The organism is Actinomycetospora chibensis (genome assembly GCF_028737215.1).
In the GTDB taxonomy this organism is placed as follows: Bacteria; Actinomycetota; Actinomycetes; order Mycobacteriales; family Pseudonocardiaceae; genus Actinomycetospora; species Actinomycetospora chibensis.
In genome coordinates this window covers 1-57,671 of sequence record NZ_JAQZAM010000012.1, presented here as the reverse complement: position 1 = coordinate 57,671, position 57,671 = coordinate 1, and the positions used below count along the sequence as shown (strand labels likewise).

The window sequence follows — 57,671 nt, the reverse complement described above, 5'->3', positions numbered from 1 at the left end:
GAAGACCAGGCGCGGGTCCTCCAGGCCCTCGGCGGCGGCCCGCACCCCGTCGGCCACCGACGCGATGAACAGCGGGTGGTCGTAGAAGTGGCGCAGCTTGACGAGGTCCGGCGCCGAGCCGGTCCGCGCGATCGCCGCCTCGCGGGCCCGCGCGATGTCCTCGTGGTACTGCCGGCAGGCCGAGTAGCCGCCGTAGGCGCTGGTCGCGAAGACGAGCGCGCGGCGCACACCGTCCTGCGCCATCTCCGTCACGGCGTCCTCGGCGTACGGGTGCCAGTTGCGGTTGCCGAAGTACACCGGCAGCTCGCGGCCCGACTCCCGCAGCGCCCAGGAGAGGTCCGCGACGAGCCGGCGGTTGAGCTCGTTGATGGGGCTGACGCCGCCGAAGTGCTGGTAGTGCTCCTCGACGGCGTCGAGGCGTTCCGGGGGCACGTTGCGGCCGCGGGTCACGTTCTCGAGGAACGGCCGCACCTCGTCGGGCGCCTCCGGACCGCCGAAGGACAACAGCAGGACGGCGTCGTAGGCAGCGCTCACACCGTCCAGCATCCCCCGAGGTCGTGGCGGTGACACGTTCACCCCGAGCGAGCGCACTGGGCTGTCCGGCTGACATCGGTGGCGCCCGCCCGTGATCGGGATCACTCTCCGTGGCAACACGTCGGGAGGGGCGGGATGGACAACGGGTCGGACGGGCCGGTCGTCGAACTGCGGGTGCACGGCGTGAGCGGCACCCCGCCCGAGGCCGTCCTCGACGCGCCGCAGGTGCGCCAGGTCGCCGGGGACGAGTGGGCCCGGATCTTCCGCGCGATCGACGACCACGGCCGGGAGGTGGGGGCGCCCGGCCACGTCGTCGAGGCCCTCCACTGGGGCCGCTACACGTCGGGCTCGTGGACCTTCGCCCTGTGGCTGCTGCTCGTGCCGTTCGGGATGGTGAACGTCGCGCGGTTCATGCTGCCGGAGGGCGGACGACGCGCGCTCACCGTGGCCGCGGGGGCCCTGCGGGCGCTCGGGGTCCTCCTGACCTGTCTGATTGCTCTCGGCGCGGGGATCGTCCTCGTGGACCTCGTCGCCACGCAGGCGCCGTCGGCGATCTCGGCCGTCTCGGCCCCCGTCCTGCGCGCCGCCGCCGTCCTCGCCGCCGGCGCGGTCGTCCTGGGCTTCTTCGTCCTGGCGCGGTCGTCGCTCGACCGGAACCTGCCGGTGGACGGTGGCGACGAGGACGCGGCTTCGGTGCTGGCCCGTCCGCGGGCTCTCGCCGGCGACCCGGACGTGCCCGTCCTGCGGCGCCTGCACCTCGCCGCGGGACTGGCGACGGTCGCCGTGGTCGGGCTGCTCGAGGCCGGTGGTGCCTGGCGTCCCGCCCTCTGGCCCACCGTGGTGCTCCTCGGGGCGGCGATCGTCGCCGTCACGGTGCTCGGTGATCCGCGCACCGCGTGGCAGGACCGCGCCACGACGAGCGCTCGCGCCGCGGCCGCCGTCGCGATCGCCGTCGCCGCCCTGGCGTTGCTGGCCGCGGCGGTGGCGGTGGCGGTCGACACGCCGGCGCCGGTCGCGCGGGCGGGTCTCGACCAGGCGTGCGCGGTGCTCGTCGTGACGGTGGTCGCCGCCCTCGGCGTCCTGCTCGTCGCGAACCTCGTCGTCGCGCGGGGCCGGGCGCGGCCGGACGACGGGGACGGACGCTTCGCCCCGTTCGCGCACGGACTGGCGGCCACGGTCGTCGCCGCCCTCGGGGTCTTCCTCGGCATCGGCTACACCGGCGCCGCGGCCTTCGGCACGGCGAAGCTCGTGGAGGCCGCCGCCACCGCACCTCTCGTCGTGCCGGAGATGTTCTCGCGGGCCGTGTACGCCTGGGGGCTCAGCACGATCGTCGCGGCGGGGATCGCGGTCGTCGCCGCCGTGGCCTGGCTCCGGCGCCGCGAGGACTTCCGGCGGCGGGCGGAGGACGCCTTCGTGGCGGCCGGGTTCGACGGTCTCCCGGCGACGCGGGTCCGCGAGATCGGGACCGCGATGTGGATCGCCCGCGTGAAGCAGCACGTGGTGGCCATCGCCGTCACCCTGGCGCTGACGGGTGCGGTGCTGTCGCTCGCCGCCCTCGAGGCCGCCCTCCCCCAGGCGGTCGGCCACGCACCCCGGGACCTCCCCCGCTGGTTCGTGCTCACCGCCTCGACGCAGCACCCCCGGCCGGGCAGCGGTTGGGTGCTCGCGCTCGGGACGCTCGTGCTCGCCGCCGCGGCACTCCGGCTCGTGCTGCTGGGACGCGCCGCGGCCCGACAGAGCACGACCCGCCGCGGGGTGAACGTGGTGTGGGACGTCGTCGCGTTCTGGCCGCGCGCCGTGCACCCGTTCGTCCCGCCGCCGTACTCGCAGTCCGTGGTGCCGCGCCTCGCCGACCGCCTCCGGTACCACCTCGCCGAGGGACGATCGGTCGTGCTCTGTGGTCACAGCCAGGGCAGCCTGATCTCCTTCGCCACCCTGGTGCGGCAGGTCGGACTCGGCGGCGACACCGCCCGGATCGGTCTGCTGACGCTCGGCTCGCAGATCCAGGTCCTTTTCTCCCGCGCGTTCCCGGCGGCCGTGAACCTCCCCGCCGTCCGGGGCCTCGTGGACGCCCTCGACGGCCGCTGGCGCAACCTCTACCGGGACACCGACCCGCTGGCGGGCCCGGTCCTGAGCTGGCGGCACCGGGACCCGGAGCCCGGCCTGGTCGAGCCCATCGGCCCGGGAGGGCCCGACGACCGCGGGGCGCGCGCGTTCGGCGGCGACTGGCGCCTGCTCGACCCCCCGGTGCCGGAGGACCCGGGGCTCCAGCGGCGGGCGCTCCTCCCGCTGCGACGCCACAGCGACTTCTGGGCCGACCCGAGCTGGCCGCGGGCGGTCGCGGTCGTCACCCCGACCCGGGTACCGGTCGAGGAGTTCCGGCCTCAGGCGCCCATCGCGTGATAGCCGCCGTCGGCGTGCACGACCTCGCCGGTGGTGGCCGGCATCCAGTCCGAGAGCAGCGCGCAGATCGTCTTCGCGACCGGGGTGGGGTCCTCGAGGTCCCAGCCCAGCGGCGAGCGCTGGACCCAGGCCTCCTCGAAGGTGTCGAAGCCCGGGATCGACTTCGCGGCCATGGTGCGCACCGGGCCCGCGGCGACGAGGTTCGCGCGGATGCCCTCGGGACCGAGGTCGCGGGCGAGGTAGCGGGTGGTCGCCTCGAGCGCGGCCTTCGCGACGCCCATCCAGTCGTAGCCCGGCCAGGCGACGGTGTTGTCGAAGTCCATGCCGACCAGCGACGAGCCGCGCCCGAGCAGCGGCTTGCAGGCCATCGCGAGGGACTTGAACGAGTAGGCCGACACCTCGACCGCGGTGGCGACGTCCTTCCACTCGGTGTTCAGGAAGTTGCCGCCCAGGGCCTCCATCGGCGCGAAGCCGATCGAGTGCAGGACACCGTCGAGGCCGTCGACGTGCTCGCGGACGCTGTCGGCGAGGCCGTCGAGGTGCTCCTGGTTCTGGACGTCGAGCTCGATCACGGGCGCCTCGGTGGGCAGCCTCTTGGCCACGCGCTTCACGAGCGAGAGGCGTCCGAAGCCGGTGAGGACGACGGTGGCTCCCGCCTCCTGGGCCGCCTTCGCCGCGTGGAAGGCGATCGACGCGTCGGTGATGATCCCGGTGACCAGGATCCGCTTGCCCTCGAGCAGGGTCACGTTGTCTCCGTTTGTCGCAGGCGGGTGTCTAGTGGCCCATGCCGATGCCGCCGTCGACCGGCAGCACCGCGCCGGTGATGTAGGCGGCGTCGTCGGAGGCGAGGAAGGCGACGGCCTTGGCGATGTCCTCCGGGGCGGCCGTGCGCCCCAGCGGGATCGAGGCGAGGATCTCCTCGCGGCGCTTGTCGGTGAGCTCCGCCGTCATGTCGGTGTCGACGTAGCCGGGGGCGACGACGTTGGCGGTGATGCCACGGCCCCCGAGCTCGCGGGCCGTCGAGCGGGCGAGGCCGACGAGGCCGGCCTTCGAGGCGGCGTAGTTCGCCTGCCCGGGCGCGCCGGTGAGCCCGACGACGCTGGAGAGGTAGATCAGCCGGCCGAACCGGGCCTTGACCATCCCCCGGATCGCGCGCTGGGTGACTCGCCAGGCCCCGGTGAGGTTGGCGTCGAGGACGTCGGTGAACGCGTCCTCGGGCATGCGCATGAGCAGCCCGTCGCGGGTGATGCCGGCGTTGGCGACGACCACCTCGACCGGCCCGTGCTCGGACTCGACCTGCGAGAAGGCGGCGTCGACGGAGGCGGAGTCGGTGACGTCGGCCGTGACCCCGTGCAGGCCCTCCGGGGGTTCGCCCGAGCGGTGGGTGACCACCACCGTGTGGCCCCGCTCGGCGAGCTCCCGCGCGGTGGCGAGCCCGATCCCGCGGTTGCCTCCCGTCACCAGCACGACGCGGCTCACGCGACTCCTCTCGTTCGGGTCCAGCGGCGGCGGAAGGGTAGCCGCTTTGGCTCCGCCTCGTGAGTCCTTGCCCGTGCCGGGGCACGGGCAACCACTCACGGCCGTTCAGCGCCTTGCGCCGTGTGGCGTGGCTCATAGGGTCGATCACCGGAGCCGACCCCGCCGCCCGGAGGACCGATGACCGCGACCGACGTCCCACCGACCCTCCCGGGCCGCCTCGGTGACCCCACCCTCGACCTGCGCACCGATCCGCGGGCGAAGCCGGATCTCGTCGCCGCCCTGGCGGCCTTCGGGCTCGACGGGCCGGCGGCCGCGCCCCCGGTCACCCGCGCCGACGGTCCGGCAGCGGTGAGCGAGGCCGTCGGCGGGCTGCACGACGGGTTCAGCGCCGTCTACGCCGCGGTCCCGCTGGACCTGCCCGACGACGCCCCGGAGGACGCCGTCGAGGTCACCGAGACGTCCGTGGTCTCCCCCGACGGGCACCTCGTGCCTCTGCGCATCTACCGCCCCGCGGGCGTGGACGGCCCGCTGCCGGGCGTCGTCTACATCCACGGCGGCGGGATGACGATCCTGGACGCCGACACCCGGGTCCACGACCGCTGGTGCCGCGACCTCGCCCTGACCGGCGTCGTCGCCGTGCGGGTCGCGTTCCGCAACGCGTGGACCGAGCTGGGACCGCACCCCTTCCCCGCGGGCCTCGACGACTGCGCCGCCGCCGTGCGCTGGCTCGACGACCAGCGCGGCGAGCTGGGCCTGACCCGGATCGTGCTCCAGGGCGAGTCGGGCGGCGCCAACCTCGTGCTCGCCACCACGCTGCGCGCCAAGCGCAGCGGCGACCTCGACGCCATCGACGGCGTGCACGTGTCGGTGCCCTACATCAGCGGCGGCTACGCGTGGGACGACGCCCGCAAGCTCCTCAAGCTCCCGTCGATGATCGAGAACGACGGGTACTTCATCAACTGCGCCCTCATGGACCTGCTCGTCGCCGCCTACGACCCCCACGCCCGGCACACCGAGGACCCGCTGGCCTGGCCGTACTTCGCGACGCCCGACGACCTCGTGGGGCTGCCGCCGCACATGATCACGGTGAACGAGCTCGACCCCCTGCGCGACGAGGGCCTGGCCTACTACCGCAAGCTCCTGGCCGCGGGCGTCCCGGTCGCCGGGCGGACGAACCTCGGGCTCACCCACGGCGCCGAGCTGATCTTCCGGCAGGCGCTGCCCGCCGAGCGCCGTGCGGCCGTCGCCGACATCAAGGCCTTCGTGGACGGGCTGCACGTCGAGCACATCTAGGGCAGACGCTGTCCCGTCACGATGGCGGTGACGACGCCGAGGAGCACGAGGATCGTGGCGGCGAGGAACCAGCGCCCCGAGAGGTCGACGGTGCGCTCCTCGTAGCCGACCTGCTCGGCGAGGTTGGCGTAGGTCTCGCGCAGGTCGAGCTCGGTGGACGCGCGGCGGAAGTCGCCGCCGGAGAGCTGGGCGATCTCGCGCATCTGGTCGTCGGCCACGGCGACGGACACGGGGCGGCCGTCGATCTCGATCTCGCCGTACTCGGTGCCGAAGGAGATGGCCGAGATCGGGACGCCCGCCGCGCGCGCCTCGGCGGACGCGGGGAAGGCGCCGCGGTCGTCGGCCGGGTCGGTGGTCGGGGTGGTCTGCTTGCCGTCCGAGAGCAGGATGATCCGGGCGGGCGGTGGGCCCTCCGGGCCGCGGATCTGGGAGCCGAACGCCCGGATCGCCGCGAGGCTCGCGCGGATCGCGTCGCCGGTGCCCGTGGACTCCGCGAGCTGCAGCGACCCGATCGCATTCTTGATCGCCTGGCGGTCGGTGGTGGGCGTGACCAGCGTGCTCGGGGTCGCGGCGAACGACGACAGCCCGAGGTTGATGCCGGCGGGCAGCTGGTCGGCGAAGGCGGAGGCGGCGGTCTGGGCCACCTGCAGGCGGGAGGGCTCGACGTCGGTGGCGCGCATCGAGAGCGACACGTCGATCGTGAGCATCACCGTCGCGCGGTTGCGCGGGACCTGCGCGGTGCCCTGCGGCCCGGCCAGCGCGATCGTCATGAGCACCAGCGCGACCAGCAGCAACGCCATCGGCACGTGCCGCCACCAGCCGGGCCCCTTGGGGGCGACGCGCTCGAGCAGCGCCAGGTTGGTGAAGCGCATCGTGTAGCGCTGGCGTCGACGGTTGATCCACCAGTAGCCGACCGCCAGGGCGGCGACGACGACCAGCAGCAGGAACCACCAGGGGTGTGCGAACACGGTCACCGCCCCCCGGGCGCCGCGGTCGGCACGCGGCCGGTCGTCGCCCCGCCCGACCAGCCGCGCTTGCGGGCGACGGCGAAGCGCACGACGTCGGCGATCCAGTCGCGGTCGGTGCGCAGCACGAGGTGCCCGGCGCCCGCCGCGCGCAGGGAGTCGGCGACCCGGCCGCGGTGGGCCGCGGCCTCGGCGGCGAAGCGCCGGCGCAGGGTCGGCGTCGTCGTCACCTCGCGACGGCGCCCCGACTCCGGGTCGGCGAGCACGACGGTGCCGACGTCGGGCAGCTCCTCGTCGCGGGGGTCGACGACCTCGACGGCGAGCAGGTCGTGGCGGGCGCGCAGGGCCCGCAGCGCGCGCTCCCAGTCGACGTCGCCGAGGAAGTCCGACACCACGACGACCAGGCCGCGACGGCGGGGCGGGCGGCGAAGCGCCTCGAGGGCGGCGGGCAGGTCTCCGCGCGTGCCCTCGGGGGCGGGCGGGGTCGCCGCGATCCGACGCAGCAGCTCGCGGGCCGCGGTCTCGCCGCCGCGCGCGGGCAGGCGCACCGTGCGCTCGCCCGTCGCGACGACGGCGCCGATGCGGTTGCCGCCGCCGCGGGTCAGGTGGGTGACCGCCGCGCAGGCGGCGATCGCCAGGTCGCGCTTCTCGCAGGCGGCGGTGCCGAAGTCGAGGCTCGGCGAGAGGTCGACGACGAGCTGGGTCTCCAGCTCGCGGTCGGCGATCGTCTCGCGGATGTGGGGCTCGGTGGTGCGGGCGGTGACCGACCAGTCCATGCGCCGCACGTCGTCGCCGGGCTGGTAGGGCCGCGGCTCCCCCGGCTCGGTGCCCGGCCCGGGCACGAGGCCGAGGTGGTTGCCCTGCAGCAGGCCGTCGAGACGCCGGCGCACCGAGAGCTCCAGGGTGCGCAGCGACGCCGAGAGCCGGGCCTGCGTGCGCTCCCCCGCGACCTCGTCGGGCCCGCTCGGCACCGGCGAGGTGGGGGGCGGTGCCCAGCTCGGCCGGGGGCCACCGGCCGGGCTCGTCGCCGGCGGCGCGCCCTCGGGCCGCGGACCGGGCTCGGGGACCCGCGCCGCCGGGGTGTCCGGGGAGACGGGCTCGCTCACGCGGTCACCCGCTCGTCCGGCGCCGTCACCGTCCCGCCGCCGGGACGGGCGTCGGGCCCATGCCCACCGGGCGGGCCGACACCTGCGGGAGCGGGACGGTCTGGAGCACGCGGGTGACGACGTGGTCGACGGGGACGCCGTCGGCCAGCGCGTCGTAGGAGAGCACGAGGCGGTGGCGCAGTACGTCGGGCGCGATGTCGACCACGTCCTGGGGCAGCACGTAGTCGCGCCCGCGCACCAGGGCCAGCGCGCGGGCACCGGCGATGATGCCGAGCGACGCGCGCGGCGAGGCGCCGTAGGCGACCCAGCCGCCGACGTCGGCCATCCCGTGCTCGGCCGGCGAGCGCGTCGCCACCACGAGGCGCACGACGTAGTCGACGAGCGCGTGGTGCACGAACACCTGCGCCGCGACGTCCTGCAGCCTGCGGAGCTCGGCGGGGTCCAGCACGCGGTGCGGCGACGGCGGGCTCACGCCCATCCGGTAGACGATCTCCCGCTCCTCGTCCGCCGTCGGGTACTCGACGAGGATCTTGAACAGGAAGCGGTCGCGCTGCGCCTCGGGCAGCGGGTAGACGCCCTCGTTCTCGATCGGGTTCTGCGTCGCGAGCACCAGGAACGGGTCGGGCATCGGGTGGGTCTCGCCGCCGATGGAGACGTGGCGCTCGGCCATCACCTCGAGCATCGCCGACTGCACCTTCGCGGGCGCACGGTTGATCTCGTCGGCGAGCACGAAGTTCGACACCACGGGGCCGAGCTCGACGTCGAACTGCTCGCGGCCCTGACGGTAGATGCGCGTGCCGAGGATGTCGGCGGGCACCAGGTCGGGCGTGAACTGGATGCGCGCGAAGGAGCCGCCGACCACGCGGGCGAACGTCTCCACCGCGAGGGTCTTGGCCACGCCGGGCACACCCTCGAGGAGCAGGTGGCCCTTGGCCAGCAGTCCCACGAGCATCCGCTCGACGAGACGGTCCTGGCCGACGATCACCCGCTTGACCTCGAGCACCGTGCGCTCGAGCTGCTCGGCGTCGTGCGCCGGCGTCGCGGTGGTGCCCGCCGCCCCCGCGTCCGTGGGCTCGCTCATCGGCGTCCCTCCCCGACTCCCCGCACCCGGCGTCGTCCCCCTCGGTTGCTCGCTCTCCCACGGTCCTCGCCGGACGTGGGTATCCGGAGCGGCACGCTACCTGCCGGTCACCAGGCAACTCGCCGGCCGGTGTGGGCGTCGTGAACCTCCCGCTACACCAGCCTGGTGACCGTCGGGACGATCTCCTCGTCGAAGCGCACCGGCGCGATCCGCACCTTCTTGCCCGACTCGGGCGCCTCCACCATCTGGTCCCCACCGAGGTAGAGCGCCACGTGGTGCACGGCGCCCGCGCCGTCGTCGTCGGCCCAGAACAGCATGTCGCCCGGCCTGCGGTCCTCCAGCGGCACCCGCTGCCCGGACTCGGCCTGGTAGCCGCTGTAGTGCGCGAGCTCCTTCCCGGCCCCGGCGAAGGCGTAGATCATCAGCCCGGAGCAGTCGAAGCCGGTCTTGTCGAAGTCCCCGAAGCTGTCGGCGACGCCGCCGTCGCGGATGCCCTGCGTCGGCCCCTGCGCGTCGCCGCCGCCCCAGGCGTAGACGACGCCGAGCTGCGAGAGCGCCCGTTCGAGCACGACCTTCACCTCGTCGCTCACCCCGGTGGTGTCGACGCCCGCCTCGGCGAGCGCGTCCTCGCCCCCGGCGACACCCCCGGCGACGCGGCCTGCGCGGGCGGTGAGCCCGGCGGTCGCGGCGGCGCGCAGCCGGGCGTCGCGGGCGGTGTCCCGCGCGGTCGCGGCCTCGTCGAACGCCTCGGCGCGGTCGCGCTGGGCGGCGAGGTCCGGGTCGGCCTCCTCCAGCTCGCGCAGCCGGGACTCGGCGGCGTCGCGCTCGCCGGTCAGCTCGCGGAGCCGGGCCTGCTGGGTCTCGGTGTCCGTGCGGACGCGGGTGACCTCGCCGTCGGCGACGGTGCGCGCCTGCGCGGCGCGCGCGGCGGCCTCGTCGGCCTCGATGCGGGCGGCGCGGGCGCGGGAGTCGGCGTTGGCGGCCTCGATCCGGGCGTGCTCGGCGCCGTCGAGGGCCGCGCGCTGGTCGGCGGTGACGACGTCGCGCAGGTGGGCGCGCGCCGCGACGTCCTGGGGACCGGTGGAGCCCGAGAGCACCGAGAGCGGCCCGAGCACGTCGGCCTGCTGGAACCAGGCGGTGATCCACGCGTCGGCGTCGGCGCGGGCCCGCTCGGCGGCGGCGGCCGCGGCGTCGGCCCCGCGACGGCTCTCCTCGGCGGCGAGCCGCGCGCCGTCGGCGCGGGCGCGGGCGGCGATGTCGTCGGCCAGGGCCCGGTTCGCGAGCTCCTGGCGCTGCCCGAGGTCGGCGGTCAGCGCGTCGAGCGCGGTCCTCGCCGCGGCGATCCGGGCGACGAGAGAGCCGGCCTCGCCGGCCGGGTCGTCGGGGGGCGGGGTCCCCGGAGCGGATGTCGCGGACGGCGGCGGCGTCGTCGCGGGGGGTGCGCCCGGCCCGGCGTGGGCGGCCGGGGCGAGCGCCGGGACGAGGACACCGATCACCACGGCGACGAGGAGCACCCGACGGGCACAGCGGCGGGTGCGGGGGGCGTGCACGCCGTCCTCCTCCGCCGGTCGTCGGTCTCGGGCTCGTCGGGCTCAGGCGGGGTGGAGCGTGGCCGTCACACGCCGCGTCACCGGCGCGACACGCAGAGGTGTGGCACGAATCGCCCGCCCGGGTGGGTCTCCGGGCCGGTCGGAGGTGCGCGGCGGTCCTCCGTCCGGGGTACTCCGAAGTAGGCTGGTGAGGGCGGGAGTGCGGCACCCCCGCGGGTGCGCGAGACTCCCGACGAGACCCCCGTGTCGGGCGTCGTCACCGCGCCGGCCGGCACGAGCCGCGCCGTCGGGCCACCACCGAGGGCGACGCGGCAGACACCGAAACGACCCCGCGGTCGCGGCCGATCGCCACTCGCCGTCACCGTGAGGACCAAGGAGGAACGTGTCCGTGAGCTCGCCAGACCAGTCCGACGGAGCGACGGGGAGCGCCGACTCGTTCGGCGCACGGGGGACCCTCGAGGTCGGCGGCCAGTCCTACGAGATCTTCCGCCTGTCCGCGGTCGAGGGCTCGCAGCGCCTGCCGTTCAGCCTCAAGGTGCTGCTCGAGAACCTCCTGCGTACGGAGGACGGCCTCGTCACCACCGAGGCCAGCATCCGCGCGCTGGCGGACTGGGACCCGACGGCCGAGCCCGACACCGAGATCCAGTACGTCCCCGGCCGCGTCGTGATGCAGGACTTCACCGGCGTCCCGTGCATCGTCGACCTCGCCACCATGCGCGAGGCCGTCACCGAGCTCGGCGGTGACGCCTCGAGCGTCAACCCGCTCGCCCCCGCCGAGCTGGTGATCGACCACTCCGTGGTCGCCGACCTCTTCGGCACGCCCGACGCGTTCGAGCGCAACGTGGAGCTGGAGTACCAGCGCAACGAGGAGCGCTACAAGTTCCTGCGCTGGGGTCAGACCGCGTTCAACGAGTTCAAGGTCGTCCCGCCCGGCACCGGCATCGTGCACCAGGTCAACATCGAGCACCTGGCGCGCGTGGTCATGACCCGCAACGGTCAGGCCTACCCCGACACCCTCGTCGGCACCGACTCGCACACCACGATGGTCAACGGTCTCGGCGTGCTGGGCTGGGGCGTCGGCGGCATCGAGGCCGAGGCGGCCATGCTCGGCCAGCCCGTCTCGATGCTCATCCCCAAGGTCGTCGGCTTCCAGCTCTCCGGCGAGCTGCCCCCGGGCGCCACCGCCACCGACCTGGTCCTGACGATCACCGAGATGCTGCGCGAGCACGGCGTCGTCGGGAAGTTCGTCGAGTTCTACGGCGAGGGCGTCGGCGCCGTGCCGCTGGCCAACCGCGCCACGATCGGCAACATGAGCCCGGAGTTCGGCTCCACGTGCGCGATCTTCCCGATCGACGACGAGACCCTCGAGTACCTGCGCTTCACCGGCCGCGACGACGAGCAGGTCGCCCTCGTCGAGGCCTACTGCAAGGAGCAGGGCCTCTGGCACGACCCGAACCACGAGCCGGACTACTCCGAGACGCTGTCGCTGGACCTCTCGACGATCGTGCCGTCGATCGCCGGCCCGAAGCGCCCGCAGGACCGCATCGCGCTCGACGCGGCCAAGGAGTCGTTCCGGGCCGCGCTGCCGGACTACGTCGACGACGACGGGGCGGCGCGCAGCCAGTCCGAGGAGTCCGACAGCGAGTCGTTCCCGGCCTCCGACCCGCCCGCCGAGCACCCCAACGGCGACGCCGACCGCCCGCGGGTCCACCGCCAGCCGGTCGACCCCGACGGCCGGGCGTCCCACCCGGTGCCGGTGACCATGGCCGACGGCACCCAGCTCGAGCTCGACCACGGCGCCGTCACGATCGCCGCGATCACCTCGTGCACCAACACCTCGAACCCCTCGGTGATGATCGGCGCGGCGCTGCTCGCGCGGAACGCCGTCGAGAAGGGACTCGAGCGCCGCCCCTGGGTCAAGACGTCGCTGGCCCCCGGGTCGAAGGTCGTCATGGACTACTACGAGCGCTCCGGGCTGCTGCCCTACCTGGAGAAGCTCGGGTTCAACCTCGTCGGCTACGGCTGCACCACCTGCATCGGCAACTCCGGGCCGCTGCCCGAGGAGATCTCGCAGGCGGTCAACGACGGCGACCTCGCGGTCACCGCGGTGCTCTCGGGCAACCGCAACTTCGAGGGCCGCATCAACCCCGACGTGAAGATGAACTACCTGGCCAGCCCGCCGCTGGTCGTGGCCTACGCGCTCGCCGGGACGATGGATCTCGACCTGTCCACCGAGCCGCTCGGCCACGATTCCGACGGCAACCCGGTGACGCTCGAGGACATCTGGCCCTCGCCGCAGGAGATCCAGGAGACGATCTCCTCGGCCCTGTCCCCCGAGCAGTTCACCGAGGGCTACGCCGACGTCTTCGCCGGCGACGAGCGCTGGACGTCGCTCGACACCCCCGAGGGTGAGACGTTCACCTGGGACCCGGACTCGACCTACGTGCGCAAGCCCCCGTACTTCGAGGGCATGGACCGTGAGCCGAGCGAGGTCACCGACCTCGACGGCGCCCGCGTGCTGCTCAAGCTGGGCGACTCGGTCACCACCGACCACATCTCCCCCGCGGGTGCCATCAAGGAGGACTCGCCGGCCGGCCGGTACCTCAAGGAGAACGGGATCGAGCGCAAGGACTTCAACTCCTACGGCTCCCGTCGCGGCAACCACGAGGTGATGATCCGCGGCACCTTCGCCAACATCCGGCTGCGCAACGAGCTGCGCGACGGCAACGGCAAGGAGCTCCCGCAGGGCGGCTGGACCGTCGACTTCACCCGCGGCGGCGAGCAGACGGCGGTGTACGACGCGGCGCAGAACTACGCCGCCGAGGGCACCCCGCTGGTCGTGCTCGCGGGCAAGGAGTACGGCTCGGGCTCGTCGCGCGACTGGGCGGCCAAGGGCACGACGCTGCTCGGCGTGCGCGCCGTCATCGCCGAGTCCTACGAGCGCATCCACCGCTCCAACCTCGTCGGGATGGGCGTCCTGCCGCTGCAGTACCCCGAGGGTCAGGACGCCGACTCGCTGGGCCTCACGGGCACCGAGACCTTCGCGATCTCGGGCGTCACGGCGCTCAACGACGGCGAGGTGCCCGACACCGTCCACGTCACCGCGACCCCGGAGTCCGGCGACGCGATCGAGTTCGACGCGCGCCTGCGCATCGACACCCCGGGTGAGGCGGCGTACTACCGCAACGGCGGCATCCTGCCGTACGTGCTGCGCAAGATGCTGGGCTGAGGCGGGCCCTGAAGTACTGCGCGAAGGGCACCGTCGGCCGACTAGAGCGGCTGACGGTGCCCTTCGCGCATTTCCGGGTGCTCGCTCACCGGTCCTCGAGCAGGGCGGTGATCTCGTCGAGGGCCCGGCGCAGCTCGGTCGCGAAGCGTTCCATCTGCTCGCCCACGGCGGCCGGGGTGCTCAGGTGCACGATGAGCCGGGACGGCAGCAGGACGTAGGCGACGCCGATGCACTGCGTGCTCGTCGACCCGAACCCGAAGACGCGCACGTTCTCCGACGGCGCGGAGCTGGTGGACATGAAGTCGTCCCGCATGATGCGCCAGCCCGGTGAGTCGACGACGGCGAGCGGTTCGGTCGCCCCGAGCTCGGCGCCGCGCCGTTGCTGGATCAGCGAGAGCTCCCAGAGGTGCTGCTCGGGAGCATGGCCCGCCGCGCACGCCTGCGCGCGCCGGACGTGGGCGCTCGCGGCCGCGTCGAACGCCGTGCGGCGGGCGTCGTCGTCAGCCCCCGGATCGTCGGTGCCCGGGTCGTCCATCGCCGCCGTGAACGCGAGGACCTCGGGGGTGACGACGCGCATGGCCTCGGTGCGCCCGTGGTGGAAGCCCAGCGTGGCGATCGACTCGTAGGTGGCGCCCACGAAGCCCTTCGATCGGACGTGGGCGAGCTGGTAGGCCATCTGCACGAGGGCATCGGGCGAGACGCCGAGCTTCTTGGCGCGGTCGCTGCCGACGTCGTCGAAGACCACCAGCCGCGTCGCGACGGACGCCGCGAACTCCGCGAAGTCCTCACCCGCCGCCCGGATGTCGGCGGCTCGTTCCTCGGTGATCGCGAACGGCAGGGGCGTGGCGTCGGGGACCCCCTGCGACCGGGCCCCGAGGGCCTCGGCGTGCTCCGCGGTGGAGGCGTCGAGCATGCCGTCGACCAGCGCGAGCACCGTCGTCCCGTCGAGGCGGCAGTGCTCGGTGTTGATCCCCGCCGTGCCGTCCGGGAACACCACGAACGTCACGGCCTTGTCGAACCACCGGTTCGCGCTGTCGCCGTGCAGCAGCTGGGCGCCGGTGGCCCGGTCGTCGCCGCGCGCGTCGTCCTCCAGGCTCACGCAGAACAAGGCGGTCTCGAGGTCGTCCAGGGCGGCCTCGTTGCCCTCCGCGAGCAGCGCCCGCCGGCTGGCGGCCCAGTCGGCCCGGGCCTTCGTCGTCAGGCGGCCCACGCCGGGCCCGCGGGTCTCGCCCACCCGCGCCCGGATCGCGCGCAGCCCGTCGGCGATCTCGGCGGCGGTGTGCGCGGTGCCGTCGGCCCCGAGCACGTCCATCCGGAACGCGTGGCCGCGCACGAACACCACGATGTGCCGCTCGCGCGACGGCCCGGGCCAGGCGTCGGTGTAGGGCGTGCGGGCGGTGTCCTGCCCGTCGCCGGGGATGCGGGTCGACGAGAACAGGTACTTGTGCTGCTCCATCGTCATCGGCGCGCCCTTGCGGGTGGCCGGCGGGAGCGTCTCGGTGTCGACCCGGTGCTTGTGGTCGAGCGCCCCGAGGACGAGCCCCGCGGCCCGCGCGGCCTGTTCCGACTCGGCGGGGTCGGCGCTGTCGGTGAAGAGGAAGAAGAAGTTGGCGTTGAGCGCGATCCGGTCGCGGCGCCCGAGGTAGCGCGACTCCCAGAAGTCGTCGAGCCAGGTGTGGGTCGTCGGCTCGGCGTCGAAGGCCTCGAGCGCGCGCTGGAGCACGGGACCGGGTCCGTCGGGACGCAGCAGCTGGTCGACCGCGGCGCGCGTCTGCGCCCGCTGCTCGTCGTCGAGCAGCGGGTCGCACCACTCGAGGAACTGCGCGGCGCTGTCGGCCAGGGCCGGCACCGGGACCCGGGGCAGGTCGTCCTCGGCGTCGAACGTCCCGGTCATGCTGGTCCTCTCTGCTGGCGGTCGGGGTCAGTCGAGCAGGGTGTCACCACGGACCGTCGCCGCCGCCAGGTGCTCCGGAGCGATGCGGCCGAACAGCTGGCGGGTCCGCGTCGGGGAGCCGACGACCCCGGGGCGGTCGCTGAAGGCGAGGATCGCCGCGTGCCGGGCCGCGTTGCCGTGCACGGTGCTCACGCGGTGCAGCGAGAAGCGGCCGCGGAAGAGCTGCAGGTCCCCGGGGCGCAGGTCGAGCCGGCGGACCGGCCCGCGGTCGCCGTCGAGCACCGCCCGCACCCCGGCGTGGTTCTCGTCCCCGGCGGCGCGGATGCCGGGGCAGTACTCGAACGCCCCGCCGCCCTCGGGCGCGCGGGTCAGCAGGCTGACCGCGATCTCGTTGGTGTCGAAGTGCCAGGGGTGGTCGCCGCCCGGCGTGACGACGTTGAGGGTCAGGCCCGCGTACGGGTCGGCCAGCGGGTGCACGGCAGGCACCTCGAAGCACGCGGCCAGGAGCCGGTGCAGGCCCGGGTGCGCGTAGAGGCGCTGGACGAGGTGCCCGGCGGGGATCCGGTCGCGAGCGACGAACGCGTTGCGCCGCTGCAGCACGACCCGCGCGGGGTGCTCGTCGGGCAGGTCGGCGTCGGGGTCGGTGTTGTAGACGTTCACCCGGGCGACGTCGGTGTGCGCGGCGCCCGCGACCTGGTCGCCCTGGGCCCGCAGCAGCTCCCGGCGCTCGGGGCGCACCACGTCGCGCAGCACCGTGGCGCCCTGCGCCCGCAGCTCGGCCCGGGCGCGCGCGACGACGTCGTGCCAGGCCGGGTCGTCGGGGTCGTCGAGGGGGTAGCGCCGGGTGTCGACGATCCCGTCGACGGTGTCGATCACGTCCGAACCCACGCCGGGAACCGTAACGACACCGCACCCGGATGTGGGCCGCCCGCGCCGCCGGGCCCGCCCTGTCCGTCAGGGCGGGCCCGCTCGGACACCTAGCGCGGGTTGGTGATGAAGTCGGCGCAGCGCTCGCCGATCATCATCGTGGTGATGCACGGGTTGACGGTGATCAGGTCCGGCATGACCGACCCGTCGGCGACGCGCAGGCCGTCGACGCCCTTCACCCGCAGCTGCGGGTCGACGGGGGCCATGGGGTCGGAATCCGCGCCCATCTTCACCGTGCAGGACGGGTGGTAGACGGTGTTGTGGGTGGTGCGGATGTACTCGAAGAGCTCCTCGTCGGACTCCGCCCCGGTGCCCGGGGCGAGCTCCTTGCCCACCCAGTCCTTCAACGCCGGCGCGGCCGCGATCTCCCGGGCCACCCGGATCCCGCGGATCATGACCTCGCGGTCGTGGTCGTGGCTGAAGTAGCGCGGGTCCACCTTGGGCTTGTCGTGGTAGTCGCGGGTCGACAGCCGCACCGTGCCCTTGGACTGCGCGCCGGTGACGTTCGGCGTGAGGCAGAACGTGTTGTCCGAGGTCGGATAGCCGTAGCGGACGATGTTCATGTCGAACGGCACCGAGCCGTAGTGGAACATCAGGTCCGGCGTGGTGCGGCCCTCGGAGCCCGCGAAGATCCCGATCTGCCACCACTGCGTCGACACCGTCGGCATCGTCTGCAGGGCCTCCCACTGCACGAGGCCCTCGGGGTGGTCCTGGAGGTTCTCCCCCACCCCCGGGGAGTCGACGACGACCTCGACGCCGACCTCGCGCAGGTGCTCGGCCGGTCCGATGCCCGAGAGCATCAGCAGCTTCGGCCCGTCGATGGCCCCCGCCGAGAGGATCACCTCGCGCCGCGCGGTCACGTCGATCGCGTGCCGGGTGTCCGGGGTGCGCAGACGGGCGCCGGTGGCCCGGGGACGCGGGCCGGACGTGTCGAGGTTCAGCTTCTCGGCCCGGTAGCCGGTCATCACGGTGAGGTTGGGGCGCCCGAGGTTCGGGTGGATGTAGGCCACCGACGCGGACGACCGCGAGCCGTCGGGCTTCGCGTTGACCTGGAACCAGTTCGCGCCCCGCAGCACCGTGCGCCCGGTGTTGAACGGGGTCGTCGGCAGCCCCACCTGCTCGCACGCCGCGAGCAGCGCCTCGCCGCACGGGTCGTGGTCCCCGACGGTGCGGATGGTCACCGGTCCGTCGGTGCCGCGGCCGGGGGGCTCGGCCTCCTCCGTCGTGTCCAGCGCGGTCTCGAGCTTGCGGTAGAAGGGGTAGCACTCCTCGGCGCTCCACCCCGTCGCCCCGCCCGCGGCCCAGTCGTCGAGGTTCTCCTTCGGCGCCCAGAAGGCGATCGCGGAGTTGTGCGACGAGCAGCCCCCGAGCACCTTCGCGCGGGCGTGGCGCATGTAGGAGTTGCCCGACTCCTGGGGCTCGATCGGGTAGTCCCAGTCGTAGCCGGACTCGAGCAGTTCCATCCAGCGGCTCAGGTCGAGGATCGCGTCGTCGCCGACGTCGGAGGGCCCGGCCTCGATGAGACAGACCGACACGTTCGGGTCCTCGGAGAGACGCGAGGCCACCGCGCAGCCGGCGGTGCCCCCGCCGACCACGACGTAGTCGTACTCGTTCTCGGCCATCACGCCTCCTGGACGGGGGTGTCGGTGGGGACGTCGGCGCGCGCGTGCTCGGCCACGACGCCGGTCTTGTGCCGCTGCACGGTCCAGTAGTACGCGAAGCCGGCGCCGAGGATGATCCCCGGCAGCAGCACCCCGCCCCACTGCAGGTACCAGTGGAACGGCTCGCTGGCGTTGTAGACCTCGTTGCGCGGCCAGGCGAGGTTGATCGTCATGAACCCGCCCCAGAGCACCGCCAGGATGTTGACCGGGATGCCCCACCGGCCCAGGGAGAAGGCGCCCTCGCGGGGCTCCCAGTCGCCGCGGAGGCGCTTGATCAGCAGCGGGACCGTCACCAACAGGTACGCGGTGTAGATCATGATGATCGCGATCGACGTGACCACCGTGTAGATCTGCGGGCTGAAGGTCACCAGGAGCAGGACGATCGCGAGCGCGCCGATCACGACCGAGGAGACGATCGGGGTGCCGAAGCGCGGGCTGATCGTGCACAGCTTCGAGCCGGCGGGCAGGTTGTTGTCCCGGCTCATCGCGAAGGCCAGGCGGATCGCCGCGGCGTGCACCGCGAGTGCGCAGACGATGACCGCGATGACGACCGCGACGAGGATGACCGAACCGCCGAGCGGGCCGAGCACGGCGAGGATGAGGTTCTGGAGACCGCCGAGGCTCGAGAAGGCCGGGTCGCTGAGGTCCGGCGCCGACATGAGCGCGAACAGCAGGATCAGCCCGCCGAGCAGGAACGAGAAGAACAGCGCACGGAGGATCGCCTTCGGGGCGTTCTTCCGGGGCTCGTGCGACTCCTCGGCCAGCGACGACGCCGTGTCGAACCCGTACATGACGTACAGCGAGGCGAACATGGCCACGAGGAAGGCCCCGGCGTAGCCGAGCGGTCGCCCACTGGTGTCGACGCCGCCGGTGTCGAACACGATCTGCGGGCCGCGCACGATGTTGATCGCGAGCAGGATGATCAGCAGCACGGCGGCGATCAGCTCGATGAACACGCCCGCGGAGTTGATGCGCGCCATCAGCTGGGTGCCGAAGGCGTTGATCGCGGTGGTGAAGAGGATGAGGACCGTGGCCAGGATGACGCCGTTGAGGGCCTGCGCCGTCGTGTCCTCGCCGGTCGGGTCGGGGATGAACTGGAACCCGCTCCACAGCTCCGGCAGCGTCGCCTGCAGGGCCAGGGCGACCGCGGCGATCGAGACGATCGAGGCCGTGAGCATCGTCCAGCCGGCCAGCCAGGCGGTGTGCGGGCTGGTCAGGCGCTTGGTCCAGTTGTAGATCGAGCCGGCCACCGGGAAGCGCGCGGCGAGCTCGCAGAAGCACAGCGCGACCATGAGCTGGCCGACGAAGACCAGCGGCCACGACCACCAGTACGCCGGTCCGCCGGACCCGAGGCCGAAGTAGAAGAGCTGGAACGTGCCGGTGAGGATCGAGATGTAGCTGATCCCGGCGGCGAACGTGTGGAAACTGCCGAGGGACCGCACGAGGCTCGGCTTGTAGCCGAACTCGTCGATGTCGGCGTTGTCGGTCCCCGTGGCGTCCTTGTTGTCCGTACTCACGAACCACTCCCTTGGCTGGAAGAGGGGAACCACCCGGTCGGACCCGGCCGGGTGTTGGTCCAGATGTGCTTGGCCTCCTGGTACTCGGCGAGGCCCTCGCGGCCGAGCTCCCGGCCGAAGCCCGAGTGCCCGAAGCCGCCCCACTCGGCCGCGGGCACGTAGGGACCGAAGTCGTTGATCCAGATCGTGCCGTGCCGCAGACGGGCGGCGACCTCCTCGCAGGTGCCGTGGTCGGACGAGAAGACCGCGCCCGCCAGGCCGTAGGAGGTGTCGTTGCCGATACGGACGGCGTCGTCGAGGTCGGTGAAGGTCTCGACGGTGAGCACCGGACCGAACGACTCGTCGTGCACCACGGACATGTCCTGGGTGCAGCGGTCGAGGATCGTCGGTGGGTAGAAGAAGCCGTTCTGCAGGTCCGGGTCGGTCGGGCGCTCGCCGCCACAGCGCAGCACCGCGCCCTCGGCGACCCCGGCCGCGACGTAGGCCTCGACCTTCTCCCGGTGCGCGGCGGAGATCAGCGGGCCGGTCTCGGTGCGGGGGTCGTCCGGTCCGCCCATGACGATGCGCTGTGCGCGCGCGACGAGGTCGTCGACGATCCGGTCGTGCGCCGACTCCTGGACGACGAGGCGCGCACCGGCGGAGCACACCTGACCGGAGTGCAGGAAGATCGCCGTCAGGGCGTTGTCCACCGCGGTCTCGTGATCGGCGTCGTCGAAGAGCACCAGGGGGTTCTTGCCGCCCAGCTCCAGCGCGACCTTCTTCACCGTGGCCGCCGCCGACTCCATGATCTTCCGCCCGGTCTGCAGACCGCCCGTGAAGCTCACGAGGTCCACGTCGGGGTGGCTCGACAGCGGTGCACCGGCCGACGCACCCGCCCCGAGGACGAGGTTCGCGACGCCGTCGGGCACGCCGGCCTCGGCGAGCAGCTCCATGAGGATGATCGCGGTGTGCGGCGTCAGCTCGCTGGGCTTGAGGACGAACGAGCACCCCGCCCCCAGCGCCGGCGCCACCTTCCACGCGGTCTGCAGCAGCGGGTAGTTCCACGGCGTGATCAGCCCGCAGACGCCGACGGGCTCGTGGACGACCTTGCTGCGCGCGGCGGGGATGCCGGTGTCGACCAGCCGCCCGTCGTCGGTCGCGGCGATGTGCCCGAACCACCGGAAGCAGTTCGTGATGTCGTCCATGTCGATCTCGGACTCGACCACCCGCTTGCCGGTGTCGTCGGTCTCGGCCCGCGCGAGTCGGGCCTTGTCGCGCTGCAGCAGGTCGGCCACCCGCAGCAGGAGTGCCCCGCGCTCCGGCGCCGGCACCGACGACCAGCGGCCGTCGTCGAAGGACCGCCGTGCCGCGGCGATCGCGAGCTCGGTGTCCTTCGGACCCGCCTCGTCGACCTCGGCCACCAGGGTCCCGTAGGCGGGAGACCGGATCTCCCGTCGTCCCCCGTCGACCGCCGACGCCCACGCTCCGTCGATGAACAGCTGGCCCACGTCCGGCGCCTCCTCGATCACATCACCCGGTCGGCCCTGCGCGGGCCGTGGTGAGTATCGACCCTCTCCCACCGTCCGCACCATCTCTTGACACCGGCCACACGCGTCGCCACGAGGAGTGACGCCGGAGCACGTGTGGCCGGGCGTGGTCGGGGAACACGACGAGGTGTCCGGATGCGCGCTGGTGGTCGGGGGCGGCATCGGCGGCCTGGCGACGGCGCTCGCGCTGCGGCGGGCGGGGTGGGACGTCGAGGTCCGCGAGCGGCGGGCACGGCCGTGGGACGAGGGCGCGGGCATCTCGCTCTGGCCGAACGCACTGCGGGCGCTCGACGCCCTGGGGGTGGGCGGCGACGTCCGGGCGGTCGGGCACGCGAACGAGGCCGGCGGGATCCGGGACCGGCGCGGGCGGTGGCTCGCGCACACCGACAACGCCGCGCTCGCCCGCCGGCACGGCGACGGCATCCTCGTGCTCGACCGCGCCGACCTCCTGCGTGTGCTCGCGGACGCCCTGCCCGACGCGGTCGTCCGCACCGGCGCGCCCGTCGACGCCCCCGACGCGGGGCCCGGGGACCTCGTCGTCGGTGCCGACGGGATCTCCTCGGCGACCCGCGCGCTCGTCCACCCCGACGCACGGTCCCGCTCGACGGGCACCGTCGCCTGGCGTCTGAGCGCCGCCGTCGACGATCCGCCGCGGGCGGGCGGCGAGACCTGGGGGGTCGGCGCCTACGCCGGTGTCGCACCCCATCGCGCCGGCCGCGTGCACCTGTGGGCGGTGGTGCCCGCGGGCGAGCCCGCCGCGTCGGACCTCGCCGCCCTGCGCCGGCGCCTCGCCGGGTGGCACGCGCCGATCCCGGAGCTCCTGGACCGCGTGGACCCGGCGACCGCGCTGGTCACCGAGCTGCGCTGGCTCCCGCCGCTGCGCTCGTTCGGCGGGAGCGCGCCGGGCGGCGGGCGGGTCGTGCTGCTCGGCGACGCCGCCCACGCCATGACCCCGAACCTCGGCCAGGGAGCCTGCCTCGCCCTCGAGGACGCCGCGACCCTCGGGCCGTGCCTGCGCGAGGGATCCCTCGACGAGGGCCTCGCGCGGTACGACCGCCTCCGCAGGCCCCGGACCGCCCGCCTGACCCGGACGTCGCGGCTCGCGGGCCTCGTTGCCGGCCTGCCCGGACGCGTGCCGACGGCCGTGCGCGACGGTGTGGGCCGCCTCGCGCCGTCCGCGCTGACGGTGCGCGGGCTCGACGGCGTGCTGGGGTGGCGCCCGCCGGACTAGCGGCGGGCGACCAGGCGCGCCTCGCCGTCGCCCTCCTCGTGGTGCAGCACCTCGAGGTGGGAGAAGGCGGCCAGCAGCTCGCCGGGCGCGGCGCGGAACGGACCGCCGGTGTCGCCGACCTCGGAGAGCACCGAGATCACCAGCAGCCCGCCGGGGGCGAGGACGTCGGCGAGAGACGGGTACAGCCTCGGCTCGCGGAAGCGCTGGCACACGACGACGTCGTAGGGCCCGGCGACCGGCAGCCCGTCGTCGAGGTCGGCCTCGATCCAGTGCACGGGCGTCGCGCCCGCGAGCTCCCGCCCGGCGGCGAGGCCCACCGGGGAGACGTCGACGGCGTCGACGGTCAGCCCGCGGCGCGCGAGCCAGACCGCCACCGTGCCCCGACCGCACGCGAGGTCGAGCGCCCGCCCGGAGGTCGGGACGAGGTCCTCCCGACCGACCAGCGCACCGGGCGGCGCGGGCTCCCCCGCGCCGAGCCCGCCGAAGCGCGCGTCCCAGCGCTCACGGTCCGACGTGCTCACGGTCGGGTCGGGCTCAGGGCTTGCGACCCACCACGCCGGCGATGCAGCGCTGGGCGGGCACGATCGGCTTGAGCGCCGGGCCGTCGGGCCACCACTCGAAGCACCGGACCAGACCCGGGTCGACCAGGTCCAGGCCCGGCAGCATCGCCCGGATCTGATCGCGGGTGCGGAACCGGCCGGTGCCCATGGGGCTGTGGACGAAGACGTCCTCCATGCGACGCGCCAGCTCGCTGTCGTCGTCCTCGGGGTCGAGGAAGTGGGCGATCGCCACGTACGAGCCCGACGGCAGGGCCGCGATGTACTGCTCCATGATCTCCGGGACGGAGAGCCGGTCCTCGTCGTAGTGGTGCAGCGTCCCGGCCTGCAGCAGCGCGATCGGGCGGTCGAAGTCGAGATTGCGGGTGACCACGGGGTCCTCGAGGACCTGCCGAGGGTCGGTGAGATCGCCCGGGGAGAAGGACGTGAGGTCGTTCTCCTCCAGCAGCGCGCGCCCGTGCGCCACCACCGACGGATCGTTGTCGACGTAGACGACGCGGGCCTCGGGGTTGAGGCGCTGGGCGACCTGGTGGGTGTTCTCGGCGGTCGGGAGGCCCGAGCCGCAGTCGAGGAACTGGTCGATGCCCGCTTCCCCGGCGAGGAAGCGGACGGCACGCACGAGGAACGCGCGGTTGTCGACGGCCAGCAGCTCGGCCTCGGGCGCGGCCTTGCGCAGGTTCTCGATGACGTCGCGGTCGATCGGGTAGTTGTCCTTCCCGCCGAGCGCGTAGTCGTAGACACGCGCGATGCTCGCCTTGGACGTGTCGACGAGGGCGGGAGCTGACCCCGGACGGGACGAGGAGTGCGCAGCGGTCATGACTTCCCATCGGGCGTGCGGTGCGGTCGCGGTCGAGCGATCACCCTAGAAGCGTAGCGAAGTGCGCCTCGGGACGGGTCGAGGAGCGCACGGACGCCCAGGACCCCGTGTAATCTCTCGGGCTCGGCGGCATTCGCCGCGACGCCCGACGCCGAACCGGGGAGCGCAGGACCGTGGCCGGACGGGACCAGACCGAGCCGGAGGGCACCGGGCCCACCGCACGCCGGATCATCCTGGGTGCGCAGCTGCGGCGCCTGCGTGAGCGGGCCGGGGTCGCCCGCTCCGACGCCGCGTGGTCCATCCGTGGCTCGGACTCCAAGATGTCGCGGCTCGAAGCGGGCAAGGTCGGCTTCAAGGAGCGCGACGTCGCCGACCTCCTGACCCTCTACGGGATCACCGACGACGCCGAGCGCGAGCTGCTGCTCGACACCACGCGCCGCAGCAACGAGCCCGGCTGGTGGCAGCCCTACGGCGACGTCCTCCCCGACTGGTTCGAGGACTACGTGGGCCTGGAGATGAGTGCCTCGCGCATCCAGACCTACGAGCTGATGTTCGTGCCCGGCCTGCTCCAGACCGAGGACTACGCCCGCGCGATCATCACGTCGGGCCACCCGGACCGCGCGACGCCCGACGACGAGCGCCGTCTCGCCGTGCGCATGCGCCGCCAGCAGACCCTCGGGCGCCGCGACGCCCCGACGGTGTGGGCGATCCTCGACGAGTCGGTGCTGCACCGCCCCATCGGCGGCCCGTCGGCGCTGGTCGCCCAGGTCGAGCACCTGCTCGAGCTGTCGTCGCTGCCCAACGTCGTCGTACAGGTCCTGCCGTTCGGCCTGTCCGGGTACGCGGCCGAGAGCACCTTCTCGATCCTGCGGTTCTCCGAGCCGGAGCTGCCCGACCTCGTCTACCAGGAGCACCTCACGGCGGCGGTGTACCTCGACAAGCGGGCCGACGTGGAGTCCTACAGCCGCGTGATGGACCGGGTCGCCGTCGACGCGCTGACCCCGGACGAGACGCGCCAGCACCTCTCCAAGATCGTCGCCGAGGGCTGAGGTCGCCGCCGCGGACCCGCCGCCCGCGTCTGCACGTGCACATGGTCAGAGCGCTTGCTACGGTGGCTGCACTGTCGGATGCACGTGCAGATGATCGAGGCGGTCGCATGGGCCAGGTGGCGAATGCACGAGTCGCCCTCCCCGACGTGACGTGGCGCAAGAGCGCCCGCTCGGGCAAGCAGGGCAACTGCGTCGAGCTCGCGCCGGTGCGCGCGCGGGGTGTCGCCGTTCGCAACTCTCGCTTCCCCGAGGGGCCGGCGCTCGTGTTCTCGGTCGCCGAGATGAGCGCGTTCGTCGCTGCCGTCAAGGGCGGTGCCTACGACCACCTGCTCCCCGACGACCTGGCCGAGCGCTCCGCATGAGACGTCCCGGCACCCGGACCCTGTGGCTGACCTGCGCCGTCGACGGCGCGGACCACGCCGTGTCCGACGCCGCGTTCCTCGCTGCGCAGGGCGGCGACGGCCGGTACGAGGCCCTCTGCCGGGCCACCGTGTGGGCCTCGTCGCTGGCGGCGCCCCCGGCGGGACGCTGCCCGTCCTGCGCCACGGCGGCGGGCGAGACCGCGGCGGTGACACCCGATCGGCGCACCGGCGGGCTGTGGTCCCGGCTCGTTCCCCGCACGTCAGCCTGATCGGCCCTCCGTAGACTCCGTTCGGCGCAGAGTAATCACTCCGCATTCGGACGATCGGCTGGGTCACCCGGACAGTCTGGATTCGCTGGTTCGGCCGATTGCTCTCCGTGAACGAGAATCCTAGGCTCGTAACCTCATCGAGAGGCGAACGAGAGGAATTCGTGATCACGGAGGCGACGCGACCGGCGGCCCGCCGGGGGCACTCCCCTGCAGCTCCCGCGACCTCGGTGGCCCCGTCGACCTCGGTCGCCCTCCCGGTCCCGGCGGCGCCGTCGCCGGCCACGTCGGCACTCGAGCCCCTGAGTGATCTTCCCGGTCTCGTCCACGCCTGCCTCCTCGACGAGGGCGGGCACGTCCTCGCCGAGATCGGCACCGACGGGGGCACCGCAGGCGCGGTGCTCGCCTGGGGCCGACGTGCGGGCGGGGTGGCGTCGGACCGGGGGCTCGCCCTCGAGGACGTCATCGTCACCTCGGACGCCGCCGACCACCTCCTGAGGGCGGTCGACAGTGCGGCCCCGATCCGCGGCTCCTGGGTCTACCTCCGGGTCGACCGGGACCGCGGCAACCTCGCCCTCGCCCGGCGGCGCCTCGCGGCCGTCGCGGCCCCGTCCCCGCCGGCGGCACGGCCCACCCCGGCCGTGCCCCCGACCGGCCCGCGATCCACCCCCCGGACGCTCGACGCTCCGGTTCTGCCGCCCGTGGCGACACCGCTGCCGGCCGCCACGCCGTCGGCCGCCCCGGGCCCGCCCCGGGCTCATCCGACGGGAGGCACGTTCCCGCGGCGCGTGCCGGAGCGCTCGATGCCGGCCGCGGCACTCGCGACAGCACCGGCGGCGATCGCCGCCCCGCCCACCGCGTGGCCCACCCGGGGTCCGGCACCGTCGCCGCCCGCCGAGGCCACCGACCCGCCCGCACTGCCGGCGCCCCGTCGCCCGGTGGGGCAGACACCCCCGACCCGGCCGGCGGGACCCGTCCCACCGGCCGACCTCGAGCACCGGCGCTCACCACCGCAGGACAGCGCCGGTGTGCTCTCCCAGCGGTGGCGCACCGATCCCGAGACGTTGCGTCGCGTCCTGGCGGGCCTGCTCCGCCTCGGGCGCGGCTCACCGCCGGCCGGAGCACCGCCGCACGGTCCGCCACCGGCCCTCCCCGGCCGATAGGCCACGACCACCCTCCCGCTCCCCCGATCCCGGAGCGGACCCCGATACGGAGGCAATCCATGAGCGACATCGAGTACGCCCTCAACCAGGCCGCCAACATCAAGGGCGCGTTCGCCGTGGCGATCGTCGACTACGACAGCGGCATGACCCTGGGCTCCCGCGGCGGCAGCGCCGAGTTCGACCTGGACGTCGCCGCCCCCGGCAACAGCGAGGTCGTCCGGGCCAAGTTCGACGTCATGCAGAAGCTGGGCCTGCGCGAGACGATCGAGGACATCCTCATCACGCTCGACACGCAGTACCACCTGATCCGGCCGATCTACGGCAACCCCGAAGACAAGATGTTCTTCTACCTCGTGCTCAACCGGCAGCAGGCCAACCTCGCCATGGCGCGGCGTGACCTGCGGATGATCGGTCAGCGCTTCTACCTCGACGACCCGTCGTCGGCGCAGGCCGTCCCCGCGCAGGACCAGGGCTACTACCCCGCCGTGGGCCGTCGCTGACCCCCCCCGACGGACGGGAGCGGCGAGGGTGGGGCGGCACCAGCATCTGACGTGTGTCCGTTCGGACGGGCTGTCGGCGGTGCTGCGCCCGTTGCTGGACGACCGCCGCATCGTCGCCGCCACCTTCGTGGACGTCGACAGCGGTCTCGTCCTGGACGGCTACGTCGACGCACCCGACGAGCACCCCTCGCTCGCCGACCTCGAGCTGCTCGGGGCGAGCCACGCGGACATGGTCCGCGCGGCCTCCGCCGTGACGGGTCCCGCGCTGGCCGAGCTGACCGTGAGCACCGACGACGGCCACCACCACGTCCTGCACGCCGTGCCCGATCCGCACGGCGACCGGCTGGTGGTGGCCGTCGTCGTGCGCGGGGCGGCCCGTCACGTCGCCCGGGCGCGCCGGCGCCTCCGCTCGGTGTCGGTGGACGCCCTGACCGCCGGGCCGAGCCTCGCCCGCCGCCCCGTCGACGGACGATGGGTGCTGGACGAGCCCGGTCCCGAGGGATCGTCGGAGGCCCTGCCCGCGGACGGGACCGGGGCCGACGACGCCGTGCCGTCCGCGCCGGTCGGCTTGTCGGCGCCCCTGCTGTCGGCCATGGTCCCGGGGAGCGCCACCGCACCCCCGCCGGCGGCGTCGACGATCGTCCGCCTCTCGGGGACGGTGTCCTCGGTGGCGTCGCCGGCGACCGACGGCGTGACGGGCCCCGCGAACGGCCTGTCCTCGCCGCTGGTCCCGGTCAGCGGCGTACGGCCACCGACAGCGCGAAACGGCCCTGCGGGTCGGTGAACCAGCCGTCGTGGGAGAACCCCGCGACCCCCAGCTCGTCCCGGATCCGCTCCCGCGTGAACTTCGTCGAGATCTCCGTGCGCATCTCCTCGCCGGCCCGGAAGTCGATCTCGAGATCGAGCTCGGGCACCCGCACGTGCATCGCTCGGCGGGCCCGCAGGCGCATCTCGATCCGGCTCGACTGCGGCACCCACACCGCGAGGTGCTCGAAGCCCGAGCGGTCGAAGTCGGCGCCCAGCACGCGGTTGAGCACCGAGAGCACGTTGAGGTTGAACTCCGCGGTGACGCCCTGGGAGTCGTCGTAGGCCGCGACAAGCGTCGACTCGTCCTTGGCGAGGTCGGTCCCCACCAGGAACGCCTCCCCCGGCTCGAGGGCGTCCGCGAGGGCGGCGAGGAAGGTCTGCCGGTCGGCGGGCTCGAAGTTGCCGAACGTCCCGCCCAGCAGCGCGACCAGGCGCCGGCCGCCGTCCCTCGGCACGCTGCGCAGGTCGCTGGTGAAGTCGGCGACCACCGCGTGGACGTCGAGCTCCGGGTAGGCCCCGATCAGCCCCGGGACGGCCTCCTCGAGCGCCGACGGGGACACGTCGACCGGCACGTAGCGGCGCAGGGTGCCCGCGCTGTGCAGGGCGTCGAGCAGCACCGGGGTCTTCGACGACGACCCGGAACCGAGCTCGACGAGGGTGTCGGCGTCCGCGGTCCGGGCGATCGCGTCGGAGTGGGCGGCGAGGGCCTCGCGCTCGGCGGTGAAGGGGTAGTACTCGGGCAGCGCGGTGATCTGCTCGAACAGCTCGCTCCCCCGGGCGTCGTAGAGCCACTGCGGGGTGAGGATCTTGGGGGTCGACGTCAGACCGCGCCGCGCGTCGCTGCGTAGGGCGGCGTCGGCGTCGTCGGCGGTGAGGTGTACGTCGAGGGCGGGCAGGCTCATCGGTGTCGGTTCACGTCCTGGGTGTCGGGTCGCGCGCCGGGCTGGCGCGCGGGCGTTCACGGCGTCGGGAACGGGTCCCAGAGATCTCGGGGGCGCTCCCGGGAGAGCGCCGGACCGCAGCCCAGGGCTACAAGGCGGCGACGGTGACGTGCGGGGGGTCGTGCCCCTCGCCGGGCCGGGCGACGAGCAGGCATCCGTCGGGCACCGGGGTCCAGGCCGGGTCGTCGTCCAGGGGCTCCGAGGCGACGGTCACCCCGCCGTCGGGCCACGCCCGGTAGGACAGGGCGTGGTCGACGGCCGTGGCGACGACCTGCTCGCCGTCGCCCAGGAGCAGGTTGAGCCGCGACCCGGGGGCGGCGGCCAGCGCGTCGGTGACGACGCCGGCGACGGCGTCGGCGGGGTCCTTGCCCGCGGTGATCCGAGCGCGGAGCAGGGCCCACAGCAGCGCCGAGTCGGTGGCCGCATCGAGGGTGAGGAGGTCGAGCGCGGGGAGCGTGGCGGCGAGGTCGGCCATGCTGTGCGGCCAGCCGCGGACCACGCCGTTGTGGCTGAACAACCACGTCGACCCGCCGGCCTCGCCGCGGAACGGGGCGCAGGCGGCGGTGGACACCGGCATGCCGACCGTCGCCGAGCGCACCGCGGCGACCAGCGCCGTCGTCTCCACCGCCCGCGCGAGGTCGAGGAACGACGCGTCGGTCCACATCGGGTCGTCGCGCCGGTAGAGCGCCGTACGTGCGTGATCTTCTGTGCTATAGCCCAGAAGATCACACACGTACCAGCCGGCACCGAACCCGTCGGCGTTGACGGTGCCGCCGCCGCGCATGTCGACCGGGGCGTAGCTCTGCACGAGCAGGGAGTGCGACGGCTCGGTCAGCAGCGACGCCAGCGTGACCGGCGTCGGGCCCACGTGGGCCAGGTGGCGACACACGCCGTTACGCCGACCGCGCGCAGCGGAAGCCGGAGAAGATCTGGCGGCGGATCGGCAGGTCCCAGTTGCGGAACGTGGTGCGGGCGTTGGGCGTGCCGACGCCGAACGACGAGCCGCGCAGCATCCGGAAGTCGCCGCCGAAGAAGACCTCGGAGTACTCCTTGTACGGGAACGGCTCGAAGCCCGGGTAGCCCTCGAAGCCCGAGTCGCACCACTCCCAGACGTCACCGATCAGCTGGTGCACGCCCAACGACGAGGCCCCGGCCGGGTAGGCGCCGACCGGCGCGGGCTGCAGGTGGCGCTGGTCGAGGTTGGCGCGCTCGGGGCCCGGGTCCTCGTCGCCCCACGGGAAGCGCCGGGTGGCGCCCGAGGCGTGGTCGTAGCGGGCGGCGAACTCCCACTCGACCTCGGTGGGCAGACGCTTGCCCGCCCACGCCGCGTAGGCCGCGGCCTCCCCGAAGCTCACGTGCAGCACGGGCTGGTCGCCGACGTCGGCGATCGCCTCGCGCACCCCGAACGACGTCCGGTACCAACGGTCCTCGAGCTTCTCCCAGGTCATCGGGGCGTGCCAGCCCTCGGCGGTGATGTGCTCCCAGGCCGCCCCGGACCACAGCGAGCGGTCGGCGTACCCGCCGGCGTCGACGAAGCGGGCGAACTCGGCGTTGGTCACCGGGGCGGCGTCGAGCCAGAAGTCGTCGACGCGCACGGGGTGCGCGGGCTTCTCGTTGTCCAGCGCGAACGGCTCGTCGGACGTGCCCATCAGGAACTCCGCGCCCGGATGGAGGATCTCGGTGCCGGCGAGCCCGGGCACGACCGAGGGCGGCGGCGGGTCGGCGTGCAGCACCGGGGCCCCGGCGCGCAGCTGGTGGGTGGCCAGCATCGTCTCCACGTGCTGCTGCTCGTGCTGGACGATCATCCCGAACACGAAGCCCCCGGCCAGGGTGCGGCGCTCGTCGAACGCCCCGGCCTCGAGGTGGGCGAGGGCCTTCTCGCGCACCTGGTCGCCGTAGGTCCGCGCCTCGGCGGGGCTCAGCAGCGGGAGCTGGGGGCGCCCGGCGCGCGGGTTGGTGAACGCGTCGTAGTACTGGTCGAGGTCCTCGCGGACCCCGGCGGTCTCCTCGGCGTCCGGGGCGCCGCGGCGCACCAGCCAGTAGTCCTCCATGTTCGCGATGTGCGCGACGTCCCAGTGGAACGGCGACATCAGCGGCGAGTGCTGGCGGGTGAAGTCGGCGTCGTCCGCCGCGAATACGTCGTGGGTCAGGGCGCGGGTCCGGGCCCGCGCCGCCTCGAGGTCGGCCGCGAGGCGTCGGCGGAGGGCGGGGACGTCGTCGGTCTCGCCGTGGGTGTGGCTGGTGGCGGTCATGGACTGCTCACCTCCGAGGAGGGTCGGTCGCCCGGCGACGGGTCCAGGTCGTCGGGAGGGACCGGCGGCGGTGCGGCCGCCGGGGGAAGGCGGGTCTCGGCGGGGTCCAGCGGCTCGTCGGCCGGGCAGCGCCCGCGCAACACCCGCTCGCTGATCACGTGGTCGACGAGCTCGCGGACGTCGGCGTCGAGGTCGGCGAACGCGGGCCCGGCGAGCGTCCGGTGGGCCTGCGCGAAGACGTCGCCCGCGGCGCGGCGCAGGACGCGGTCGTCCAGCCCGTGGCGGGCGGCGGCGGTCCAGCGGTCGACGGCCGGCTCGGCGGCGGCGCGGGCGCGCGCCACCGTGTCCCGGTCGTGCATCAGCGCCGCGACGACGACCAGCGGGACCACCCACTCGTCGCCGGCCTGCTGGTCGATGTAGCGGACCTCGAGGTGGCCCTGCGGGCGCACGGGCGGGAAGAGCGTGGTCAGGTGGTAGTCGAGGTCGGCGAGCGTGGGCGCCGTCTCGAGCGCGCCGTCGATCCACTCGGCGAACGTGACGTCGGGCGCCTCCCAGGACACCCCGCCGGCGCCGTCGCGGCGCACGCACAGCAGGTGGGTGTCGAGCGCCCGCCGCGCGTACTCCCGGCCGGGGTCGGCGCCCACGGCGGCGGGCGGCGAGGTGCGCTCGGGGTCGAGCGCCAGCCAGCTCGCCATGCGCGTCGACTTCCACCCGGTGCGGCGGCCGTGCACCACCGGCGAGTTGGCGAACGCGGCGAGCAGGACGGGCCCCAGCTCGTGCAGCGCGGCCCAGCGCCGGGCGACATCGGCTCCCTCGCCGGCGTCGACGCACACCTGCACGGCGGTGGTCGAGCACATCATCGTGCGCCCGTGCGGGCCGATGCGGTCGAACGAGGCCTCCATGGCCTGGTAGCGCGGCACGTCGAGCAACCGCCGCGGCGGACGCAGCGGGTCGCTCGCCCGCGGGGCGGTGACCAGGCCCTCGGCGGCCAGCCGCTCGCGGACGGCGCTCGCGTCGAGGCGCACGGCCCGCACGAGGTCGCCGACGCTCGGGAGCGGAAGACTGGCGATCTCCACCTGCCCGCCGGGCTCGACGGTGACCACGCCTCCCGCGGGGAGCGGGGTGGGTCCGGAGCTCTCGGGGGTCTGGCGGTGGGGCCTGTGGCCGTTGGTCTCGACCGTGCTCGGGGAGGGGAGGGTGGCGGGGGCGTGCGGGCCGAGGGCTCGGGCCAGCAGCGCGGGATCGAGGGGGTGGGCGGGGTCGTGGGCGTCGCGGACGAGCCACTCGAGCTCGGTGCCGACGAGGCGTGGCGGCCCGTGCTTGAAGCACACGGAGGCGACGTAGGCCTCGGCGGTCGCGCGGTCGGTCAGCGGCGACGCGGGATCGAGGGCGACGGGGTGCCGCATCACCGATGGTGACGTCCGGGCGCCACCGGAGTCGCGTACCGAGGGTGACGACTTCGGCACGGAGCCTCCCTGATCGACCGACCCGACATCCTCGCCGGGAACTGCTGCGGACGCGCACGGACGCTCAGCGACGCTACACGCGCCCTCGGCGCCCCGCATGGGGTCGAGCGCCGAGTGGCCGCGAAGCGAATGTCACTGTGAGTGGTGACTCAGGCCGCGCTCGGGCGCGAGGCGAACTGCGTGTGGTACAGGTCCGCGTAGCGGCCGTTGCGGGACAGGAGCTCGTCGTGCGTGCCCTGCTCCACCACGCGCCCGTGCTCGACGACGGCGATCGTATCGGCCGCCCGCACCGTCGAGAGGCGGTGGGCGATGACGACGGCCGTGCGTCCGACCAGCGCCTCCGTGAGGGCCTCCTGCACCGCGTACTCCGACTCCGAGTCCAGGTGGGCGGTGGCCTCGTCCAGCACCACCACCCGTGGCGACGCCAGCAGCAGCCGGGCGATCGTCAGCCGCTGGCGCTCCCCGCCCGAGAGCCGGTGCCCGCGCTCCCCCACCACCGTGTCCAGCCCGGCCGGCAGCTCGTCGAGCAGCTCGCCGAGCCGCGCGCGGACCATCGCCTCGCGCAGCTGCGCGTCCGTCGCGTCCGGGGCGGCGTAGGCCAGGTTGGCCCGCACGGTGTCGTGGAAGAGGTGCCCGTCCTGCGTGACGACGCCCACGGCGCCACGGAGGTCGGCGAAGGACAGTTCGCGCACATCCACGCCGCCGATCTCGACCCCGCCGCTGTCGACGTCGTAGAGCCGGGGCAGCAGCGAGGCGATCGTCGACTTCCCCGCGCCGGACGGGCCGACCAGCGCGAGCATGCCGCCGGGCGCCACCGACAGGCCGACGCCGTGCAGGATCTCGTGCTCCACCCGGTCGTCGAGGCGCGCGACCTCCTCCAGCGAGGCCAGCGACACCTGCGAGGCCGACGGGTACGTGAACCGCACGTCGTGCAGCCGCACCCCGAGGGGGCCGGCGGGCAGCGGTGTCGGCGTCTCGGGCTCGGTGAGGGTGGGCTCGAGGTCCAGCACCTCGAAGACCCGCTCGAAGCTGACGAGCGCGCTCATGACGTCGACGCGGGCGTTCGCCAGCGAGGTCAGCGGGGAGTAGAGACGCGTGAGCAGCAGCGCCAGCGCCACGACCGTGCCGGCGTCGAGGGTGCCGGTGACCGCGAGCCAGCCGCCGAGCCCGTAGACGAGCGCCTGCGCGAGCGCGGAGACCAGCGTCAGGCAGGTCAGGAAGACGCGGTTGACCATCGCCGTGCGCACCCCGACCGCGCGGACCCGGTCGGCCCGGTGACCGAACTCGTCGGCCTCGGCCTGGGGACGGCCGAACAGCTTGACCAGCGTCGCGCCGCCCGCGGAGAAGCGCTCGGTCATCTGCCCGGTCATCGAGGCGTTGAGATCGGCCGACTCGCGCTGCAGCGCCGCGATCCGCCGGCCCATGCGCCGCGCCGGCAGGATGAAGATCGGCAGGAGGACCAGCGCGAGGAGCGTGACCTGCCAGGCCAGCGCCACCATGACGACGACGGCCAGGACGAGCTGGATCGAGTTGGTGACGAGGCCGGAGAGCGTCGAGGTGAACGCACGCTGCGCGCCGATGACGTCGTTGTTCAGCCGGCTGACCAGCGAGCCGGTGCGCGTGCGCGTGAAGAAGGCCAGCGGCATCCGCTGGACGTGGGAGAACACCGCGAGGCGCAGGTCGTAGATCAGGCCCTCGCCGATGCGCGACGACAGCCAGCGCTCGGCGAGGGTGATCCCCGCGTCGACGACGGCGAGACCCGCGATGACCAGCGCGATCATCACGACGGTCGAGGCCGGCGCGGCGCTGGTGATCGCCGAGATCACGCGCCCCGCGAGGACGGGCGTCGCGACGCCGATCACCGCCGATGCGGTGGCCAGGGTGAGGAACACCGCCAGCATCCGGTGGTGCCGGTGGGCGAAGCGCCAGATCCGGGGCAGCGTCCCCTTCAGGACCGACCGCGGCAGGCTGTCGGCCCGCGCCGCGGACTGCATCAACGACCAGGCGTCCATGGCTCGCCCTCCGCTCCTCGGACCGTGTACCCCGAGAGCGTGCGACCTCGACCATCGTCGAGGTCAAGCGAGCCGTCCCGTGGCCGGCGGGTGGTGGGCCGCCGGATCCTCCGGGAAGAGGTGTACCCCTCGCCGACGGGCGCGAGGGGTCGCGCCCCCTACTTCTTCTTCGTCCGGGTGGCGCCCCCGCGCCCGCGCAGCGTCACGCCCGACTCGGACAGCACCCGGTGCACGAACCCGTACGAGCGGCCCGTGGACTCGGCGAGCGAACGGATGCTCGCGCCCTTCTCGTACTTCTTCTTCAGATCCGTGGCGAGCTTGTCCCGCTGGGTGCCCGTGATCCGTGCACCCTTCTTCAGATCGGCCATCTCGATCTCACCCCTTGCTCCGACCGCAGGTCCGGTCGAACCATGGTGATCGAAAAGTAGGATGTGCGCCACGGCACATTCCGCGTGATCGGTAAGCGGTTCGGCCGATCGGAGTGGATCAGCGTCCGTTTGCGGTACGCCGTCTACCTGCGGGAATGTCAGCTACCTTGCGACCGTGACCGGCAGGGTCAGGCGAGCTCGACCAGTTCGAGGTGGTCGGCCGAGAAATGGTCCTCGGTGCCGTCGGGCAGCAGGATGACGCGTTCGGGCTCCAGGGCCTCGACCGCACCCGGGTCGTGGGTGACGAGCACGACCGCGCCCTCGAATCGGCGCAGGGCGTCGAGCACCTTCTCGCGGCTGGCCGGATCGAGGTTGTTGGTCGGTTCGTCGAGCAGCAGGACATTGGCCGCGCTGGAGACCAGACCCGCGAGCGCGAGGCGGGTGCGCTCGCCGCCGGAGAGCGTGCCGGCGGGCTGTTCGAGCTGCTCGCCCGTGAAGAGGAAGGCGCCGAGCAGGGTGCGCAGCTGCTGCTCCGGGGTGTCCGGCGCCGCGCTGCGGGCGTTCTCCCAGACGCTGCGGTCCATGTCGAGCGTGTCGTGCTCCTGCGCGAAGTAGCCGGTGCGCAGGCCGTGGCCGGCCTCGACGGCGCCCGTGTCGGGGTCCTCGGCGCCCGCCAGGATCCGCAGCAGCGTCGTCTTGCCGGCGCCGTTGAGGCCGAGGATCACCACGCGGGACCCGCGGTCGACGGCGAGGTCGACGCCGGTGAAGACCTCGAGCGAGCCGTAGGTCTTCGACAGGCCCTGCGCCGTCATCGGCACGCGCCCGCACGGCGCCGGGGCCGGGAAGCGGATGTGCGCGACCTTGTCCTCGGTGCGCTGCTCGTCGAGCCCGTCGAGCATGGCCTGCGCGCGGCGGGCCATCTGCTTCGCGGCGACGGCCTTGGTGGCCTTCGCGCCCATCTTCGCGGCCTGGACCTGCAGCGCACCGGCCTTCTTCTCGGCGTTGGCGCGTTCGCGGCGGCGGCGGGCCTCGTCGTCGGCGCGGGCCTGCTGGTACTTCGTCCATCCCATGTTGTAGCTGTCGAGCTCGCCGCGGGTGGCGTCGAGGAACCACACCTTGTTGACCACGGCCTCGATCAGCTCGGTGTCGTGGCTGATCACGATGAGCCCGCCGTCGTGGGAGAGCAGGAACGAGCGCAGCCAGCCGATCGAGTCGGCGTCGAGGTGGTTCGTGGGCTCGTCGAGCAGCAGCGTCGTCCCGGCGTTGCCACCCGAGTCGCCGCTGGCGGCGAAGAGGATGCGGGCCAGCTCGACGCGCCGGCGCTGACCGCCCGAGAGCGTCTGCAGGGGCTGGGACAGCACGCGCGCGGGCAGGCCCAGGTTCGAGCAGATCCGCCCCGCCTCGCTCTCGGCGGCGTAGCCCCCGAGGTCGGCGAACCGCTCCTCGAGGCGGCCGTAGCGGGCGATCGCCCTGTCACGCGCGGCGTCGTCGGCCAGCTCGGCCATCGCGGTCTGCGTCTTCTCCATGTCGCGCAGCAGCTCGTCGAGCCCCTTGGCCGACAGCACGCGGTCGCGCGCGAGCACGGTGAGGTCGCCCTCGCGGGGGTCCTGCGGCAGGTAGCCGACCGGGCCGGTGCGGCGGATCGTGCCGCCGTAGGGCTCGCCGACGCCCGCGAGGCTGCGCAGCGTCGTCGTCTTGCCCGCGCCGTTGCGCCCGACCAGCCCGATCCGGTCGCCCGGCTGGACGCGCAGCGACGTCCCGGACAGCAGGATGCGCGAGCCGGCGCGCAGCTCGAGATCGGACGCGGTGATCACGGGGGGAGTCCTCGGGGAGGGTCGGTGCGGGCGGACGGGGCGCCACGCTGACCGTCCCAGTGTAGGTGACCGTCACCGGGGACCCGGCCGCACGCTCCGATCTCATCGGCCCGCGCCAGGGAGATTCGCACGACAGCGCTCCTCCGTCGCGCTGCCCTGCGAACTCCGGCGCCGGGAGGTGAACCTCCCTAGGGTGCGCGCATGACCGACGCCACTCCCCCTGCTCAGGACCTCGCCGGGCGCACCGCCCTCGTCACCGGCGCGAGCCGGGGCATCGGGCTCGGGGTGGCGCGCCACCTGCTCGACCGCGGCGCCGCGGTGACGATCACCGCCCGCAGGCAGGCCGAGCTGGAGGAGGCGGCGGCGTCGCTGGGCGCCCCGGAGCGCGTGTTCGCGCTGCCCGGCAACTCCGGCGACGCGGGCGCGCGGGCCGCTGCCGTCGACGGGTGCGTCGAGCGGTTCGGCTCCCTCGACGTGCTCGTCAACAACACCGGCATCAACCCGCAGTACGGCCCGCTCGTGCACGCGGACCTCGCGGCCGTCTCGAAGATCTTCGAGGTCAACGTGGTGGCCGCACTCGGGTTCGTGCAGGAGGCGCACCGGGCCTGGATGGGCGCGCACGGTGGCGCCGTCGTCAACATGGCCTCGGTGGGCGGCCTCCGCTCGAGCGGCGTGATCGGCGCCTACGGGGCGTCGAAGGCCGCGCTGATCCGTCTCACCGAGGAGCTCGCCTGGGAGCTCGGGCCCGACATCCGCGTCAACGCCGTCGCGCCCGCGGTCGTGAAGACGCGCTTCGCGGAGGCGCTCTACGCCGACGGCGAGGAATCCGTCGCGTCCCGCTACCCGATGCGCCGCCTCGGGACCCCGGAGGACGTCGCCGCGCTCGTCGGCTTCCTCGTCTCCGACGCCGCCTCATGGATCACCGGCGAGACCGTGCGCGTCGACGGCGGGCTGCTGGCGACCGGGAGCACCTGAACCCCACGAGCACCTCAGACGGACACGGGCAGAATGACGGTGGACGGGGAGGTGCACACCCATGGGCTTGTTCAGCAGATGGCGCCGCGGGGGCGGCGGCGTGGGCGGTGACGGACGGCGCCAGGTGCTCGACCGCGAGGCCACGAGCGCCGACCTCGACCACCTCCGCGCGTTCGCCAAGAGCCGCGAGTTCGTCGCGTTCTACGTCGAGCCCGAGACCACGGCCACCGACACGACGGTCGTCGCCGTCGCGTTCGACGGGGAGTGGACGCGCCGGCGCGTCGGCACCCCGAAGGCCGCGGAGAAGCTCGCGCGCTCCTGCAAGGTCGCGATCCACGACGTCCAGGTCACCGGCTACCCGCCCGAGATGCGCGCGTGGAACGCCCGCGCCAAGGCCGACCGCGCCGCGCTCGAGGAGATGGCCCGCCTCGAGGAGGACCGCGACCGGTGACCCGTCCGTGACCGCTGCGACACCGGCGCCTCCCGTCGCCGACGTGGTGATCGCCGGGGCCGGCCCGGCCGGTCGTGCCCTCGCCCGGGCCTGCGCCGCCCTGGACCTGCGGGTCCTGCTCGTCGATCCCCGTCCCCACCGCCCCTGGACCCACACCTACGGCGCCTGGGCGCACGAGCTGCCCGACGACCTGCCGGCCGACGTCGCCGCCGCCCGCGGTCGCGGGGTGGCCATCGGCGAGCGGACCCACGAGCTCGACGACACCTACGTCGTCCTCGACACCGCGGCGCTGCAGGTGCACCTCACCGACCCGACGGTCGCCGTGCGGCGCGGGCGGGTCGTGGCCGCGGTGCCGGCGGCGCCCGGGCGGAACCCGGCGGTGATGCTCGACGACGGCACGAGCCCGAGCGGGCGGGTGGTGGTCGACGCCACCGGCGCCCGCCAGGCGCTGGCCCACCGCGGCGCCGCCCGCGGGCTCGAGGGCGTCCGCCCCCGCGCGGAGCAGACCGCCTTCGGCGTGGTGGTGCCGCGCGAGGTGGCCGCCCGCGTGAGCGGCGACCGCCTGCTGTTCATGGACTGGCGCGCCGACCACGGTCACGAGGGCTGGCCCACCTTCCTCTACGCCGTGCCGCTGGACACCGAGCGCGTGCTCCTCGAGGAGACCTCGCTCGCCCGCCGGCCGGGGCTGCCGATGCCCGAGCTGCGCGCCCGTCTGCGGGCCCGCCTGCTCGCGGCCGGGCTCACCGAGGCGGAGATCCCCGACGATCCCGCCGACGTCGAGAAGGTGCGCTTCCCCGTCGACTCGCCCCGGCACCGCTCCCCCGCCGGCGTGGTGGCCGTGGGGGCGGCCGACCCGCTGGTGCACCCCGCCTCGGGCTTCAGCCTCGCGACCTCGCTGCGCATGGCCCCACGGCTCGCCACCGTCCTCGCCGACGCGCTGCGGGGCGGCGCCGACCCCGCGGCCGCGGCCAAGGCGGCCCGGCGGGTCGTGCGCTCCCCCGCGGCGGCCACCGTGCACGCGTTGCGCCGCCGGGGCCTCGAGACCCTGCTCGCGATGCCGCCGGCCGACGTCCCGGCGTTCTTCGACCGCTTCTTCGCCCTCCCGGACGTCCACCGACGGGCCTATCTCGACGCGCGCGACGACGTCACCGCATCGCTCGCGGCGATGACCTCGTTGTTCGGAGGACTGACACCCCGTCTGCGTCTCCACCTGATCAGGGGAACGTTGCTCGGGGCCCGCAGCGTCCGAACGGAGCAGTAGCGGTACGCTCGCGAACCGGGATCGTGACGGGATCGTGACCTGTCACCGATGAAAGGGGTTCTCCGCCATGGGTGCCTACCAGACCGTCGCCGTCGGGACCGACGGCTCGGAATCGTCCTACCGCGCCGTCGACCGCGCGGCCACGATCGCCGCCGACAGCAAGGCGACCCTGCTCATCATCTGCGCCTACAAGCCGGCGAAGTCCACCGGCGAGGCCGAGCAGGCCCTCGGCGAGGACGCCGCCTTCCACGTCGTCGGCTCCACGCCCGCCGAGGAGACGCTGCGCGACGCCCGCGAGCGGGCCGCCACCAAGGGCTCGCTCGAGATCGAGACCGTCGCCGTGCAGGGCGACCCGATCGAGCGCGTCATCGAGACCGTCTCCGAGCGCAAGGCGGACCTCGTGGTGGTCGGCAACCGCGGCCTCAACAGCCTCGCCGGCCGCCTGCTCGGCTCCGTCCCCCAGGGCATCTCCCGCCGCGCGGGCAGCGACGTCCTCATCGTCCACACCACGTGACCGGCGGTCCGGACCCCACCTCCGCGGACCCGCAGCGGTGGGCGCGCGCCCAGGAACGGATCGAGGATCTGCTCCTGGGCGGGCCCCGGACCATGACCCGCGGAGAGGTCCACGAGCGCACGGGGCTGACCCCGGAGCACACGGCCCGGCTGTGGAGCGCGCTCGGCTTCCCCGCCGCGGGTGACGACGCCCGCGGCTTCACCGAGGCCGACATCGACGCGCTCGAGCTCTCCGGGCGTCTGCTCGACGAGGACACGTTCGACGAGGCCGAGGAGCTCGCCGTCGCCCGGGCCCTCGGGCAGGGCCTCGGGCGGCTCGCGGAGTGGCAGGCCAACCTCGTGCGGCGCACCATCGCCGACTCGGGTCGTGCCGACGACCCGGACGCCGTCGTCGACGCCGTCGAGGCGCTCGTGCCGACGCTCGAACGGCTCCAGTCCTACGTGTGGCGCCGGCACCTCGCCGTCACCGCGGGCCGGATGCTCTCCGTGCTCGCGCGCCCCGAGGACGAGCGGCCCGAGGAGAACCGGGTGGTCGTCGGGTTCGCCGACATCGTCGGCTTCACCGCGCTGAGCCGGACGATCGACGAGACCGAGCTGCGGTCGCTGCTCGAGCGCTTCGAGACCGTCTGCACCGACGTCGTCGCCCGGCGCCACGGCCGCATCGTGAAGACCCTCGGCGACGAGATCCTCTTCGTCTGCGAGCGGGTCGAGGACGCCGTCGACATCGCCTTCCGCCTGCACGAGCAGGTGCCCGACGAGGGCGATCGCCTCACCCTGCGCGTCGGGCTGGCCCTCGGCGACGTCCTCCCCCGCTACGGCGACGTCTACGGTCCCGTGGTCAACATCGCCAGCCGCCTGACGTCGGAGGCCCGGCCCGGGACGGTGCTCGTCGACGAGGACCTCACCCACGCGATCCGCGAGACCGACCTCGACGTCGAGGTCCGCGCGGTGCCCCAGCTCTCGGTGCGCGGCTACCGCCACCTGCGGCCGCACGTGATCCGCGAGCGCTCGTCGTAGTCCGCTCGCCCGTTCGCGCCCCCGGAAACGAACGAACGGCGGGTTCGCTGCTACGGAAGCAGCGAACCCGCCGTTCGTTCGTCGAAAAGGGCGGAACTCAGACGGTGAACCCCAGCGCGCGGAGCTGCTCGCGGCCGTCGTCGGTGATCTTGTCCGGGCCCCACGGGGGCATCCACACCCAGTTGATGCGCACGTCGTTGGCCAGGCCGCCGCCGGCGCCCTGGGTCAGCGCCGCGCGGGCCTGGTCCTCGATGACGTCGGTGAGCGGGCAGGCCGCCGAGGTCAGGGTCATGTCGAGCGTGACCACGGGACCGGCCGGGTCGCCCTGGACGTCGATGCCGTAGAGCAGGCCGAGGTCGACGACGTTGATCCCGAGCTCCGGGTCGACGACGTCGCGCATGGCCTCCTCGAGGTCGTCGACCGACGGCAGGGCGTCGTCCGACGTCGCCGGGGCCTCGGGCATGCCGGCGGCACCCCGCTGGACGGTGTCTTCGCTCATGCTGTTCCTCCGGTCTGTGCCTGCGACGCCTGAGCCTGGGCCACGGCGTCCTTGAACGCCAGCCACCCCAGCAGCGCGCACTTCACGCGGGCCGGGTAGGCCGCCACGCCCGCGAACGCGACGGCGTCGTCGAGCACGTCCTCGTCCGGTTCGACCTTGCCGCGGCTCTGCACCATCGCCTGGTAGGCCTCGAGGGTCTCGAACGCCTCGCCGACGGTGTGCCCGACCAGCAGGTCGTGGGCCACCGAGGTCGCCGCCTGGCTGATCGAGCAGCCGAGCGCGTCGTACGACAGGTCCTCCACCTTGGCGTCGAGCCCCTCGCCGCCGGAGAGGTGCACGCGCACGGTCACCTCGTCGCCGCAGGTGGGGTTGACGTGGTGGACCTCGGCCTCGAACGGGTCGCGCAGCCCGCGGCCGTGCGGGTTGCGGTAGTGGTCCAGGATGATCTCCTGGTACATCGAGTCGAGCTTCACGGGGCGACTCCGAAGAACTCCTGCGCCCGACGGACGCCCGCCACGAGGGCGTCGACCTCCTCGAGCGTGTTGTACACGTGGAAGCTCGCGCGGATCGACGACTGCACGCCGAACGCCCGGTGCAGCGGCCACGCGCAGTGGTGACCGACGCGCACGGCGATGCCGGAGTCGTCGAGCACCTGCGAGGCGTCGTGCGGGTGGATGCCCTCGATCTCGAACGCCACGGCGCCGCCGCGGGCCTCGGTGCTGCGCGGGCCGAGGATCGTGACGCCGGGCAGGTCCTGCAGCTTGAGCAGGGTCGCCGCGGTCAGCTCGTTCTCGTGAGCCTTGACGGCGTCCATCCCGATCACGTTGAGGTAGTCGACGGCCGCGCCGAGGCCGATGGCCTGCGACGTCATCGGCACGCCGGCCTCGAACCGCGCCGGCGGCGGCGCGTACGTCGAGCCCTCCATGCGCACCATCTCGATCATCGAGCCGCCGGTGAGGAACGGCGGGAGCGCCTCGAGCAGCTCGCGCCGCCCGTAGAGCACCCCGATGCCCGAGGGGCCGAGCATCTTGTGCCCGGAGAACGCCGCGAAGTCGACGCCGAGGGCGTGCAGGTCGACCGGGGCGTGCGGCACCGACTGGCAGGCGTCGAGCACCGTGTAGGCGCCGACGGCGCGGGCCCGGCGCACCAGCTCCTCGACCGGCGGGACGGTGCCCAGCACGTTCGACTGGTGCGTGAACGCGACGACCTTGGTGCGCTCGGTGATCGGGTCGTTCTCGAGGTCGAGCCGCCCGTCCTTCGTCACCGAGAACCACCGCAGCGTCGCCCCCGTGCGCCGGCAGAGCTCCTGCCAGGGCACGAGGTTGGCGTGGTGCTCCATCTCGGTGGTGACGATCTCGTCGCCCGGCCCGAGACGGAACCGCTCGGCGGACGCGTCGACGCCGTCCCCGATCGAGGCGTTGCTCATGCCGTAGGCGACGAGGTTGATCGCCTCGGTGGCGTTCTTGGTGAACACCACCTCGTCGACGTCGGCTCCGACGAACGCCGCGATCCGCTCGCGGGCGGACTCGTAGGCGTCGGTCGCCTCCTCGGACAGAGCGTGCGCCCCGCGGTGCACGGCGGCGTTGGACGTCTCGAGGAACGTCCTCTCCGCGTCGAGCACCTGACGCGGACGCTGGGAGGTCGCGCCCGAGTCGAGGTACACCAGCGGCTTGTCGTCGCGGACGGTGCGGCTCAGGATGGGGAAGTCCGCTCGGATCTTCGCGACATCCAGGGTCGCACCCGCGGGAGCGGATGCGAGTGCGGTCATGCCGGCTGCTCCTCCTTGTCGGCGCCGAAGGCCCCGACGAACCGCTCGTAGCCGTTCTCCTCGAGCTCGTCGGCGAGCTCGGGGCCCCCGGACGCGGCGACCCGGCCGTTCACGAACACGTGGACGCGGTCGGGCGCGATGTACCGGAGGATGCGGGTGTAGTGCGTGATCAGCAGGATGCCGACGTCCGACTGCGACTTGTACTCGTTGACGCCCTTCGACACGACGCGCAGGGCGTCGACGTCGAGGCCCGAGTCGGTCTCGTCGAGGACCGCGATCTTCGGCTTCAGCAGCGACATCTGCAGCACCTCGTGGCGCTTCTTCTCGCCGCCGGAGAAGCCCTCGTTGACGCTGCGCTCGGCGAACGCCGGGTCGATCTCGAGGTCGGTCATCGCCGTCTTGACCTCCTTGACCCAGTGCCGCACCTTCGGGGCCTCGCCCCGTGTCGCGGTGGCGGCGCTGCGCAGGAAGTTCGACATCGAGACGCCGGGCACCTCGACGGGGTACTGCATCGCGAGGAACAGCCCGGCGCGGGCGCGCTCGTCGACGGCCATCTCGAGGACGTCCTCGCCGTCGAGGAGGACCTGACCCTTGGTCACGGTGTACTTCGGGTGGCCCGCGATCGAGTACGCCAGCGTCGACTTGCCGGAACCGTTCGGACCCATGATCGCGTGGGTCTCGTTCGAGTTCACGGTGAGGTCGACACCGCGCAGGATCTCCTTGGGACCGGACTCGGTCTCGACCTCGACGTGCAGGTCGCGGATCTCGAGGGTGGACATCAAGCCTCTTTCGGGGGTGTTCGTGGTGGTGGGGGGCGGAGCCGTCAGACGCCGACGACCTCGAGCTCGGCCTCGATGGCCGCCTCGAGACGGTCGCGCAGTGCCGGCACGCGGACCTTCTGGATGACCTCGCCGAAGAAGCCGCGGACGACCAGCCGGCGTGCCTGGGCCTCGGGAATCCCCCGCGCCATCAGGTAGAACAGCTGCTCGTCGTCGAACCTTCCCGTGGCGCTGGCGTGGCCGGCGCCGACGATCTCGCCGGTCTCGATCTCGAGGTTCGGCACCGAGTCGGCCCGGGCGTTGTCCGTGAGCAGCAGGTTGCGGTTGAGCTCGTAGGTGTCGGTGCCCTCGGCCGCCTTCCGGATCAGCACGTCGCCGATCCAGACGGTGTGCGCCGCCGTGCCGCCCTCGACGCCCTGCAGAGCGCCCTTGTACATGACGCGCGAGCGGCAGTTCGGCACCGAGTGGTCGACGAGCAGGCGCTGCTCGAAGTGCTGGCCGCCGTCGGCGAAGTACAGCCCGTCGAGCTCGACGTCGCCGCCGGGCGCCCGGTAGTTGATGACCGGGGAGAGCCGCACGAGGTCGCCGCCGAGCGTCACCGAGGTGTGCCGGATCGTCGCGTCGCGGCCCACCGAGAGGTGCTGCGCTCCGACGTAGACCGCGTCGTCGGCCCAGTCGTGGACCTCGACGACCTCGAGCTTCGCGCCGTCGGCGACCACGAACTCCGTGTTCGCCGCGACCGTGCCGGAACCGCGGTGGTCCAGGACCACGACGGCCTGCGCGTGGTGCTCGAGACGCAGCTGCATGTGCGCGAACGCGGTCGCGCCGGCCCCGGGGCCGCCGACGGTGATCGTCAGCGGCTCGTCGTCGGAGCGGGCCTCGTTCACCGTGACCACGTGGGCCTCGGTGAACGACGACCACGCCTGCGCCGCGACGCGGTCGGCCGGGATGCCGCCGTCGCCGAGCCGGGGGTCGTCCCGACCGACGGTCTCGTGGCGCGTGCCGGAGCCGGCGAGATCCGCCGCGGCGTCCCCGAAGCCGGAGACCACCGAGACGTCGATCCGGCCGTCGGCCGTCACCGAGGCGTCGTGCAGACCGCGCAGGCGCCGCAGCGGCGTGAACCGCCACTGCTCCTCGCGACCACGCGGGACCTCGAAGGCCTCGACGTCGTAGGAGGTGAAACGCAGCTCCCAGGGCGCGAGCTTCGGGCTCCCCGACGGAATCCCCGGGTCCACGTCGAGGACCGGGGCTCCGCCGTTCGTGTTCGTGGGGGCGTCGCTCATCCGACCGCACCCTCCATCTGCAGCTCGATGAGGCGGTTGAGCTCGAGCGCGTACTCCATGGGGAGCTCGCGCGCGATGGGCTCGACGAACCCGCGCACGATCATCGCCATGGCCTCGTCCTCGGAGAGCCCGCGGGACATCAGGTAGAAGAGCTGGTCCTCGCTGACCTTCGAGACGGTCGCCTCGTGGCCCATCGTCACGTCGTCCTCGCGGACGTCGACGTAGGGATAGGTGTCCGAGCGGCTGATCGTGTCGACCAGCAGCGCGTCGCACTTCACCGTCGACCGCGAGTGGTGCGCGCCTTTGTTGACCCGGACCAGACCGCGGTAGCTCGTCCGTCCACCGCCGCGTGCGACCGACTTCGAGATGATCGTCGACGACGTGTACGGCGCGAGGTGCACCATCTTGGCGCCCGCGTCCTGGTGCTGGCCCTCGCCGGAGAACGCCACCGAGAGCACCTCGCCCTTGGCATGCGGGCCGGTCAGCCAGACGGCCGGGTACTTCATGGTCACCTTGGAGCCGATGTTGCCGTCGACCCACTCCATGGTGGCGCCCTCTTCGGCCTTGGCGCGCTTGGTGACCAGGTTGTAGACGTTGTTCGACCAGTTCTGGATGGTCGTGTAGCGGCAGCGGCCGCCCTTCTTCACGACGATCTCGACGACCGCGGAGTGCAGGGAGTCCGACGAGTAGATCGGCGCCGTGCAGCCCTCGACGTAGTGGACGTAGGCGTCCTCGTCGACGATGATCAGCGTCCGCTCGAACTGGCCCATGTTCTCGGTGTTGATCCGGAAGTAGGCCTGCAGCGGGATGTCCACGTGGACGCCCTTGGGCACGTAGATGAACGAGCCGCCGGACCACACCGCGGAGTTCAGCGCGGAGAACTTGTTGTCGCCGGCCGGGATCACCGAGCCGAAGTACTCCTCGAACAGCTCCGGGTGCTCGCGCAGCCCGGTGTCGGTGTCCATGAAGATGACACCCTGCTGCTCGAGGTCCTCGCGGATCTGGTGGTACACGACCTCGGACTCGTACTGCGCCGCGACGCCGGAGACGAGACGGCTCTTCTCCGCCTCGGGGATGCCGAGCTTGTCGTAGGTGTCCTTGATGTCGGCGGGCAGGTCGTCCCAGGTGGCGGCCTGCTTCTCCGTCGAGCGGACGAAGTACTTGATGTTGTCGAAGTGGATGCCCGAGAGGTCGGAACCCCACTGCGGCATCGGCTTCTTCTCGAACGTGTTCAGCGCCTTGAGCCGCAGCTGGAGCATCCAGTCCGGCTCGCTCTTCTTGTCCGAGATGTCACGCACGACCGCCTCGCTGAGGCCGCGCTGCGCGCTGGCGCCCGCGACGTCGGTGTCGTGCCACCCGAACTGGTAGTTCCCGAGCGCAGCGAGGGTCTCCTCCTGCGTGAGCTCGGCGGGGGCGGTGGGGGTGGTCCGCTCCGCGGAGGTGGTCATACGACCTGCCTTCCCTTGACGGTGGTGGTGGTGACCTGCGCCGGTACGTGCGTGGTGCACGCGGCATCGCCGCGAGCGATCGTCGACAGACGCTGGACGTGGGTGCCCAGCAGCTCGGCGAAGACCTCGGTCTCGGCCTCGCAGAGCTGGGGGAACTCGGCGGCCACGCCGGCCACCGGGCAGTGGTGCTGACAGAGCTGGGCTCCCGAGCTGGCGGCCCGGGACGAGGCGGCGTACCCCTCCCCGGACAGGGCGCCCGCGAGGGCCTCGACCCGGTCCGGGCGGTCGGCCTCCGCCGCGATGTCCTCGCGGTGGTCCGCGAGGAGACCGAGGATGCGCCGGCGGGCGAACGCCCGGACGGCGTCCTCCCCCGCGGCGTCGGCGAGCTCGCGCAGCGCCGCGATCGCGAGGTCCGCGACGTCGTCCTCGCCGCGTCCGGCACGGCGCCGTCCCTGCTCGGTGAGCAGGTGCTGGCGTGCGGGCCGTCCGCGGCCGCGCCCGGAGGCGCGCGGGGCGTCGCGGGTGGAGACGGTGCCGTCGGCGACGAGGGCGTCGAGGTGACGGCGCACCGCCGCGCCGGAGAGACCCAGCACCCCGGCCAGGTCCATCGCCGTGGTCGGCCCGTGCTCCAGCAGACGGCGGACGATGAGGTCCCGCGTGCGGCCGTCGTGTCCGTCGGCGCCCATGGTCCTCACCTCCTCGGTGTGCTCTTCACAGCATGCCCGCTATTTGGCAACGTCAGTCTTGCCTATTTAGCGACGGCGGGCAAAGTGGCGACCCCGATCAGCGAGGTGATCGCCCTCACCCAGGGTTACCTACCCTCACCCGGCCCTCGTTTTCCGGCGTCCGGGGACGCCGACGGGGTCGCGCGGGGCCCTCGGTATCGTCCCGTCGCGTGACCGGGACGGCGCAGGCCCCGCAGGCGCCTGCCGAGGTGTCCCCGTCCGTCACCCCGCCGGGCGCCGTCCCGCCCCCGCCGACGCCCGACGAGCGGCGTCGCCTCCGCACCGTGCGCCGGTTCGGCACCACGGGCGCCCTGCTCATGGCCGTCGGTGCCCTCGGCTGCGGGGCGACGCCTGCCCCCGCCTACAACCCCCTGCTGGGCACCCGTGTGCTCGGCCTCTGGGGCCGCATGCCGACGGTCTCGCTGACACTCGCCTACATCGGCATGGGCATGCTCGTCCTCGCCTGGCTGTGGCTGGGGCGCCTCGCGTGGCCGGGGCGCGTGCGCCTGTCGGTGCGCCAGCTGACGCGGATCCTCGTCATGTGGATGGTGCCGCTCGCCGTCGCGCCGCCGCTGTTCTCCACCGACGTCTACGGCTATCTCTCCCAGGCCGAGGTCGTCTCGCGCGGGTTCGACCCCTACGTCTACGGCGCTGCGCAGGCCCTCGGGCTCTCCGACCCGCTCGTCGCGAGCATCCCCACGATCTGGCGGACGACGCCGTCGCCGTACGGGCCCGGCTTCCTCACCTTCGGACGCCTCATCACGGGCATCGCGGGCGACGACATCGTGCTCGGCGTCTACCTGCACCGCGCCCTGGCGCTGGCCGCCCTCGGCCTCGTGATCTGGGCGGTGCCGCACCTGGCCCGCCGCGCGGGCGTCGAGCCGATCGCGGCGCTGTGGCTGGCCGTCAGCCCGCTCGTGCTGTTTCACCTGGTCAGCGGCATCCACAACGACGCGATCATGATGGGCGTCGTCCTCGCGGGCCTCGAGATCGGCATGCGCCGTTCCTGGGTGCTCGGTGCGCTGCTCATCGGGCTGGGCGCCTCGGGGAAGATCCCTGCGGTGCTGGCGCTGGGCTTCCTCGCCGCGCACGTGGCCCACGAGCGCGGGGGTGGGATCGGACGCCTCGTGCGCTACGGCGCCGCCTGCTCGGCGCTCGGACTGGGGACGGTCGCCGCGGTGTCGGTGGGCAGCGGGCTGGGCTTCGGGTGGATCCAGGCGCTCTCGGTGCCAAACCTCCTGCGCAGCTGGCTGTCGGTGACCACCGACCTCGGCGTCCTCGGCGGCTGGCTCGGCGGTGTGCTCGGCCTCGGCGACCACACTGACGCCGTCCTCGACCTCACCCGCGCTGCCGGGCTCGGCGTCGCGGCGCTGGTGTGCGTGCTGCTGCTGTTCATGGTGCTGAACGGGCGCCTGCACGCGGTCGCGGGCATGGGCTACGGCTTCGGCGCGGTCTTCCTCGCCGGCCCGGTGCTGCACCCCTGGTACCTGCTCTGGGCGATCGTGCCGCTGGCGGCCTCGGTGCGGAACCCGCGCATCCGCGGCTTCGCCGTCGCGATCTGCGCGATCGTCGCGCTGCTCGTGCCCCCGACGGGCGCCGACTTCTCGTTCCGGACCTACCAGCTGCCGATGGCCATCACCGCGGCCGCCCTGCTCGCGCTGGTCCCGCTGGCGGCGACGCGTGGGCGCGTGCCGCGGACCCCGGCCGCCTAGGCTGTCGGCGTGTCGGGATCCCCGGCCGCGCTCTCGGTGCGCGGCCTCGTCGTGCACTACCAGGGGCGTGCGGCGGTCGACGGTCTCGACCTCGACCTCCCGCCCGGCAGCGTGCTCGCCCTCCTCGGGCCCAACGGCGCCGGCAAGACCACCACCGTCGAGGTGTGCGAGGGGCTGCGCTCCCGCGACAGCGGCGAGGTCCGGGTGCTCGGCGTCGACCCCGCGGGCGCGCCGGACACCCTGCGCGCCCGCCTCGGCGTCATGCCGCAGGGCGGCGGCGCCTACCCCGGCGTGCGGGTCCGCGAGATGATCGGCCTGGTCGCCGCCTGCGCCGCCGACCCGCTCGACCCCGACTGGCTCGTCGACACCCTCGGGCTCATCGGCTGCGCCCGCACGCCCTACAAGCGGCTCTCGGTCGGCCAGCAGCAGCGCCTCGCGCTCGCGTGCGCCGTCGTCGGGCGCCCGGAGCTCGTGTTCCTCGACGAGCCCACCGCGAGCCTGGACCCGCAGGGCCGCCGTCTCGTGTGGGACCTCGTGCGCGCCCTGCGCGCCGACGGCGTCGCGGTGCTGCTCACCACGCATCTGATGCAGGAGGCCGAGACGCTCGCCGACCACATCGTGATCGTCGACCACGGACGGGTCGTCGCCGAGGGCAGCCCCGAGGACCTCACCGCTGCGGGCGCCGACCGCGAGCTGCGCTTCCGGGCGACGGCCGGGATGGACCTGGAGCTGCTGGCGGCGGCCCTGCCCGAGGGGTGCACGGTGTCCGAGCCGAGCTCCGGCAGCTACCTCGTCGAGGGCGCCATCGACCCGCAGGTGCTCTCCACGGTGACGTCCTGGTGCGCGCGCCAGGGTGTGCTCGCCGACGACCTCCGCGTGGCCCGCCGCAGCCTCGAGGACGTGTTCCTCGAGCTCACGGGGAGAGAGTTGCGCTCATGAGGTTCGAGGCCGGCACCTTCACGCCCGCCCCCGGGCGCGGGCCGCTGGGCCGGATGCTCGCCACCCAGGTCGCCCTGGAGACGAAGCTGGCGCTGCGCCAGGGCGAGCAGGTCCTGCTCACGCTCATCATCCCGCTCGCGCTGCTCGTCGGGCTCTCGCTGCTGGAGGTCGTCCCGCTGCCCGAGCCGCGCGTCGACTCGGCGCTGGCGACGGTGCTCGCGCTCGCCGTCATGTCGACGGCGTTCACCAGCCAGGCGATCTCGCTGGGCTTCGACCGGCGCTACGGCGTGCTGCGGCGGCTCGCGGCCACTGCGGTGCCCCGCTCCATGATCGTGCTCGGGCGCCTGGGCGGGATGGCCGCGGTCGTGCTCGTCCAGCTCGTCGTGCTCGGGGCCGTCGCGCTCGCACTCGGCTGGCGTCCCGGGCCCGGTTCGCCGGGGTGGGCGCTGCTGCTCGTCGTACTGGGCGCCGCGGCGTTCGGCGCCGTCGGCGTCCTGCTCGGCGGCACCCTGCGCGCCGAGCTGGTGCTCGCGGTCGCCAACATCGTCTGGTTCGTGCTCCTGTTCGCGGGCGGGGTGCTCGTCCCCGCCGCGGCCCTGCCGGGCCCGCTCGCCGTCGTCGTGCAGCTCCTGCCCTCCGGGGCGCTCGCCGAGGGCCTGCGCACGGCCCTGCTCGGCGGGACCCCGGCCCTCGGCCACATCGTCGTCCTGATCGTGTGGGCCGTCGTCGCCGGCGGGATCGCGACGCGCACCGTGCGGTGGTCCTGAGCATCGCACCGCATCGCACCGCGCCGCACTACCGGGCGTCGTAGGATCGCGACCGTGCTGGAGCGCCTCCCCGCCACACCTCCCGGCCTGATGCGCGGCCTCGCCATGGCCGCGGTCGTCGGTCAGGCCGGCATCGCGGTCACGGGCGCCGTCGTCCGGGTCACGGGGTCCGGTCTCGGCTGCCCGACGTGGCCCCAGTGCTTCCCCGGCAGCCTCGTCCCGGTACCCCACCCCGAGATCGCCGTCCTGCACCAGTGGGTGGAGTTCGGCAACCGGCTCCTCGGCATCGCCCTCGTGATCGTCACCGGGGCCTGCCTGCTCGCGGCCCTCAACGTGCGCCCGCGCCGGGGTCGGCTCGTGCTGCTCGCCGCCACGATGCCCCTCGGCGTGGTCGCCCAGGCCGTGATCGGCGGGATCACCGTGCTCACGGGCCTCGCCTGGTACACGGTCGCGCCGCACTTCCTCGTGACGATCCCGCTCATCTGGCTGGCCGTGCTCCTCGTGCGCGAGGCCTCCCCCGCCGCGATGGCCGCTCCGCCGGGCACGCCCTGGCGCCCGGCGGTGCCCTCCGCCCTGCGCGGTCTGCTCGCGGTCGCGTCCGTCGTGCTCGTCGCCCTGCTCGTCGCCGGCACGCTCGTCACCGCGGCCGGGCCGCACGGCGGCGACGCGGCCACCCCGCGCCTCGCCGCCGTCCCGCTCCCGACGCTGGCGACGGCGCACGCGCACCTCCTGTTCGCGTTCCTGGGCCTGCTCGTGGGGGTCGGCTTCATGGTCCACGCGGTGTCCGTGCCGCGCGCCGTCGTCCTCCGCCTCCGCGTGCTCGTGGTGCTGACCCTCGCCCAGGGCGCGCTGGGCGGGATCCAGTACGCCCTCGGGGTGCCGGAGCTGCTGGTGGCCCTGCACGTCCTCGGCGCGGTCACGACCGTCGCCGCCGCGGCGTGGCTGTGGTCGGCGACCGCCGAGCCCGGTCTCGCCACCGCAGCGCCCCCGACCGTCGACGCCTCGGCCCCCGCCCTCGCCGGCAGGGCCTGACGTGCACGCCGTCCGGATCCCCCGCCACGGCGGGCCGGAGGTCCTCGAGTCCGTCGATGTGCCCGACCCCTCGGCAGGCGACGGCGAGGTGCTCGTCGACCTCGCGGCCGTCGGTGTCAACTTCGTCGACACCTACTTCCGTGAGGGCATCTACGCGGCACCGCTGCCTCTTGTGCCGGGCGTGGAGGGCGCCGGGACGGTGCGCGAGGTGGGCCCCGGCGTCGCGGGCTTCGCGCCCGGCGACCGCGTCGCCTGGACCAACACTCTCGGCAGCTACGCGACCGTCGCCGCGGTGCCCGCCAGCGACCTCGTCGTGGTGCCCGAGGCGATCGACCTCGAGACCGCGACCGCCGTCGTGCTCCAGGGCATGACCGCGCACTACCTCGTCCACGACACCCACCCCGTCGCCCCCGGCGACGTCGTCCTCGTCCACGCCGGGGCCGGCGGGACGGGTCTGCTGCTCTGCCAGATGGCGAGCGCGCTGGGCGCCCGCGTCCTCGCGACGACCTCGTCGGAGGAGAAGGACGCCCTCGCCCGCGAGGCCGGCGCCCACGAGACGCTGCGCTACGGCGACGACCTCGCCGACCGCGTGCGCGCCCTCACCGACGGCGAGGGCGTCGCCGTCGTCTACGACGGCGTCGGCGCATCCACCTTCGACGCCTCCCTCGCGAGCCTGCGCGTCCGCGGCGTCCTGGCCCTCTACGGCGCCGCCAGCGGACCCGTCCCGCCCGTCGACCCCCAACGGCTCAACAGCGGCGGCTCGCTCTACCTGACCCGCCCCTCGCTGCACTGGCACGTCCGTACCCCCGAGGAGCTCGCCGCCCGCGCCGACGCGGTGTTCTCGGCGGTGGCGGCCGGCGACCTGAGCGTGCGGATCGGCGGCCGCTACCCCCTGGACGCCGCCGCCGACGCCCAGCGCGACCTCCAGTCCCGCCGCACGACGGGCAAGCTCCTGCTGCTGCCCTGAGGGGCGCGGACCGGACAGAGGTCGACGGGGGCTCTCCAGTTCGATCTCCCGAGCTTGCGGTCAGTGTTCCCGCTCTGGTGACACTGCCGAGAGATCAAAGTGGCGAGCTGCGGGCCGGCCATCGGTGTGCCGGCGGCGCGGACGCCCGGCGCGCCGCGACCGGAGCCGCCACCGCGAGACTCGACGGGGGCTCTCCAGTTCGATCTCCCGAGCTTGCGGTCAGTGTTCCCGCACTGGTGACACTGCCGAGAGATCAAAGTGGCGAGCTGCGAGCTGGAACCGTTCGCGCCGCGGCGGCGTCGAACCGAGGTATGAGACTCGATCGACCGTTCCGTGGATCGGAGGCCGTGGAGCGCGGTGACCTGACCAAGGGGTGGCTGCGCGGGCCTGGATTCATGCCCCTCGCACCCGACGTGTACGTCGCCGCGCATGTGCCGGTGGACCAGGTGACGATGACGCGGGTCGCGATGCTGCGGCACCCCGAGGGCACGATCGCCGGTACCACCGCGGCGCTCTTCCACGGCGCGATCGACGCCGTGGTCGACGTCGGTCGGGGCGGCGCACCGACCGAGGTGCTCGTACCCGCCTCAGGTGTCCGCTCGCCGGCCGGGCTCCGCGTGCGGTGCGCCGACCTCCCCGAGGACGAGGTCGTGGAGTGGCCCGACGGCCCTGACGGCGCCGTCCTCCGACTCACGTCGCCGGCCCGGACGATGGTGGAGGTCGCGCGTGCGCTGCCCACCGTCGAGGCCGTCGTCGTGGGCGACGCCCTCGCCCGCCGCTGCGGCGTCACGGCGGCCGACGTCGTCGCGCTCGCCGACCGTCACACGGGCGAGCGGGGCATGGCTCGCGTCCGGGCCGCGGCGGCCCTGGTGCACCCGGGATCGGACACCCCACGACGAACCCGGGTGCGGCTCGGGGTCCTGCGGGCACGGCTCCCGCCGCCACTCGTCGATGTCGTGGTGACCCGGGTAGAGGGCGGCGCCGACGTGGGTGCCCTCGACCTCGCCTGGCCCGAGAGGTCCTGCGGGGTGCTCGTCGACCGCCATCCCGACCTCGCCTGGGCGTGCGCGGAGGAGCTGCTCGCGCACGGATGGGAGGTCGCCTCGATCGGAGGGCAGGGCGAACAGCCCGTCGACGAGGTGGTGGAGGACCTCGCGACGTTCCTCGCGCGCGTCGACCGGCGGCGATGGCGCGACCTGCCCGACATGCGGGGGCGCTTCCCGCGCCGCCCGAGCGCGCCGAAGGTCTTCGACTAGAAGGGCCAGCCGAAGACAGGCCAGCCGACGGCGGAGTCGACCGCGACCGCAACGAAGAGTCCGGTCAGGTAGGTGTTCGACAGGTGGAACAGCCGCATCGACTTCACGACCTCGTCGCGCTTCACGGCGCTGTCGAGGCGGTGGGCGGCGATCAGGAACCAGGCGCCGCCGAGGACGGTGGCGGCGAGGTAGATCCAGGACGTCGCGGGGACGAGGAGCGCCGAGCAGGCGACCATCGCCCAGGAGTAGGCGACGATCTGGCGGCTCACGCGCCGCGGCGAGGCGACGACCGGGAGCATCGGGATGCCGGCGGCGGCGTAGTCGTCGCGGTAGCGCATCGCGAGCGCCCAGAAGTGCGGCGGCGTCCAGAAGAAGATGATCGCGAAGAGCACCAGGGCCGGCCAGCCGACCGTGCCGGTGACCGCGGCCCAGCCGATCACGACGGGCATGCACCCCGCGGCGCCGCCCCAGACGATGTTCTGGCTGGTCCGGCGCTTGAGCAGCAGGGTGTAGACGAGGATGTAGAAGGCGATCGCGGCGACCGCGAGCCACGCCGCCACCCAGTTCGACGTCAGGCCCAGCCACACCGCCGACGCGGCGCCGAGCAGCAGCCCGAAAACCAGGGCGTGGGAGCGGGGCACCGCGTCGCGGGCCAGCGGACGCTTGCTCGTCCGGGCCATCTTCGCGTCGATGTCCGCGTCGACCACGCAGTTGAGGGCGTGGGCGCTGGCCGCCGCGCCGGCGCCGCCGACGAGCACCGAGAGCACGAGCCAGAGCGAGGGGACGGAGCGCTCGGCGAGCATCATCGCCGGCACCGTGACCACGAGCAGCTGCTCGATGATGCGGGCCTTGGTCAGCGCCAGGTAGGCCTTCACGGTGGTGAGGAAGCCACTCCGCCGCGTCGCGGGAACCGGGCCGACCGCCGTGCTCACTCGGTGGCACCTCGCTGTGGTGGACGGGACTGCTTCGGTCACGACCCGCGTCTCCTACACGCTGTCGTCGAGGAAGTCTGCACCCCCGCGGCCGCGCCCGCTCGCGGGGGGCGCCACCCGGTCGGTGCGGTGTCCGCCACGTCACGGGCGGATGACGACCACGAGGAGGATAGGGGGCCCGTGTTCGTGACGGGCGGTGAGGGTATTCAGCGTCGGCCGGGATGCACCAGGATCGGCGCAGGTCCGGGTGGACTTGAATCGATCCCGTGGGAGCATCGCGCGGGCATCCCGAGACGCTCAAGGAAGGCACGGTTCGTGACCGCGACAGACGTCAGCAGCACACAGCCCGCGAGCGAGTCGGCCGAGGAGATCGAGGCGCTGACGACGCCGCATCGTCCCGACGACTGGTCCGACCTCGACCAGAGGGCCGTGGACACCATCCGGGTCCTCGCGGCGGACGCCGTGCAGAAGGTCGGCAACGGCCACCCGGGCACCGCGATGTCTCTCGCGCCGCTCGCCTACGAGCTCTTCCAGCACACGATGGTCCACGACCCGTCGGACCCGGGCTGGCAGGGGCGCGACCGGTTCGTGCTCTCCGCCGGCCACTCGAGCCTGACGCTGTACATCCAGCTCTTCCTCGCCGGCTACGGCCTGGAGATGCGGGACCTCGAGGAGCTGCGCACCTGGGACTCGGCCACGCCGGGGCACCCCGAGTACAGCCACACGCCCGGGGTCGAGATCACGACCGGCCCCCTCGGCCAGGGCCTCGCGTCCGCCGTCGGGATGGCGATGGCCTCCCGTCGCGAGCGCGGCCTGTTCGACCCCGACCCGCCGATCGGCGAGAGCCCCTTCGACTCGCACATCTTCGTGATCGCCTCGGACGGCGACATCGAGGAGGGCGTCACCGCGGAGGCGTCGTCGATCGCCGGGCGCCAGCAGCTGGGCAACCTCGTCGTGATCTACGACGACAACCACATCTCGATCGAGGACGACACCTCCGTCGCCCTCGACGAGGACGTGGTGAAGCGCTACGAGGCGTACGGCTGGCACACCCAGGTGGTGCGGGGCGGCGAGAACGTCGTCGGCATCCGCGAGGCCCTCGCGAAAGCCAAGGCCGAGACCGGGCGCCCCAGCTTCATCGCGCTGCGGACGATCATCGGCTTCCCCGCCCCGGACAAGATGAACACCGGCGCCGCGCACGGCGCCGCACTGGGCGAGGACGAGGTCCGCTCGGTCAAGGAGATCCTCGGGTTCGACCCCGACAAGCACTTCGCGATCGACGAGGAGGTGCTCGCCCACACCCGCGCGGTCGGCGAGCGCGGCAAGGCCGCCCACGAGGCGTGGGACAAGCAGTTCGCCGACTGGGCGGAGGCCAACCCGGAGCGTCGCGCGCTGCTCGAGCGCATGGCGCGCCGCGAGCTGCCCACCGGTTGGCACGAGAAGCTCCCGAGCTGGGGGACGGGCGACGACCCCGTCGCCACCCGCAAGGCGCTGCAGAAGATCCTCGGTGAGATCGGGCCGGTGCTCCCGGAGCTCTGGGGCGGCTCGGCCGACCTCGCCGAGAGCAACAACACGACGATCAAGGGCTCCGACTCGTTCGGGCCGTCGTCGGTGTCGACCAACAACTGGGGGCAGATGAGCCCCTACGGCCGCACCCTGCACTTCGGGGTCCGCGAGCATGCGATGGGCTCGATCCTCAACGGGATCGCGCTCCACGGCGGCACCCGCGTCTACGGCGGCACGTTCCTGATCTTCTCGGACTACATGCGGCCCCCGGTCCGGCTCGCGGCGCTGATGAAGCTGCCGACGACCTACATCTGGACCCACGACTCGATCGGCCTCGGCGAGGACGGGCCCACCCACCAGCCGATCGAGCAGCTCAGCTCGCTGCGCGCCGTGCCGGGCCTGTCGATCGTCCGCCCGGCCGACGCCAACGAGACCTCGGCGGCGGTCCGCGCGATCCTCGACAACCCCACCGGGCCGGCCGGCCTCGCCCTGACGCGGCAGAACCTGCCGATCCTCGAGGGCACCGACGCCGACGGCGTCGCGCGCGGCGGCTACGTGCTGCAGGACGCCTCGGGCGGGCAGCCCCAGCTGGTGCTCATCGCCACCGGCTCGGAGGTCCAGCTCGCGGTCGAGGCCCGGAAGGTCTTCGAGGACGAGGGCGTTCCCACCCGGGTGGTGAGCATGCCGTGTGTCGAGTGGTTCCAGGCGCAGGACCGCTCCTACACCCGCCACGTCCTCCCGCCGGACGTCAGGGCGCGCGTGTCGGTCGAGGCCGGCATCGCGCAGTCCTGGCACCGGTTCGTCGGCGACGACGGCGAGTGCGTCTCGATCGAGCACTTCGGTGCCAGCGCCGACTACAAGACCCTGTTCCAGCAGTTCGGGTTCACCACCGAGCACGTGGTCGAGGCGGGGCGTCGCTCGCTCGCCCGCGCCAACGAGGCCTCGGCCTGATCCCGGTCCGCGTTTTCGCAAAGGACACCCCCATGGCCAGCAGCACCCCCCTCGCCGATCTCTCCGCGGCCGGCGTCTCCATCTGGCTCGACGACCTGTCGCGCCAGCGCATCGAGTCCG

The 57,671-nt window shown here is 73.6% G+C and carries 51 protein-coding genes (1 of these 51 running past the window's edge); 22 read left to right on the top strand and 29 right to left on the bottom strand.

Annotated elements, in window-relative coordinates; genetic code table 11:
- On the bottom strand, positions 1-534 hold the 5' portion of the coding sequence (locus tag PH189_RS18940) for a ferrochelatase (protein ID WP_378014911.1). The gene continues 516 nt to the left of window position 1, outside the view; only the first 534 of its 1,050 coding nucleotides appear in the window; it begins with the start codon at positions 532-534; its stop codon lies beyond the left edge, outside the window.
- Between the two features lie 135 nt (positions 535-669).
- Here PH189_RS18940 and PH189_RS18935 point away from each other — a divergent pair, with 135 nt between their 5' ends.
- A complete protein-coding gene (locus PH189_RS18935; RefSeq protein ID WP_274190380.1) occupies positions 670-2,937 on the top strand; it encodes a hypothetical protein in 2,268 nt (755 codons plus the stop codon).
- On the opposite strand, the gene fabI is transcribed toward PH189_RS18935, so the two are convergent.
- Together fabI and PH189_RS18925 are read right to left on the bottom strand one after the other, a co-directional pair.
- Positions 2,919-3,683 (bottom strand): enoyl-ACP reductase FabI, encoded by a 765-nt coding sequence (fabI, locus tag PH189_RS18930; RefSeq protein WP_274190379.1) that lies wholly within the window; start codon positions 3,681-3,683, stop codon positions 2,919-2,921. The genes PH189_RS18935 and fabI overlap by 19 nt on opposite strands.
- 28 nt (positions 3,684-3,711) lie before the next feature.
- Positions 3,712-4,416: a beta-ketoacyl-ACP reductase gene (locus PH189_RS18925; RefSeq protein WP_274190378.1), complete on the bottom strand. Its 705-nt coding sequence runs from the start codon at positions 4,414-4,416 to the stop codon at positions 3,712-3,714.
- A 177-nt stretch (positions 4,417-4,593) separates the two neighbouring features.
- Between PH189_RS18925 and PH189_RS18920 the strand changes: the two genes are divergently transcribed.
- Entirely contained in the window at positions 4,594-5,709 is a 1,116-nt protein-coding gene (locus PH189_RS18920) for an alpha/beta hydrolase fold domain-containing protein (protein ID WP_274190377.1), read from the top strand.
- On the opposite strand, the gene PH189_RS18915 is transcribed toward PH189_RS18920, so the two are convergent.
- From PH189_RS18915 to PH189_RS18900, 4 genes are all read right to left on the bottom strand, one after another.
- Positions 5,706-6,677, bottom strand: a complete 972-nt coding sequence (locus tag PH189_RS18915) for a VWA domain-containing protein (protein WP_274190376.1) — start codon at positions 6,675-6,677, stop codon at positions 5,706-5,708. The two genes, PH189_RS18920 and PH189_RS18915, sit on opposite strands and share 4 nt — an antisense overlap.
- A gap of 2 nt (positions 6,678-6,679) precedes the next feature.
- Positions 6,680-7,645 (bottom strand): DUF58 domain-containing protein, encoded by a 966-nt coding sequence (locus tag PH189_RS18910; RefSeq protein WP_274190552.1) that lies wholly within the window; start codon positions 7,643-7,645, stop codon positions 6,680-6,682.
- A gap of 160 nt (positions 7,646-7,805) precedes the next feature.
- Entirely contained in the window at positions 7,806-8,861 is a 1,056-nt protein-coding gene (locus tag PH189_RS18905) for an AAA family ATPase (RefSeq protein WP_274190375.1), read from the bottom strand.
- Positions 8,862-9,013: 152 nt separating this feature from the next.
- The gene (locus PH189_RS18900; RefSeq protein ID WP_274190374.1) at positions 9,014-10,411 is read right to left on the bottom strand and encodes an NlpC/P60 family protein; all 1,398 of its coding nucleotides are present in this window, start codon (positions 10,409-10,411) and stop codon (positions 9,014-9,016) included.
- Between the two features lie 388 nt (positions 10,412-10,799).
- Between PH189_RS18900 and PH189_RS18895 the strand changes: the two genes are divergently transcribed.
- Positions 10,800-13,640 (top strand): aconitate hydratase, encoded by a 2,841-nt coding sequence (locus tag PH189_RS18895; protein WP_274190373.1) that lies wholly within the window; start codon positions 10,800-10,802, stop codon positions 13,638-13,640.
- Positions 13,641-13,725: 85 nt separating this feature from the next.
- On the opposite strand, the gene PH189_RS18890 is transcribed toward PH189_RS18895, so the two are convergent.
- The 5 genes from PH189_RS18890 to PH189_RS18870 form a co-directional block, all read right to left on the bottom strand.
- The gene (locus PH189_RS18890) at positions 13,726-15,534 is read right to left on the bottom strand and encodes a choline/carnitine O-acyltransferase (RefSeq protein ID WP_274190372.1); all 1,809 of its coding nucleotides are present in this window, start codon (positions 15,532-15,534) and stop codon (positions 13,726-13,728) included.
- Positions 15,535-15,561: 27 nt separating this feature from the next.
- The gene (locus PH189_RS18885) at positions 15,562-16,422 is read right to left on the bottom strand and encodes a HalD/BesD family halogenase (protein ID WP_274190371.1); all 861 of its coding nucleotides are present in this window, start codon (positions 16,420-16,422) and stop codon (positions 15,562-15,564) included.
- Positions 16,423-16,511: 89 nt separating this feature from the next.
- Positions 16,512-18,083 (bottom strand): GMC family oxidoreductase, encoded by a 1,572-nt coding sequence (locus PH189_RS18880; RefSeq protein ID WP_274190370.1) that lies wholly within the window; start codon positions 18,081-18,083, stop codon positions 16,512-16,514.
- On the bottom strand, positions 18,083-19,639 hold the full coding sequence (locus tag PH189_RS18875; RefSeq protein WP_274190369.1) for an APC family permease: 1,557 nt from the start codon (positions 19,637-19,639) through the stop codon (positions 18,083-18,085). The genes PH189_RS18880 and PH189_RS18875 overlap by 1 nt, the downstream gene beginning before the upstream one ends.
- Complete coding sequence (locus PH189_RS18870) at positions 19,636-21,126, bottom strand: aldehyde dehydrogenase family protein (RefSeq protein WP_274190368.1); 1,491 nt, start codon at positions 21,124-21,126, stop codon at positions 19,636-19,638. The genes PH189_RS18875 and PH189_RS18870 overlap by 4 nt, the downstream gene beginning before the upstream one ends.
- A gap of 145 nt (positions 21,127-21,271) precedes the next feature.
- Between PH189_RS18870 and PH189_RS18865 the strand changes: the two genes are divergently transcribed.
- Positions 21,272-22,396: an FAD-dependent monooxygenase gene (locus PH189_RS18865; RefSeq protein WP_274190367.1), complete on the top strand. Its 1,125-nt coding sequence runs from the start codon at positions 21,272-21,274 to the stop codon at positions 22,394-22,396.
- On the opposite strand, the gene PH189_RS18860 is transcribed toward PH189_RS18865, so the two are convergent.
- Together PH189_RS18860 and PH189_RS18855 are read right to left on the bottom strand one after the other, a co-directional pair.
- Positions 22,393-22,917 (bottom strand): class I SAM-dependent methyltransferase, encoded by a 525-nt coding sequence (locus PH189_RS18860; protein WP_274190366.1) that lies wholly within the window; start codon positions 22,915-22,917, stop codon positions 22,393-22,395. The two genes, PH189_RS18865 and PH189_RS18860, sit on opposite strands and share 4 nt — an antisense overlap.
- A 13-nt stretch (positions 22,918-22,930) precedes the next feature.
- Complete coding sequence (locus tag PH189_RS18855; protein WP_274190365.1) at positions 22,931-23,770, bottom strand: SAM-dependent methyltransferase; 840 nt, start codon at positions 23,768-23,770, stop codon at positions 22,931-22,933.
- A gap of 173 nt (positions 23,771-23,943) precedes the next feature.
- Between PH189_RS18855 and PH189_RS18850 the strand changes: the two genes are divergently transcribed.
- From PH189_RS18850 to PH189_RS18825, 6 genes are all read left to right on the top strand, one after another.
- Positions 23,944-24,819 (top strand): helix-turn-helix domain-containing protein, encoded by an 876-nt coding sequence (locus PH189_RS18850; protein WP_274190364.1) that lies wholly within the window; start codon positions 23,944-23,946, stop codon positions 24,817-24,819.
- A 107-nt stretch (positions 24,820-24,926) separates the two neighbouring features.
- Positions 24,927-25,181 (top strand): DUF397 domain-containing protein, encoded by a 255-nt coding sequence (locus PH189_RS18845; RefSeq protein ID WP_274190363.1) that lies wholly within the window; start codon positions 24,927-24,929, stop codon positions 25,179-25,181.
- On the top strand, positions 25,178-25,450 hold the full coding sequence (locus PH189_RS18840) for a hypothetical protein (RefSeq protein WP_274190362.1): 273 nt from the start codon (positions 25,178-25,180) through the stop codon (positions 25,448-25,450). Before PH189_RS18845 ends, PH189_RS18840 begins: the two co-directional genes overlap by 4 nt.
- Before the next feature lie 161 nt (positions 25,451-25,611).
- Positions 25,612-26,610 (top strand): hypothetical protein, encoded by a 999-nt coding sequence (locus PH189_RS18835; protein ID WP_274190361.1) that lies wholly within the window; start codon positions 25,612-25,614, stop codon positions 26,608-26,610.
- 59 nt (positions 26,611-26,669) lie between these two features.
- Complete coding sequence (locus PH189_RS18830; RefSeq protein ID WP_274190360.1) at positions 26,670-27,110, top strand: hypothetical protein; 441 nt, start codon at positions 26,670-26,672, stop codon at positions 27,108-27,110.
- Positions 27,111-27,189: 79 nt separating this feature from the next.
- Positions 27,190-27,894 carry a hypothetical protein gene (locus PH189_RS18825; protein ID WP_274190359.1) on the top strand — a complete coding sequence of 235 codons (705 nt, stop codon included), beginning with the start codon at positions 27,190-27,192 and terminating at the stop codon, positions 27,892-27,894.
- Here the strand turns inward: PH189_RS18825 and egtD are convergent.
- From egtD to PH189_RS18790, 7 genes are all read right to left on the bottom strand, one after another.
- On the bottom strand, positions 27,845-28,819 hold the full coding sequence (gene egtD, locus PH189_RS18820) for an L-histidine N(alpha)-methyltransferase (protein WP_274190358.1): 975 nt from the start codon (positions 28,817-28,819) through the stop codon (positions 27,845-27,847). The genes PH189_RS18825 and egtD overlap by 50 nt on opposite strands.
- Before the next feature lie 127 nt (positions 28,820-28,946).
- Positions 28,947-29,747, bottom strand: coding sequence for an ergothioneine biosynthesis protein EgtC (egtC, locus tag PH189_RS18815; RefSeq protein WP_274190357.1), 801 nt, complete (start codon positions 29,745-29,747; stop codon positions 28,947-28,949).
- Between the two features lie 4 nt (positions 29,748-29,751).
- Positions 29,752-31,110 (bottom strand): ergothioneine biosynthesis protein EgtB, encoded by a 1,359-nt coding sequence (gene egtB / locus PH189_RS18810; RefSeq protein ID WP_274190356.1) that lies wholly within the window; start codon positions 31,108-31,110, stop codon positions 29,752-29,754.
- A complete protein-coding gene (egtA, locus tag PH189_RS18805) occupies positions 31,107-32,516 on the bottom strand; it encodes an ergothioneine biosynthesis glutamate--cysteine ligase EgtA (RefSeq protein WP_274190551.1) in 1,410 nt (469 codons plus the stop codon). The genes egtB and egtA overlap by 4 nt, the downstream gene beginning before the upstream one ends.
- Before the next feature lie 209 nt (positions 32,517-32,725).
- Positions 32,726-34,588, bottom strand: coding sequence for an ABC transporter ATP-binding protein (locus PH189_RS18800; protein ID WP_274190355.1), 1,863 nt, complete (start codon positions 34,586-34,588; stop codon positions 32,726-32,728).
- 158 nt (positions 34,589-34,746) lie between these two features.
- A complete protein-coding gene (locus PH189_RS18795; protein ID WP_116707459.1) occupies positions 34,747-34,956 on the bottom strand; it encodes a helix-turn-helix domain-containing protein in 210 nt (69 codons plus the stop codon).
- 188 nt (positions 34,957-35,144) lie between these two features.
- A complete protein-coding gene (locus tag PH189_RS18790) occupies positions 35,145-36,770 on the bottom strand; it encodes an ABC-F family ATP-binding cassette domain-containing protein (RefSeq protein ID WP_274190354.1) in 1,626 nt (541 codons plus the stop codon).
- A gap of 201 nt (positions 36,771-36,971) precedes the next feature.
- Here PH189_RS18790 and PH189_RS18785 point away from each other — a divergent pair, with 201 nt between their 5' ends.
- The 5 genes from PH189_RS18785 to PH189_RS18765 all read left to right on the top strand — a co-directional run bounded on the left by PH189_RS18785 (position 36,972) and on the right by PH189_RS18765 (position 40,987).
- Positions 36,972-37,745 (top strand): SDR family oxidoreductase, encoded by a 774-nt coding sequence (locus tag PH189_RS18785; protein WP_274190353.1) that lies wholly within the window; start codon positions 36,972-36,974, stop codon positions 37,743-37,745.
- A 61-nt stretch (positions 37,746-37,806) separates the two neighbouring features.
- Complete coding sequence (locus PH189_RS18780; RefSeq protein WP_274190352.1) at positions 37,807-38,196, top strand: hypothetical protein; 390 nt, start codon at positions 37,807-37,809, stop codon at positions 38,194-38,196.
- A 7-nt stretch (positions 38,197-38,203) separates the two neighbouring features.
- Entirely contained in the window at positions 38,204-39,457 is a 1,254-nt protein-coding gene (locus PH189_RS18775; RefSeq protein WP_274190351.1) for a lycopene cyclase family protein, read from the top strand.
- Positions 39,458-39,524: 67 nt separating this feature from the next.
- A complete protein-coding gene (locus tag PH189_RS18770) occupies positions 39,525-39,971 on the top strand; it encodes a universal stress protein (protein WP_274190350.1) in 447 nt (148 codons plus the stop codon).
- Positions 39,968-40,987, top strand: a complete 1,020-nt coding sequence (locus tag PH189_RS18765) for an adenylate/guanylate cyclase domain-containing protein (RefSeq protein ID WP_274190349.1) — start codon at positions 39,968-39,970, stop codon at positions 40,985-40,987. Before PH189_RS18770 ends, PH189_RS18765 begins: the two co-directional genes overlap by 4 nt.
- A 97-nt stretch (positions 40,988-41,084) precedes the next feature.
- Here PH189_RS18765 and PH189_RS18760 read toward each other — a convergent pair whose 3' ends face one another.
- The 7 genes from PH189_RS18760 to PH189_RS18730 are packed head-to-tail and all read right to left on the bottom strand — an operon-like array spanning position 41,085 to position 47,450.
- Positions 41,085-41,486, bottom strand: coding sequence for a metal-sulfur cluster assembly factor (locus tag PH189_RS18760; RefSeq protein ID WP_274190348.1), 402 nt, complete (start codon positions 41,484-41,486; stop codon positions 41,085-41,087).
- Positions 41,483-41,959, bottom strand: coding sequence for a Fe-S cluster assembly sulfur transfer protein SufU (gene sufU, locus PH189_RS18755; RefSeq protein ID WP_274190347.1), 477 nt, complete (start codon positions 41,957-41,959; stop codon positions 41,483-41,485). The genes PH189_RS18760 and sufU overlap by 4 nt, the downstream gene beginning before the upstream one ends.
- Positions 41,956-43,254 carry a cysteine desulfurase gene (locus PH189_RS18750; RefSeq protein WP_274190346.1) on the bottom strand — a complete coding sequence of 433 codons (1,299 nt, stop codon included), beginning with the start codon at positions 43,252-43,254 and terminating at the stop codon, positions 41,956-41,958. Before PH189_RS18750 ends, sufU begins: the two co-directional genes overlap by 4 nt.
- Positions 43,251-44,033 carry a Fe-S cluster assembly ATPase SufC gene (gene sufC, locus PH189_RS18745; protein ID WP_274190345.1) on the bottom strand — a complete coding sequence of 261 codons (783 nt, stop codon included), beginning with the start codon at positions 44,031-44,033 and terminating at the stop codon, positions 43,251-43,253. Before sufC ends, PH189_RS18750 begins: the two co-directional genes overlap by 4 nt.
- A gap of 44 nt (positions 44,034-44,077) precedes the next feature.
- Positions 44,078-45,316, bottom strand: a complete 1,239-nt coding sequence (gene sufD / locus PH189_RS18740; RefSeq protein WP_274190344.1) for a Fe-S cluster assembly protein SufD — start codon at positions 45,314-45,316, stop codon at positions 44,078-44,080.
- Entirely contained in the window at positions 45,313-46,764 is a 1,452-nt protein-coding gene (gene sufB / locus PH189_RS18735) for a Fe-S cluster assembly protein SufB (protein WP_274190343.1), read from the bottom strand. Before sufB ends, sufD begins: the two co-directional genes overlap by 4 nt.
- On the bottom strand, positions 46,761-47,450 hold the full coding sequence (locus PH189_RS18730; RefSeq protein ID WP_274190342.1) for a helix-turn-helix transcriptional regulator: 690 nt from the start codon (positions 47,448-47,450) through the stop codon (positions 46,761-46,763). Before PH189_RS18730 ends, sufB begins: the two co-directional genes overlap by 4 nt.
- Before the next feature lie 209 nt (positions 47,451-47,659).
- Between PH189_RS18730 and mptB the strand changes: the two genes are divergently transcribed.
- The 6 genes from mptB (at position 47,660) to PH189_RS18700 (ending at position 54,162) form a co-directional block, all read left to right on the top strand.
- Entirely contained in the window at positions 47,660-49,201 is a 1,542-nt protein-coding gene (mptB, locus tag PH189_RS18725) for a polyprenol phosphomannose-dependent alpha 1,6 mannosyltransferase MptB (protein ID WP_274190341.1), read from the top strand.
- Between the two features lie 9 nt (positions 49,202-49,210).
- A complete protein-coding gene (locus PH189_RS18720) occupies positions 49,211-50,140 on the top strand; it encodes an ABC transporter ATP-binding protein (protein WP_378014912.1) in 930 nt (309 codons plus the stop codon).
- A complete protein-coding gene (locus PH189_RS18715) occupies positions 50,137-50,907 on the top strand; it encodes an ABC transporter permease (protein ID WP_274190340.1) in 771 nt (256 codons plus the stop codon). Before PH189_RS18720 ends, PH189_RS18715 begins: the two co-directional genes overlap by 4 nt.
- Before the next feature lie 90 nt (positions 50,908-50,997).
- The gene (locus PH189_RS18710; protein ID WP_378014915.1) at positions 50,998-51,939 is read left to right on the top strand and encodes a COX15/CtaA family protein; all 942 of its coding nucleotides are present in this window, start codon (positions 50,998-51,000) and stop codon (positions 51,937-51,939) included.
- A 1-nt stretch (position 51,940) separates the two neighbouring features.
- Positions 51,941-52,906: a quinone oxidoreductase family protein gene (locus PH189_RS18705; RefSeq protein ID WP_274190338.1), complete on the top strand. Its 966-nt coding sequence runs from the start codon at positions 51,941-51,943 to the stop codon at positions 52,904-52,906.
- Between the two features lie 347 nt (positions 52,907-53,253).
- Complete coding sequence (locus tag PH189_RS18700) at positions 53,254-54,162, top strand: hypothetical protein (RefSeq protein WP_274190337.1); 909 nt, start codon at positions 53,254-53,256, stop codon at positions 54,160-54,162.
- Here the strand turns inward: PH189_RS18700 and PH189_RS18695 are convergent.
- On the bottom strand, positions 54,159-55,094 hold the full coding sequence (locus PH189_RS18695; RefSeq protein ID WP_274190336.1) for a heme o synthase: 936 nt from the start codon (positions 55,092-55,094) through the stop codon (positions 54,159-54,161). The genes PH189_RS18700 and PH189_RS18695 overlap by 4 nt on opposite strands.
- Positions 55,095-55,409: 315 nt before the next feature.
- On the opposite strand from PH189_RS18695, the gene tkt reads away from it, so the two are divergent.
- Positions 55,410-57,551, top strand: a complete 2,142-nt coding sequence (gene tkt / locus PH189_RS18690) for a transketolase (protein ID WP_378014913.1) — start codon at positions 55,410-55,412, stop codon at positions 57,549-57,551.
- Positions 57,552-57,671: the final 120 nt, after the last annotated feature.

Coding starts and splice junctions, on each gene's coding strand:
- PH189_RS18935 (WP_274190380.1), top strand. CDS start 670: ATGGACAACGGGTCGGACGGGCCGGTCGTCGAACTGCGGGTGCACGGC.
- PH189_RS18920 (WP_274190377.1), top strand. CDS start 4,594: ATGACCGCGACCGACGTCCCACCGACCCTCCCGGGCCGCCTCGGTGAC.
- PH189_RS18905 (WP_274190375.1), bottom strand. CDS start 8,861: ATGAGCGAGCCCACGGACGCGGGGGCGGCGGGCACCACCGCGACGCCG.
- PH189_RS18890 (WP_274190372.1), bottom strand. CDS start 15,534: ATGACCGGGACGTTCGACGCCGAGGACGACCTGCCCCGGGTCCCGGTG.
- PH189_RS18880 (WP_274190370.1), bottom strand. CDS start 18,083: ATGGCCGAGAACGAGTACGACTACGTCGTGGTCGGCGGGGGCACCGCC.
- PH189_RS18855 (WP_274190365.1), bottom strand. CDS start 23,770: ATGACCGCTGCGCACTCCTCGTCCCGTCCGGGGTCAGCTCCCGCCCTC.
- PH189_RS18845 (WP_274190363.1), top strand. CDS start 24,927: ATGGGCCAGGTGGCGAATGCACGAGTCGCCCTCCCCGACGTGACGTGG.
- PH189_RS18840 (WP_274190362.1), top strand. CDS start 25,178: ATGAGACGTCCCGGCACCCGGACCCTGTGGCTGACCTGCGCCGTCGAC.
- PH189_RS18830 (WP_274190360.1), top strand. CDS start 26,670: ATGAGCGACATCGAGTACGCCCTCAACCAGGCCGCCAACATCAAGGGC.
- egtD (WP_274190358.1), bottom strand. CDS start 28,819: ATGAGCCTGCCCGCCCTCGACGTACACCTCACCGCCGACGACGCCGAC.
- egtB (WP_274190356.1), bottom strand. CDS start 31,110: ATGACCGCCACCAGCCACACCCACGGCGAGACCGACGACGTCCCCGCC.
- egtA (WP_274190551.1), bottom strand. CDS start 32,516: ATGCGGCACCCCGTCGCCCTCGATCCCGCGTCGCCGCTGACCGACCGC.
- PH189_RS18800 (WP_274190355.1), bottom strand. CDS start 34,588: ATGGACGCCTGGTCGTTGATGCAGTCCGCGGCGCGGGCCGACAGCCTG.
- PH189_RS18795 (WP_116707459.1), bottom strand. CDS start 34,956: ATGGCCGATCTGAAGAAGGGTGCACGGATCACGGGCACCCAGCGGGAC.
- PH189_RS18785 (WP_274190353.1), top strand. CDS start 36,972: ATGACCGACGCCACTCCCCCTGCTCAGGACCTCGCCGGGCGCACCGCC.
- PH189_RS18780 (WP_274190352.1), top strand. CDS start 37,807: ATGGGCTTGTTCAGCAGATGGCGCCGCGGGGGCGGCGGCGTGGGCGGT.
- PH189_RS18770 (WP_274190350.1), top strand. CDS start 39,525: ATGGGTGCCTACCAGACCGTCGCCGTCGGGACCGACGGCTCGGAATCG.
- PH189_RS18760 (WP_274190348.1), bottom strand. CDS start 41,486: ATGAGCGAAGACACCGTCCAGCGGGGTGCCGCCGGCATGCCCGAGGCC.
- PH189_RS18750 (WP_274190346.1), bottom strand. CDS start 43,254: ATGACCGCACTCGCATCCGCTCCCGCGGGTGCGACCCTGGATGTCGCG.
- sufC (WP_274190345.1), bottom strand. CDS start 44,033: ATGTCCACCCTCGAGATCCGCGACCTGCACGTCGAGGTCGAGACCGAG.
- sufD (WP_274190344.1), bottom strand. CDS start 45,316: ATGAGCGACGCCCCCACGAACACGAACGGCGGAGCCCCGGTCCTCGAC.
- sufB (WP_274190343.1), bottom strand. CDS start 46,764: ATGACCACCTCCGCGGAGCGGACCACCCCCACCGCCCCCGCCGAGCTC.
- PH189_RS18730 (WP_274190342.1), bottom strand. CDS start 47,450: ATGGGCGCCGACGGACACGACGGCCGCACGCGGGACCTCATCGTCCGC.
- PH189_RS18715 (WP_274190340.1), top strand. CDS start 50,137: ATGAGGTTCGAGGCCGGCACCTTCACGCCCGCCCCCGGGCGCGGGCCG.
- PH189_RS18710 (WP_378014915.1), top strand. CDS start 50,998: ATGCGCGGCCTCGCCATGGCCGCGGTCGTCGGTCAGGCCGGCATCGCG.